50 protein-coding genes and 2 tRNA genes (1 of these 52 running past the window's edge) are annotated in these 56,368 nt (G+C 73.8%); 24 read left to right on the top strand and 28 right to left on the bottom strand.

All coding sequences use genetic code 11. The features are described from left to right. Positions 1–375, bottom strand: partial view of a LuxR C-terminal-related transcriptional regulator gene (locus ACFCY1_RS14340; RefSeq protein ID WP_375874738.1) — the beginning only. 912 nt of this gene lie to the left of the window's left edge; the window shows 375 of its 1,287 coding nt (coding positions 1–375); the start codon lies at positions 373–375; its stop codon lies beyond the left edge, outside the window. Between the two features lie 177 nt (positions 376–552). On the opposite strand from ACFCY1_RS14340, the gene ACFCY1_RS14335 reads away from it, so the two are divergent. Further along, entirely contained in the window at positions 553–738 is a 186-nt protein-coding gene (locus ACFCY1_RS14335) for a hypothetical protein (protein WP_117487948.1), read from the top strand. A 258-nt stretch (positions 739–996) separates the two neighbouring features. Here ACFCY1_RS14335 and ACFCY1_RS14330 read toward each other — a convergent pair whose 3' ends face one another. Then, positions 997–2,052, bottom strand: a complete 1,056-nt coding sequence (locus ACFCY1_RS14330) for a zinc-binding alcohol dehydrogenase family protein (protein WP_375874737.1) — start codon at positions 2,050–2,052, stop codon at positions 997–999. 109 nt (positions 2,053–2,161) lie between these two features. Between ACFCY1_RS14330 and ACFCY1_RS14325 the strand changes: the two genes are divergently transcribed. Beyond that, complete coding sequence (locus ACFCY1_RS14325) at positions 2,162–2,515, top strand: ArsR/SmtB family transcription factor (RefSeq protein ID WP_375874736.1); 354 nt, start codon at positions 2,162–2,164, stop codon at positions 2,513–2,515. 15 nt (positions 2,516–2,530) lie between these two features. Here ACFCY1_RS14325 and ACFCY1_RS14320 read toward each other — a convergent pair whose 3' ends face one another. From ACFCY1_RS14320 to ACFCY1_RS14300, 5 genes are all read right to left on the bottom strand, one after another. After that, positions 2,531–4,264: a hypothetical protein gene (locus ACFCY1_RS14320; RefSeq protein ID WP_375874735.1), complete on the bottom strand. Its 1,734-nt coding sequence runs from the start codon at positions 4,262–4,264 to the stop codon at positions 2,531–2,533. 208 nt (positions 4,265–4,472) lie between these two features. Next, on the bottom strand, positions 4,473–5,228 hold the full coding sequence (locus ACFCY1_RS14315) for a hypothetical protein (protein WP_049660178.1): 756 nt from the start codon (positions 5,226–5,228) through the stop codon (positions 4,473–4,475). After that, entirely contained in the window at positions 5,225–5,962 is a 738-nt protein-coding gene (locus tag ACFCY1_RS14310; RefSeq protein ID WP_375874734.1) for an RNA polymerase sigma factor, read from the bottom strand. The genes ACFCY1_RS14315 and ACFCY1_RS14310 overlap by 4 nt, the downstream gene beginning before the upstream one ends. Positions 5,963–6,029: 67 nt before the next feature. Next, positions 6,030–6,587: a hypothetical protein gene (locus ACFCY1_RS14305; RefSeq protein WP_375874733.1), complete on the bottom strand. Its 558-nt coding sequence runs from the start codon at positions 6,585–6,587 to the stop codon at positions 6,030–6,032. 149 nt (positions 6,588–6,736) lie between these two features. Next, positions 6,737–7,504 (bottom strand): CDP-alcohol phosphatidyltransferase family protein, encoded by a 768-nt coding sequence (locus ACFCY1_RS14300; protein WP_117487932.1) that lies wholly within the window; start codon positions 7,502–7,504, stop codon positions 6,737–6,739. A 311-nt stretch (positions 7,505–7,815) separates the two neighbouring features. On the opposite strand from ACFCY1_RS14300, the gene ACFCY1_RS14295 reads away from it, so the two are divergent. Together ACFCY1_RS14295 and ACFCY1_RS14290 are read left to right on the top strand one after the other, a co-directional pair. After that, on the top strand, positions 7,816–8,391 hold the full coding sequence (locus ACFCY1_RS14295; RefSeq protein ID WP_375874732.1) for an NUDIX hydrolase: 576 nt from the start codon (positions 7,816–7,818) through the stop codon (positions 8,389–8,391). Between the two features lie 23 nt (positions 8,392–8,414). Then, on the top strand, positions 8,415–9,098 hold the full coding sequence (locus tag ACFCY1_RS14290) for an HAD family hydrolase (protein WP_375874731.1): 684 nt from the start codon (positions 8,415–8,417) through the stop codon (positions 9,096–9,098). A gap of 16 nt (positions 9,099–9,114) precedes the next feature. Here the strand turns inward: ACFCY1_RS14290 and ACFCY1_RS14285 are convergent, their stop codons facing one another. Both ACFCY1_RS14285 and ACFCY1_RS14280 read right to left on the bottom strand, forming a co-directional pair. Beyond that, positions 9,115–9,843: a YidC/Oxa1 family membrane protein insertase gene (locus ACFCY1_RS14285; protein WP_375874730.1), complete on the bottom strand. Its 729-nt coding sequence runs from the start codon at positions 9,841–9,843 to the stop codon at positions 9,115–9,117. A 123-nt stretch (positions 9,844–9,966) separates the two neighbouring features. Beyond that, complete coding sequence (locus ACFCY1_RS14280) at positions 9,967–10,260, bottom strand: DUF6412 domain-containing protein (protein ID WP_234348221.1); 294 nt, start codon at positions 10,258–10,260, stop codon at positions 9,967–9,969. A gap of 229 nt (positions 10,261–10,489) precedes the next feature. On the opposite strand from ACFCY1_RS14280, the gene ACFCY1_RS14275 reads away from it, so the two are divergent. Continuing rightward, complete coding sequence (locus ACFCY1_RS14275; protein ID WP_049649701.1) at positions 10,490–10,774, top strand: type II toxin-antitoxin system Phd/YefM family antitoxin; 285 nt, start codon at positions 10,490–10,492, stop codon at positions 10,772–10,774. Beyond that, positions 10,767–11,189, top strand: coding sequence for a type II toxin-antitoxin system VapC family toxin (locus ACFCY1_RS14270; RefSeq protein WP_049649700.1), 423 nt, complete (start codon positions 10,767–10,769; stop codon positions 11,187–11,189). The genes ACFCY1_RS14275 and ACFCY1_RS14270 overlap by 8 nt, the downstream gene beginning before the upstream one ends. 54 nt (positions 11,190–11,243) lie before the next feature. Here the strand turns inward: ACFCY1_RS14270 and ACFCY1_RS14265 are convergent, their stop codons facing one another. Together ACFCY1_RS14265 and ACFCY1_RS14260 are read right to left on the bottom strand one after the other, a co-directional pair. Further along, on the bottom strand, positions 11,244–11,843 hold the full coding sequence (locus tag ACFCY1_RS14265) for a hypothetical protein (RefSeq protein ID WP_117487924.1): 600 nt from the start codon (positions 11,841–11,843) through the stop codon (positions 11,244–11,246). 54 nt (positions 11,844–11,897) lie between these two features. Next, on the bottom strand, positions 11,898–12,974 hold the full coding sequence (locus ACFCY1_RS14260; RefSeq protein WP_375874729.1) for a Gfo/Idh/MocA family oxidoreductase: 1,077 nt from the start codon (positions 12,972–12,974) through the stop codon (positions 11,898–11,900). Between the two features lie 172 nt (positions 12,975–13,146). Between ACFCY1_RS14260 and ACFCY1_RS14255 the strand changes: the two genes are divergently transcribed. The 4 genes from ACFCY1_RS14255 to ACFCY1_RS14240 all read left to right on the top strand — a co-directional run bounded on the left by ACFCY1_RS14255 (position 13,147) and on the right by ACFCY1_RS14240 (position 17,459). Continuing rightward, positions 13,147–14,262: an oxygenase MpaB family protein gene (locus tag ACFCY1_RS14255; protein WP_375874728.1), complete on the top strand. Its 1,116-nt coding sequence runs from the start codon at positions 13,147–13,149 to the stop codon at positions 14,260–14,262. 235 nt (positions 14,263–14,497) lie between these two features. Then, the gene (locus tag ACFCY1_RS14250) at positions 14,498–15,277 is read left to right on the top strand and encodes an HAD-IIA family hydrolase (RefSeq protein WP_049649696.1); all 780 of its coding nucleotides are present in this window, start codon (positions 14,498–14,500) and stop codon (positions 15,275–15,277) included. A gap of 192 nt (positions 15,278–15,469) precedes the next feature. After that, complete coding sequence (locus ACFCY1_RS14245) at positions 15,470–16,198, top strand: uracil-DNA glycosylase (protein WP_234348220.1); 729 nt, start codon at positions 15,470–15,472, stop codon at positions 16,196–16,198. A gap of 160 nt (positions 16,199–16,358) precedes the next feature. Then, the gene (locus ACFCY1_RS14240) at positions 16,359–17,459 is read left to right on the top strand and encodes a glycoside hydrolase family 6 protein (RefSeq protein ID WP_375874727.1); all 1,101 of its coding nucleotides are present in this window, start codon (positions 16,359–16,361) and stop codon (positions 17,457–17,459) included. Between the two features lie 58 nt (positions 17,460–17,517). On the opposite strand, the gene ACFCY1_RS14235 is transcribed toward ACFCY1_RS14240, so the two are convergent. From ACFCY1_RS14235 to ACFCY1_RS14220, 4 genes are all read right to left on the bottom strand, one after another. Continuing rightward, positions 17,518–19,449 (bottom strand): galactose oxidase-like domain-containing protein, encoded by a 1,932-nt coding sequence (locus ACFCY1_RS14235; RefSeq protein ID WP_375874726.1) that lies wholly within the window; start codon positions 19,447–19,449, stop codon positions 17,518–17,520. Positions 19,450–19,590: 141 nt separating this feature from the next. Then, positions 19,591–21,744, bottom strand: coding sequence for a glycosyltransferase family 2 protein (locus tag ACFCY1_RS14230; RefSeq protein ID WP_375874725.1), 2,154 nt, complete (start codon positions 21,742–21,744; stop codon positions 19,591–19,593). Between the two features lie 643 nt (positions 21,745–22,387). Then, positions 22,388–23,065, bottom strand: a complete 678-nt coding sequence (locus ACFCY1_RS14225; protein WP_375874724.1) for a 3-oxoacid CoA-transferase subunit B — start codon at positions 23,063–23,065, stop codon at positions 22,388–22,390. A gap of 4 nt (positions 23,066–23,069) precedes the next feature. Beyond that, a complete protein-coding gene (locus tag ACFCY1_RS14220; RefSeq protein WP_074005090.1) occupies positions 23,070–23,831 on the bottom strand; it encodes a CoA transferase subunit A in 762 nt (253 codons plus the stop codon). A 479-nt stretch (positions 23,832–24,310) separates the two neighbouring features. On the opposite strand from ACFCY1_RS14220, the gene ACFCY1_RS14215 reads away from it, so the two are divergent. The 6 genes from ACFCY1_RS14215 (at position 24,311) to ACFCY1_RS14190 (ending at position 30,425) form a co-directional block, all read left to right on the top strand. After that, entirely contained in the window at positions 24,311–25,582 is a 1,272-nt protein-coding gene (locus ACFCY1_RS14215) for a substrate-binding domain-containing protein (RefSeq protein WP_082345208.1), read from the top strand. 98 nt (positions 25,583–25,680) lie between these two features. Then, positions 25,681–26,421, top strand: a complete 741-nt coding sequence (locus ACFCY1_RS14210; RefSeq protein ID WP_074005091.1) for an ABC transporter ATP-binding protein — start codon at positions 25,681–25,683, stop codon at positions 26,419–26,421. Between the two features lie 119 nt (positions 26,422–26,540). Continuing rightward, a complete protein-coding gene (locus ACFCY1_RS14205) occupies positions 26,541–27,320 on the top strand; it encodes an ABC transporter ATP-binding protein (RefSeq protein ID WP_375874723.1) in 780 nt (259 codons plus the stop codon). After that, entirely contained in the window at positions 27,320–28,186 is an 867-nt protein-coding gene (locus tag ACFCY1_RS14200) for a branched-chain amino acid ABC transporter permease (RefSeq protein WP_074005092.1), read from the top strand. The genes ACFCY1_RS14205 and ACFCY1_RS14200 overlap by 1 nt, the downstream gene beginning before the upstream one ends. A 209-nt stretch (positions 28,187–28,395) precedes the next feature. Then, a complete protein-coding gene (locus tag ACFCY1_RS14195; RefSeq protein ID WP_375874789.1) occupies positions 28,396–29,523 on the top strand; it encodes a branched-chain amino acid ABC transporter permease in 1,128 nt (375 codons plus the stop codon). Further along, a complete protein-coding gene (locus tag ACFCY1_RS14190; protein ID WP_375874722.1) occupies positions 29,520–30,425 on the top strand; it encodes an alpha/beta fold hydrolase in 906 nt (301 codons plus the stop codon). Before ACFCY1_RS14195 ends, ACFCY1_RS14190 begins: the two co-directional genes overlap by 4 nt. A gap of 123 nt (positions 30,426–30,548) precedes the next feature. Here ACFCY1_RS14190 and ACFCY1_RS14185 read toward each other — a convergent pair whose 3' ends face one another. Then, positions 30,549–31,826, bottom strand: a complete 1,278-nt coding sequence (locus tag ACFCY1_RS14185; protein ID WP_375874721.1) for a hypothetical protein — start codon at positions 31,824–31,826, stop codon at positions 30,549–30,551. 416 nt (positions 31,827–32,242) lie between these two features. Continuing rightward, positions 32,243–32,830, bottom strand: coding sequence for a DedA family protein (locus ACFCY1_RS14180; protein WP_375874788.1), 588 nt, complete (start codon positions 32,828–32,830; stop codon positions 32,243–32,245). 643 nt (positions 32,831–33,473) lie between these two features. Here ACFCY1_RS14180 and ACFCY1_RS14175 point away from each other — a divergent pair. Further along, positions 33,474–34,565: an LLM class flavin-dependent oxidoreductase gene (locus ACFCY1_RS14175; protein ID WP_375874720.1), complete on the top strand. Its 1,092-nt coding sequence runs from the start codon at positions 33,474–33,476 to the stop codon at positions 34,563–34,565. A gap of 286 nt (positions 34,566–34,851) precedes the next feature. On the opposite strand, the gene ACFCY1_RS14170 is transcribed toward ACFCY1_RS14175, so the two are convergent. Continuing rightward, on the bottom strand, positions 34,852–37,032 hold the full coding sequence (locus ACFCY1_RS14170; protein WP_375874719.1) for a putative bifunctional diguanylate cyclase/phosphodiesterase: 2,181 nt from the start codon (positions 37,030–37,032) through the stop codon (positions 34,852–34,854). Between the two features lie 441 nt (positions 37,033–37,473). Further along, positions 37,474–37,899 (bottom strand): OsmC family protein, encoded by a 426-nt coding sequence (locus ACFCY1_RS14165; protein ID WP_049649677.1) that lies wholly within the window; start codon positions 37,897–37,899, stop codon positions 37,474–37,476. Positions 37,900–38,175: 276 nt separating this feature from the next. On the opposite strand from ACFCY1_RS14165, the gene ACFCY1_RS14160 reads away from it, so the two are divergent. Then, on the top strand, positions 38,176–38,511 hold the full coding sequence (locus ACFCY1_RS14160) for a chorismate mutase (protein ID WP_049649676.1): 336 nt from the start codon (positions 38,176–38,178) through the stop codon (positions 38,509–38,511). 271 nt (positions 38,512–38,782) lie between these two features. Further along, positions 38,783–39,571, top strand: a complete 789-nt coding sequence (lepB, locus tag ACFCY1_RS14155) for a signal peptidase I (protein ID WP_375874718.1) — start codon at positions 38,783–38,785, stop codon at positions 39,569–39,571. Here the strand turns inward: lepB and ACFCY1_RS14150 are convergent. The 3 genes from ACFCY1_RS14150 to ACFCY1_RS14140 all read right to left on the bottom strand — a co-directional run bounded on the left by ACFCY1_RS14150 (position 39,534) and on the right by ACFCY1_RS14140 (position 43,517). Then, the gene (locus tag ACFCY1_RS14150; protein ID WP_375874717.1) at positions 39,534–40,628 is read right to left on the bottom strand and encodes a DMT family transporter; all 1,095 of its coding nucleotides are present in this window, start codon (positions 40,626–40,628) and stop codon (positions 39,534–39,536) included. The two genes, lepB and ACFCY1_RS14150, sit on opposite strands and share 38 nt — an antisense overlap. Before the next feature lie 166 nt (positions 40,629–40,794). After that, positions 40,795–43,041, bottom strand: coding sequence for a transglycosylase domain-containing protein (locus ACFCY1_RS14145; RefSeq protein ID WP_375874716.1), 2,247 nt, complete (start codon positions 43,039–43,041; stop codon positions 40,795–40,797). Between the two features lie 402 nt (positions 43,042–43,443). After that, a tRNA-Lys gene (locus tag ACFCY1_RS14140) sits at positions 43,444–43,517 on the bottom strand. A gap of 188 nt (positions 43,518–43,705) precedes the next feature. On the opposite strand from ACFCY1_RS14140, the gene ACFCY1_RS14135 reads away from it, so the two are divergent. Next, positions 43,706–44,497 (top strand): DUF998 domain-containing protein, encoded by a 792-nt coding sequence (locus ACFCY1_RS14135; protein ID WP_375874715.1) that lies wholly within the window; start codon positions 43,706–43,708, stop codon positions 44,495–44,497. Next, positions 44,494–45,378: an alpha/beta fold hydrolase gene (locus ACFCY1_RS14130; protein ID WP_375874714.1), complete on the top strand. Its 885-nt coding sequence runs from the start codon at positions 44,494–44,496 to the stop codon at positions 45,376–45,378. Before ACFCY1_RS14135 ends, ACFCY1_RS14130 begins: the two co-directional genes overlap by 4 nt. Positions 45,379–45,428: 50 nt before the next feature. Here ACFCY1_RS14130 and ACFCY1_RS14125 read toward each other — a convergent pair whose 3' ends face one another. From ACFCY1_RS14125 to ACFCY1_RS14105, 5 genes are all read right to left on the bottom strand, one after another. Then, entirely contained in the window at positions 45,429–46,154 is a 726-nt protein-coding gene (locus tag ACFCY1_RS14125) for a GPP34 family phosphoprotein (RefSeq protein WP_375874713.1), read from the bottom strand. Between the two features lie 73 nt (positions 46,155–46,227). Next, positions 46,228–46,301: transfer RNA gene (locus tag ACFCY1_RS14120), tRNA-Lys, on the bottom strand. Positions 46,302–46,371: 70 nt separating this feature from the next. Beyond that, positions 46,372–48,447: a dipeptide ABC transporter ATP-binding protein gene (locus ACFCY1_RS14115; protein WP_375874712.1), complete on the bottom strand. Its 2,076-nt coding sequence runs from the start codon at positions 48,445–48,447 to the stop codon at positions 46,372–46,374. Next, a complete protein-coding gene (locus ACFCY1_RS14110) occupies positions 48,444–49,418 on the bottom strand; it encodes an ABC transporter permease (RefSeq protein ID WP_375874711.1) in 975 nt (324 codons plus the stop codon). The genes ACFCY1_RS14115 and ACFCY1_RS14110 overlap by 4 nt, the downstream gene beginning before the upstream one ends. A gap of 15 nt (positions 49,419–49,433) precedes the next feature. Then, positions 49,434–50,414, bottom strand: coding sequence for an ABC transporter permease (locus tag ACFCY1_RS14105; RefSeq protein ID WP_049652233.1), 981 nt, complete (start codon positions 50,412–50,414; stop codon positions 49,434–49,436). A 357-nt stretch (positions 50,415–50,771) separates the two neighbouring features. On the opposite strand from ACFCY1_RS14105, the gene ACFCY1_RS14100 reads away from it, so the two are divergent. After that, positions 50,772–52,475 carry an ABC transporter family substrate-binding protein gene (locus ACFCY1_RS14100; protein ID WP_049652232.1) on the top strand — a complete coding sequence of 568 codons (1,704 nt, stop codon included), beginning with the start codon at positions 50,772–50,774 and terminating at the stop codon, positions 52,473–52,475. A 495-nt stretch (positions 52,476–52,970) separates the two neighbouring features. Beyond that, a complete protein-coding gene (locus ACFCY1_RS14095; RefSeq protein WP_375874710.1) occupies positions 52,971–54,194 on the top strand; it encodes a low temperature requirement protein A in 1,224 nt (407 codons plus the stop codon). 90 nt (positions 54,195–54,284) lie between these two features. Here ACFCY1_RS14095 and ACFCY1_RS14090 read toward each other — a convergent pair whose 3' ends face one another. Further along, positions 54,285–55,262, bottom strand: coding sequence for a LysR family transcriptional regulator (locus ACFCY1_RS14090; protein WP_241853111.1), 978 nt, complete (start codon positions 55,260–55,262; stop codon positions 54,285–54,287). Positions 55,263–55,580: 318 nt separating this feature from the next. On the opposite strand from ACFCY1_RS14090, the gene snpA reads away from it, so the two are divergent. Next, complete coding sequence (gene snpA / locus ACFCY1_RS14085; protein ID WP_375874709.1) at positions 55,581–56,225, top strand: snapalysin; 645 nt, start codon at positions 55,581–55,583, stop codon at positions 56,223–56,225. Positions 56,226–56,368 lie beyond the last annotated feature (143 nt).

Here is a 56,368-nt window from a genome sequence, read left to right as displayed (position 1 = left end):
GATCCGCCGCTGCTCGCGCAGGGCCTCCTCCCGGGCGCGCAGGGCGGTGTCGCGGGCGGAGAGCAGCTGGGCGGTCGCGGCCTGGGGGCTGACGGGCTGCCAGGCGACCGGGGGCGCGTCCGTACGGGTCCCGTCCGTGCGGCGGTCGTCGGGGAACAGTTCCTGGAGGAGGCAGGCCCCGGTGAGCTGCCGGACGGCCGCCTCGCACTCCGGCAGGGTCAGGTCGGTCTCCGACGCCGCCTGCGCGAGGGTCGCCGGGGTGAGGCGCTCGTGCACCACCGTCCACCGGTAGAGCGTGACGGCCGCGCTGTCGAGCGCGGGCACGTCGGCGGTCGGGTCGGGGACGGTCGGGTCGGGGCCGGTCACGGGGTGCATCGCATGCCTCCTAAAGCTGCCAGGCAGGCTCATGATCCCCTGCGGGGGATGCCGTGGCCATCCGCCGCCTGGCAGGGTGACGAGCACGGACCGGGCGATGCGGCAGGAACTGCGGAAACGCCCGGAACGTGTGGAACCGTCCCCGAAGTGATGGGAGTTGTCGTCATGCGAGGAATCGTGACGCGGACACTGGCCGTGGTCGCGCTGGGTGCCGCCGCCTGGTTGGGCGGGGTGGCTCCGGCCGGCGCCTCCGTGTTCGACGGCGCGACGCTGACGGAACCCGGCGGCGTGCACGACGGCCACCACTGCGTCCAGACGACGGCCTGGGGCGACGCCTGGTGCCCGGGCAAGCCGCTGAGCTGACGCGTCGTCGCGGGCGACTCCCGTCCCCTCCTCATCGAAAGGGAAGTCCTGTCATGCACATGGCTCTGAAGCGTTCCGTCCGTACCGCGCCCACCGCCACCGGCCGGGCCGGCTCCGCGTCCTCCGCCTCCTCCGCCGCCTCCTCCGCCGGGTCCGCGAGCTGATCCGCCCGGTGAAGTGACGTAGCGCGCCCTGCACGGGAAGTCGGCGGAGTCGACTTCCCGTGCAGGGCGCGTTGCCGTACCCGCGGGTGCGGGATCAACCGCCGACGCGCACCACGTACTTGCCGGTCGCCCGGCCCTCCTGCATGGCGTCGTGGGCGGCCGGGACGGCGTCGAGGCCGGGCAGTTCGGTGACCGGCAGGTCCAGGCCGCCGTCGGCGAGGAGGTCGAGGACCCGGCGGACGGCGCGGGCCAGCCGCTCGGGGGCGGTGGCGGCCAGGCCGCGGTGGCTGAAGCCGGTGACGGTCAGGTTGCCCGCCATCAGGCGGCCGAGCGGGGGCAGGTCGGCGACGGCGCCGCCGCCCGCGTTGCCGAACAGCACGATCCGCGCGCCGGGCGCCGCCACGGCGAGGTCGAGGTCGAGGGCGGCGGTGCCCAGCGGGTCGAGCACCAGGTCGACGCCCCGGCCGCCGGTGGCGGCGCGGATCGCCTCGGCCGGTCCGCCGCCGCTGCCGCTTTCGCCGCTACCGCTACCGTCGGCGCCCGGTCCGTCGGCGCCCGGTCCGTCGGCCGTGCCGCGGGCGAAGACGTGGTCGTAGCCGGAGGCGAGCGCCGCCGCGGCCTTCTCCGGTCGGCCGACCGTGCCGATCAGCCGGCCGCCGCCGAGCAGCGGGACGAGCCGGGCGACGGCGTTGCCGATTCCGCCGCCCGCCGAGTGGACCAGGACGGTGTCCCCGGCGGTGAAGCGGCCCGCGTCGGTCAGCAGCAGCATCGAGGTGGCCAGGCCCAGCGGGACGGCGGCGGCCTCGCGCAGCGCCACCCCGTCCGGGAGCGGCACGGTGAGCGCGGCCTCCGCGACCACCACCTCGGCCAGCCCGGCGCCGACCGGCGCGGCGACCACCCGGTCGCCCACCGCCAGGCCGGTGACCCCGGCGCCGAGCTCGCGGACCGTACCGGACACCTCCTTGCCGGGCCGGTACGGCCACTCGGCGGCGTACGCGGCGTCGCCGCGGCGGGTCATCACATCCACGAAGTTCAGTCCGGCGTGGGCGACGTCGACCGCCACCTGGCCCGGTCCGGGGTGCGGTACCGGGACCTCCCGGACCTCCGAGTTCTCCGCTCCACCGGGTGCGGTCATCACCAGCGCACGCATGTCGGGCCCCCTCGACTACGATGTTCGACGAACGACGAAATTGGCGCGGGACAGTGGTACCACGCCATTTCCATGGATGTCGAACATCGCAGATCAGGGAGGTCGACCTATGCCCCGCAGCACCCGCCGACGACCGGCGCTCGCCCACCCCGCGGCCGAGGAGATCGACCTCTTCGACGTCCTGCACGCGCTCTCCGACCCCACCCGGATGACCATCGTCCGCGTTCTGCGCACCGAGCCCGAACGGGCCTGCGGCACCTTCCCGGTGGACGTCGCGCCCTCCACCCTGAGCCACCACTTCAAGGTGCTGCGCGAGTCCGGCCTGATCGTCCAGCGCGAGGAGGCCAACCGGCGCTTCTCCGCCCTGCGCACCGTCGACCTGGAGCAGCGCTTCCCCGGGCTGCTCGACACCGTCCTCGCCGCCCACGCCGCCGCCGTCGCCCACGCCGGTGCGGCGGGTTAGGCGACACCGGGGCGCTCAACGCCGGTGCCAGACCGCCCAGTTCTGCCGGGCGTCGAAGCGCTCGACGTACCAGTCGGCGGGGTGGCCCGGCCAGTACGCCTCCGGCGGCCTCCCCTCCCCGGGCAGCGGGAGGACCATCACGTTCGCCTCCGCCGGGACGGGCTGCCAGCGGGGGTCGCGGGACCAGACCCGCCCCCGGTAGACCTCGAAGGTCTGGGCGGCGCGCAGCGACCAGTCGACGTCCCAGGCGAACACCACGTTGTCGTCCGCCGTGATCCCGGCGGCGCGGGTGAAGCCGGTCGCCAGGCCCTCGCGGCCCTCCGCGTGCGGCCGGGCGACCTGCGCGGTGATCGTCGTGGTGGCGAAGGCGGCGAACAGCGCCAGCGAGACGCCGAGCGCCCCGAGCACCCGGCGGCCCCCGGCGTGGCGGACCAGGACCGCCGCACCGAGCAGGACCAGTACGGCGGCGCAGGTGCGGGGCAGGTCGATCCGGCCCCAGTCCGCGGCCAGGAACGAGACGTCGGGCAGGGTCCAGGGGATGAACATCGACGTGTGCAGCCGCTCGCCGGCCGCCAGCGCCACGACCCCGGCGAGCAGCAGGACGAGCCCGGCCGCGACCGCCGCCGTCCGGACCAGCGCGCGGCGACCGTACCGCGCGAGCACCGCGACGCCCGCGACGAAGGCCGACGGGACGAGGTAGGAGGTGTACCGGGCGTACACCCAGTCGTCGACCCGGCCGTCCAGCGGCAGGGCGGCGGCGGAGGCCACGGCCGTGCCGAACAGCAGGGCCACCAGCACGCCGCCGGTGGTCCGCAGGGCGGGCGGCCGGCGGCGGTCGAACACCGCGCACAGGCAGGCGACGACGGCGAGCCCGCCGACGCCCCAGGTGGAGACGGTGAAGTACCAGATCTGACCGGCCGCCCGGGCGAGGGTCTGCACGGCGGCGCCCGGATCGGTCAGGCCCTTCCAGAGCGAGCCGCCGACGTCGCTGTCCGGGACGGTGAACCGCGCGTGCAGCCAGGCCGACAGCAGCTCGGCGCCGACCACGCCGAGGCCGAGCGCCGCGAGCCCGGCCGCCGTGGCGCGCCACGGCGCCCGGCGCAGCAGCAGGACGCCGAGCAGGACGGCGGCGGTCAGCGCCACCACCACGCCGCCGCGGTCGTGCACCGCCATCGCGTAGCCGGCCGACGCCCCCGCCCCGACGGCGTGCCAGGTGCGGCGCCGCGGCGGGCCGTCGGCGAGCCAGCCGTGCAGGCAGAGCAGCCAGGCGAGCACCAGGACGGGCAGGACGGCGTCGGTCAGCGCGAACTGCGAGTAGAAGACCACCGGCGGCAGCAGCGCGGTCGCGGCGGCGAAGGCGTACGAGAGGCGGCGGTCCAGGCCGAGGCGGCGCAGCGCGACGTGGGCGAGCGGGAAGACCAGGGCGTTGACGGCGGCGTTGACGCCCATGACCAGGTGGTAGGCGGTCGTCGGGTCGTCGGCCAGGCGCAGCGCGGGGGAGATCAGCAGGGGGTAGCCGCCGGGGATGACCACGCCGACCGGGATCTCGGTCGGCGAGCCGCTGGCCAGCACCCGGGCCTCGGCGAGGTAGGAGTCCTCGTCGGGGTGGACGGACGGGAAGTCCATGGACCGGACGAGGACGAGGCGGAACAGCAGCTCGGCCAGGTAGCCGACGAGCAGCACGACGGCGGGCCGGGTGGCGGCGGTCCGGACGACGGCGGCGCGGACGGTGGCGGCTGTGGCACGCACGGCGGTTCGGGCGGTGCTTCGGGCGGTGCTTCGACCGGTGGCGAGCGGAGTCGGGTCGGGCCGGGTCGGGTTCGGCCGGGTCGTGGTGCGGGGTGGCATGGGCGCGCCCCCTTCTGTCGACTGTCGGACGACTGTATATGTCGTTGGACTGCATATGTAGTCCGACTGGTTCCACGGAAGGGGGCGGGTGCCTACGGGCCGGGCCGGGTCATTTCGCCGGCGGGGTCGGGTACAGGCTCGCCAGCGGGTTGACGTACTCCTTGGCCGGCATGCAGGAAGGGCCCGGGGACTTCATCAGTCCGGCCTGCATCTCGCGGGAGCTGTTGGCCGGCGAAGTCCTGGCCAGCGGCAGGTAGATGAAGATCTCCGTGCCCGCCGGGAGCCGACGGGGGTGGACGGTCAGCACGAGCGGCTCCCCGGGCCCGTGCTCGATGTCCCACCCGGCGGTGAGGTCCACGTGGGAGGGCTGCTTCGGCTCGCGGGCCTTGCAGCCCGGCTCGCCGGGGTAGACCCGGGCGCGGATCCCGAACCGGTCGATGTCGCGCTGCAACTGGTCCACGTCCACCGGCTTGTAGTCCTCGAGGATGGTCAGCCGGACCACCTCCTCCTCGCTCTCCAGGGTGTACGCGACACCGCTGCTGCTGCCCAGCGACCGTCCGCTGTCGTCGCCGCCGGGGGCGGAGCCGTCGGTGCCGGTGGTGAGCAGGACCCCGGTCAGCGCGGCGGCCAGCCCCAGCGGGAGGGCGGCGCCCAGGAGCAGGCCGCGTCGACGGGTGGTACGCCGGGGGGCGGTGCGCCGAGGGGTGTCGGGGGTGCCGTCCGGGTCGGTGATGCTGTCCAACAGGTGCTCCTTGAGCAGGAGGTGGCGGCTCCGGGGGAGGACCGGAGCGGCCGGGGCCGGCAGCAGCCGGGCCAGCTCCTCCCGATCGGCCTGTTCGGACCGGTGCCGGGGGGTGGCGCTCATCGGATCGTCTCCTTGGTCGGCCGGACCGCGGGGGTGCGGTCACCTGGTACCTGTCCGGTGCTGCCCGGGCGTTGCGCGGTCTCCGCCGCCCGGTGGCCCGCCCGCTGCCCCGGCCGCGGCGCGCCCGGCTGCTCCGCCGGCGGCGCGCCCCGCTGCTCCGCCCGCGCCGAACGCGCCGCTGCCAGCTCCCGCTCGGTCAGCTCCCGCAGTCGGGCGCGGGCACGCGAGAGCCGGGAGCGGACCGTACCCACCGGGCGGCCGAGCGCCTCGGCGACGGCCGCGTGGTCCAGCCCCTCCCACACGTACAGTGCGAAGACCTCCCGCTCGGCCGGCCGCAGCCGCTCCAACGCGGCCTTCGCGGCGGCCAGTTCCTCGGCGTCGGCGATCCGGCCCGCCAGCTCGCCGGAGAAGTCCGGCACCACCTCGCGCGGCGGCAGCTTGGCCATCGCCTTCTGGTGCCGGCGCGCCGCCCGGCGGGTGTTGCGGATGACGTTCCCGGCGATGCCCAGCAGCCACGGCGCCAGGCTCTCCGCGCCGTCCTCCCGCTCGGGGGTGATCCGGGCGCGCAGCCGCCAGGCCTCCAGGAAGGTCAGCGAGACCACGTCCTCGGCGACGGTCCGGTCCCCGGTCATCCGTACGGCGTGCCGGTACACCGCCCGGGCGTGATCCTCGAAGACCTGCCCGAACGCCTCGGCGTCCCCGGCGCGGATCCGCGCCCGTATCGATTGCTCCACACCCGGTCCTGTCCGGCGGGCCCCGGGCGCTGCCGTGATCCGCGTCACACGCCTGCCCGGCTGTGGTTCAGGCCGTCCGCGGGAGCGTCGTCGCCGCTGACGGCGCCCGGTGGCGGCGGTGGTACGACACGGTGACGGCCGCCAGCAGCGGCGCCCAGGCGACGGTCGGCAGGTAGAGGAAGCCGACCAGGGTGTGGCCGAGCGGGGTCATGCCCGTACCCGGCAGGGCCCACCAGCCGACGAACGGCGTCCACAGCAGGGCCAGGCCGACGGCGCCGAGCGAGGCCGCGAGCACCACCGCACGCGGGCGGACCGGGCGGCCGCCGAGGAACGGCACCCAGCGCGGCGGCACCGTGCCCCACGGGCGGACCAGCCCGATCGTGAGCAGCGCCAGCGCCTCGGTGAACAGGCTCAGGAAGACCGGCCACACCGCGCCCCACCCGGTGAGGCCCATCGCCCGGTAGCCCGCCTCCGTGTACCCGCCGTGCCAGCCCGCCACCAGCCCGAGCCGCCACAGCCCGGCCGGCAGTGCGGTGACGGCGGCGAGGTGGGCGGCGCGCACGGCCCAACGGGGCGCGGCGGGAACGGCGGTGGAGGCGGCGGCAGCGGGCCGGGGCGTCGTCATGCCCCCACCCTTCCGCGCGGCCCCGGCCCGCCGCGTCCCCCCGGCGGCGGGCCCGGCGCCGGGGGCTCCCCCGGGCGGGGGAGGGGCGCCTCGGCCCCCGGGAGCAGGGCGCCTCGCCCCGTCACCCGGCGGCCGGGGCGCCGCCCGGATCAGCGCAGCCGCGAGGAGGACAGGATCGACGCCAGGTGCGCGACCACCATGCCCCAGGTGATCACCGTGATGCCCGCGAGCGTCCACCGGGTGGCGTCCAGGTTCCCGAGCCCGGCGTCCACCGCGGCCGCCGCCAGCAGCACCAGCGAGGCCTCGATGCCGTTCGTCACCCGGTGGATCTTGAACAGCGAGGCGACCTTGCGGGCCGTCGCGATGCCCTGGGAACGCGGCTGCGTCGACTCCTCGGTCGCCGGCAGCTGCCCGCTGCGGGCGCGGGCCACGTCCACCAGGTCCGTCGAGGCCTTGAGCAGCACCACGCCCAGCGCGGCCGCCAGACCCGCCGACACCCACAGCTCCGACCCGCCGCGCGCCGCCCGGACACCCGCACCGATCATCAGCGCGGCGTCCGCCAGATAGGCGCCGAGCCGGTCCACGTACACCCCGGCCATGCTGAACTGGCGCTTCCAGCGCGCCACTTCGCCGTCCACGCAGTCGAACAGCAGGAACAGTTGGAACAGCACGACGGCCAGCACCGCACCGGCCGGGCCCGGGATCAGCAGGGCCGCGCCGCCGCCGACTCCGCACACCACCATCACCCAGGTGAGGGTGTTCGGCGACACCGAGGTGCGCACCAGCTGCCGGGTGGTCCGCAGCGAGATCCGCCGCATGTACATCCGGCCCGCCCAGTGCTCGCCGTTGCGGCTCTGAAGCTTGGCCTGCGGCTGGCACACCTCGCGCAGCTCGGCGAGCGCCGGAGCAGCCACCATGACGACATCCCTCCACCTGTCCCGAAAACGATCACCACAGGCTACGGCCTCCGGGGGAACGCCCGGACCAGGTGGCATGCCGCCGGAGGTACGGGAGGTGTCCGTCGTCGGAACGTCCGGTGCTCACGTCGCGCGCGAGCGTCGCGGGCGTCCGCCGGAGCGCCCGCGGTGAAAACCGGTGGGCCGCCCGAGCGCCCCCGGGCTAGGCTGCGCGGGTTCGCCGGAACCCGAAGCCCCGGGCCCGACTGCCCGCCCCCGCACGCCGGTTGACGCGGTCCGCGGTCCCGGCGCGGAACGAGGAGCGCAGACCCATGGTGACCACGGGCGGCCCGTCCCAGAGCCCCGACCCGGCCCGACTGCTGGCCGACCACCGTCCGCGCGGCCCGGTGGAGACCGCCGACCACGAGCGCGCCCGCCGCCTCCTCGGCGTCGCCGAAGCCTGGAACAGGGGCACCTTCCCGCTGCACTTCACCGCCTCCGCGCTGATCGTCCACCCGCCCACCCGCCGCGTCCTGCTGCGCTGGCACGTCCGCCAGCAGGCCTGGCTGCACGTCGGCGGCCACGGCGACCCGGGCGAGACCCGGCCGCTGGACATCGCCCTGCGCGAGGGTCTGGAGGAGACCGGCCTGACCGACCTCGCCCCCTGGCCCGGCCCCGCCCTCGTCCACCTCGCCGTGGTGCCCGTCCCCGCCTCGCCCGCCGAACCCGCCCACGAGCACGCCGACCTGCGTTTCCTGCTGGCCACCGCCACCCCGGAGCAGGCCCGGCCGGAGAACCCGGCGTCCCCGCTGGAGTGGCTCACCGTCGAGGAGGCCAAGCGGCGGACCACCGAGGACAACCTCCGTGAGACCCTCGACCGCGCGGCCCGCCTGCTGCCGTCCGCCTGAACCCCCCCTTGGAGAGCGACCGGATGCACACCGACCAGACCCTGATCTTCGACGCCGACGACACGCTCTGGGAGAACAACGTCCTCTTCGAGCGGGTCATCGACGGCTTCCTGGACTGGGTCGCCGCCCCGCAGGAGCAGCAGCGCACCCGGGCCCTGCTGAACGAGATCGAGGCCGTCAACTCCGCCACCCTCGGCTACGGCGCCACCGTCTTCCGGCAGAGCCTCGCCGACTGCCTCCAGCGGCTCAACGACCGCACCCCCACGGCCGCCGAACAGGCCCGGATCGACGACCTGCTCACCCCGCTGACCAGCCGCGACGTCGAACTGATCGCCGGCGTCGCCGACACCCTGGCCGCCCTCGCCGACCGCCACCAGCTGCTCCTGCTCACCAAGGGCGACCAGGGCGAACAACAGCGCAAGGTGACGGCGTCCACCATCGACCACCACTTCCGCGGCGTCCACATCGTCGCCGAGAAGTCGGTCGACACCTACCGGCGGCTCACCGCCGACCTCGGCCTCGACCCGGGCCGGACCTGGATGATCGGCAACTCGCCCAAGTCCGACATCGCCCCCGCCCGCCGGGCCGGCCTGCGCACCGTCTTCATCCCGCACGAGCACACCTGGGTGCTGGAGCACGCTGAACTCGGCCCGGACGAGGCGACGCTGCGGCTCGGGGCCTTCCCCGAGCTGCTGCGCCACTTCTGACGGCCCCTCCGGGCCCTCAGCCCATCATCGCGGCCGCCGGCACCGGCGTCCCGTCCCGGTACAGCCAGGCCCGCTCGGCGGCCGACCAGACGCCGGCCGTCAGCAGGTAGAGCACGGCGGCCACCGGGACCAGCGCCGCGAACAGCACCGACCCGAACGACAGGTACGGCAGCAGTCCCGCCCCCGGCTGCGGGGCGGGCTGCGCCGTCGCCGCTGTAGCCGCCGTCGCCGCTGCCGCTGCCGCGGCCGTGCGCCGGGCCCGGCGGAAGTTGACGACCCCGACCGCCGCCAGCCCGGCGAACAGCACCCCGAACACCGCCCACTGCCCGGCGCCCTGCGCGCCCGTGACGTGCAGACCCAGCGGCACCCCGAACAGGGTGTGGTCCAGCAGGTCGTTCGGGGTGGTGAACAGGCGGTACATCACCGAGAAGAACGGGATCTGCACCAGCACCGGCAGGCACCCCGCGAACGGCGACACCTGCTCCTTCCGGTACATCTCGGCCAGCGCCTCCCGCAGCCGCTCCGGGCGGTCCCTGTGCTTCCTCTGCAACGCCGCGACCTTCGGCGCCAGCCGCGCCCTGGCCCTCTCCCCGCGCGCCGCCGCCCGCGCCAGCGGGTGCAGCGCCAAGCGGACGGCGACGGTGAACAGGACGATGGCCAAGGCGGTCGGCACCAGGTGGGCGACGGCGGCGACGACGGCGTGCGCCACGGCGACGGCAGGGTCGAGAACAGCGAGTACGGACATGGTGGAGCGAGCCCTCCGGGGTCTCAGGACATGAGTGATCGGCGGAGGACGGCCACGGGGAACGCCTGGAAGAACGTCCGGCAGGAACGATCGGAAGAACGCCTGGAAGGACGTCGGACGGAACTACGCGGCCGCCGGGGCCGCTCCCGGCGCCCTGGGGCGTCGCCTGCCCCGGGCGTCCGGATCACGCTGCGGAAGGAACGCCGTACCGAACGCCCGGCGCCGCAGCACCCCGCTGCGCACCGCCGCCGGCGCCCGCGCCCCCAGGAGCCGCGCCCCGGCCAGCGCCCCGGCGACCGCCCCGGCCACCAGTGCCACGGCCGCGACGGCGGCCACCGACGCCAGCGTCCCGCTGTCGGCCACCAGCTCCCCGGTCAGCACCCGGAGCAGGCCCAGCAGCATCGCCACAACGGCCACGACGCGCTCCCCCTCCCGGTGTCCCATCGGCTTCCTGACGTACCAGCAGGACGATCCTACGAGCCCCCGGGTTCCCGCCTGTGTCGGGGACGTCCCCCACGGTGTCCCCCTGGCGCCCCCGCCTGGTTCCGCCCGATTCCGTTCGTGCCCGAAGGCCCCCTCCTCGGAGCGGCGAAAAGCGGCCGTCCGGGGTGTAGCCGCCGGGGCTACACGGGGCTACCGTGGAGAGGTGAAGACGATTACCCAGCGGGAGTTCCGGAACAACTCCGCCGCCGTGATGGACGCGGTGGAGGCGGGGGAGACGTTCCACATCACCAGGAACGGGGTCGAGGTCGCGGAGCTGCGGCCGGTGCCCGGGCGTCGGCGGCTCACGGCGGAGGAGCTGGTGGCCCGGCACGTGAAGCTGCCGCGCGTGGACTACCAGCAGATGCGCAAGGAGGCCGAGGAGGACTTCGGCCCCGAGGAGCTGGTGGGCGACGACGGCGACGACCCGTTCGAGCGGCGGCGTGGCTGAGCGCCGCAGAGCACCCCGGCGGCGGCCGGCCGGGGTGCTGGACACCTGCGTCTACATCGACCTGGCGCTGCTCAGCCCCTCCGACCTGCCGGCCGTGCCCGAGCTGACCGCGATCACCTTCGCCGAACTGCAGCAGGGCGTGTCGATGGCCCGCGACCCGGCCAGCCGGGCCGCCCGGCTGGAGGTGCTGGGCGCGGCGATGGCGGACTTCGACCCGCTGCCCTTCGACGCGGCCGCCGCCGCCCGCTACGGGACGCTGGTCACCCTCACCATCGCCGCCGGACGGCAGCCGCGCCCGCGCCGGATCGACCTGATGATCGCCGCGGTCGCCTCGGCCCACGGGCTGCCGCTGTACACCCGCAACGTGGCGGACTTCCGGGGGCTGGGCTCCGCGGTGGAGGTCATCGGGGTGTGAGGTCCGGGCGGGGGCGATGGTCGGGGGGTCCCGAGGGCCGGGCGGGAGCGGCGGTCAGGAGGCCCCGAGGGCGGCGGCCCCGTCCCGCTCGACCCGGTCGGCCAGGGCGGCCGCGGCCTTCAGGGCCTCCGCCCGGTTCCGGGTGCGCAGCAGGACGGTGTTGCCCCCGCGCTTGCCCCGGTCGCCGCCCGCCTTGGCGGCGACGGCCCAGCGCGGTCGGCGGAGCAGGGCGAGGACCAGCCAGCGGAGTCCGAAGTTCAGCCCCAGGACGGCGGCGATGGGGACGAGCAGGAGGACCCCCTCGCCGCCGGCTTCGCCGCCGACGTGCCGCATGGGGTCGTAGGCGTGCAGGGGCCTGTGCGTGGCCCCGAGGCGGCCGAGCCACACCACCGCGATCCGTACGGGGCGGCGGTCGGGCCCGGTCACGTCGACGTAGCCGATCGACCCGTCCCGCTCGCCGCGGGCCCAGGCCGTCCGCTCCCTCGTGGTCGACAGGCTCTCCTGGAGCTCGCGGTCCTCGGCCTCCCGGGCCTTCCGGCGCTGCTCGAACTCCTCCGACCAGGCCTTCTCGCGCTTCTTCTGCTCGGTGGACCACGCCTGTTCGCGCTCACGCCGCTCGTCGGCGGTGACCCGCCGTTCCCCCCGGTTGCTCATGGCGGCCATCGTAGGAGGCTAGGTCAAGGGAGGGTAAAGCGGGCCGCACGGCCGTCAGCCCGGGCGGACCGCCGTCCCGGTGGCGGCGGAGGTGCGGGCGGCCTCCAGGACGGCCAGGGCGGCCACCGCGTCGCGCGGGTCGACCGGGGGCGGGGTGCCCGGGGTGGCCAGGGCGGCGGCGATGCCCGCGTAGAAGGCGGGGTAGTCGCCCGGGTCGGTCGGCAGCCGGATCGCCGACTCGTCGGTGCCGAGGGTGCCGTAGTGCGCGGGCTGGTCGGCGCCCCAGGGGCGGGTGTCGTCCGGGCGCAGGCCCGCCCGCAGGTCGGCCTCCTGCGGGTCCATGCCGGACTTGACGTAGCCGGCGGTGTCGCCGAGCACCCGCAGCCGGGGGCCGATCAGCGGGGTGATGGCGCTGGTCCACAGGTGCGAGCGGGTGCCGCTGGTGTGGGTGAGGGCGAGGAAGGCGTCGTCGTCCACCACCGCGCCGTCGCGCCGCACGTCGATCTCCGCGTACACCGTCTCGACCGGCCCGAACAGGGTGAGCGCCTGGTCGACGAGGTGGCTGCCCAGGTCGTACAGGGTGCCGCCGACCTCGGCCGGGTCGGCCAGCTCCCGCCAGCCCGGCTTGGGCTTGGGGCGGAAGCGCTCGAAGCGGGACTCGAAGCGGTGCACCCGGCCGAGCGCGCCGCCGCGCACCAGCCGGCTCGCGGTGAGGAAGTCGCCGTCCCAGCGCCGGTTGTGGAAGACCGAGAGCAGCACGCCCTGCTCCTCGGCGAGCCGGCACAGCTCCAGTGCCTGGGCGGCGGTGCCGGCCAGCGGCTTGTCCACCACGGTGGCCAGGCCGGCCCGCAGGGCGGCGCGGGCGAGCGGGGCGTGGGTGCGGTTGGGCGAGGCGATGACGACCAGGTCCAGCGCGTCCGGGTCGGCGAGCAGCTGCTCGGGCGTGTCCACGGCGCGGGCACCGGGGTGCTCGCGCGCCAGCTGGGCGCGCCGGTCGGGGTTGGCGGTGACCACGGCGTCCAGCCGCAGCCCCGGCGTGGTGGCGATCAGCGGCGCGTGGAACGCGGAGCCGGCCAGGCCGTAGCCGATCAGGCCGACGCGGAACGGACCGGGAGTCGTCTGCGGGTTCATGCGCCCACTCAATCACGAGGCGCCCGGTTGCTCCCGGTTTCGGTCGACGGGACGGCGGGCCCGCCGCCGCGCCCTCGTACGGGTGAGGCTGCCGCCGCGGCCCGGAGCGCGGTGATACGTGTACGCGGCGATACGTGCACGTATCACCCCACGGACTGCGACGGAGGATCACATGGCCGCCAACGGCTGGACCGACGACCTGCTCGACCGGATGCGCACCGTCGGCGACCCGCTCGGGGACGCCGCCATCGCCGAGACGTACGAGCTCGGACAGCAGGACCAGGTGCGGCAGACCCTGCTCGGCTTCGGCCGCAACAGCGACGCCGTCCCGGCCGGACTGCCGCCCAGGCTCCAGGCGTACTTCGAGGAGTCCGCCGTCCTGCCGTCCTGGGCGGACCGGGCGCGGATGGCGCGCGGCCACGAGCTGCTCGGCCGCTACCAGCCGCTGATCGCCTCGATCCTGCTCTGCGGCTCGCTCCCGCTCTGCTACACCTGCGGCAACGGCGCCGAGGTGCTCGTCCGCTCCCAGCGCCTGACCTCCGGGGTGTACCGGCGCCTGATGGAGACCTCGCAGTTCGTCGTCGACGTCCTCGACAACGACGGCCTGGGGCCGGGCGGCCGCGGGCTCCGGTCGGCCCAGAAGGTCCGCCTGCTGCACGCCACCATGCGCTACCACGTCTCCCAGCTGGGCGACTGGGACGCCGCCGCCCTGGGGGTGCCGGTCAACCAGGAGGACCTGGCCGGCACGCTGATGAGCTTCTCGGTGCTGATCCCGCTCGGCCTCGCCGAACTGGGCGTCGACCTGCTGCCCGAGGACCGGGAAGCCTACTTCCACATCTGGCGGGTGGTCGGCCACGTCCTGGGCGTCGACGAGCAGCTCAACCCGGCCAAGTTCGGCGACGGCGCGGCCCTGAAGGACGCCATCGTCCGCCACCAGCAGCGGCCCTCGGAAGCCGGACGGGTGCTGACGAAGGGCGTCCTGGACTTCATCCGGGAGGTGCTGCCGGTCCCCTCGGGAGCGGGCCCCACCCTGATCCGGCGCCTGATCGGCGACAAGTCCGCCGACGTCATCGCGGTGCCCCCGGCGGACAGCCTCACCAAGCTCGGGCTGAGCGCCGCCGCCCTGCCGAACTTCGGGTACGGCAGGACGGGCGACACCCTGCCGCCGCTCGCCGAACTGGCGAGCCAACTGGGGCTGCTGGTCTTCAAGGAGGGGCTGCTGCTCACCAACAAGGGCCGCCGCCGGGAGTGGCAGGTCCCGACCGGCCTGACCGACTCGTCATCCTGACCGGGGCGCCACCGTGCGGCCACCGGCCCCGGCCCGTGCGGTCACCGGCCCCGGCCCGTGCGGTCACCGGCCCCGGGGCGTGCGGCCACCGGCCGGACGGGGGCCGCGCGGTGGCGGTGCGGGCGACTACGCTGGTCGGAGTTGGGGCAGCCTGTGGCGCCCGACCGGCCGAGGGTGTCCGGTCTGGGCATGTGCGAGAACGTTCAGACCTGTGCAAGACCGAGGAGACACCTACGTGGCAGAGCGCAAGCCCATCGAGTCCTGGCTGACCGACATGGACGGGGTCCTCATCCACGAGGGCACGCCGATCCCCGGGGCGGAGGAGTTCCTGCGCAAGCTGCGGGAGTCCGGCAAGCCCTTCCTGGTCCTCACCAACAACTCCATCTACACCCCGCGCGACCTCAGCGCCCGGCTGGCCGGCATGGGCCTGGAGGTGCCGGAGGAGTGCATCTGGACCTCCGCCCTGGCGACGGCCAAGTTCCTCGCGGGCCAGCGCCCCGGGGGCACCGCGTACGTCATCGGCGAGGCCGGCCTCACCACCGCGCTGTACCAGGCCGGTTACGTGCTGACCGACAACAACCCCGACTACGTGGTGCTCGGCGAGACCCGCACCTACTCCTTCGAGGCGCTCACCAAGGCGATCCGCCTGATCAACCAGGGCGCCCGGTTCATCTGCACCAACCCGGACGAGACCGGCCCCTCCACCGAGGGCGTGCTGCCGGCCACCGGCTCGGTCGCGGCCCTGATCACCAAGGCGACCGGGGTCGAGCCGTACTTCGTCGGCAAGCCCAACCCGCTGATGATGCGCGAGGCGCTGAACACCGCCGGCGCCCACTCCGAGACGGCGGTGATGATCGGCGACCGGATGGACACCGACATCGTCGCGGGCATGGAGGCCGGCATGGAGACCATCCTGGTGCTCACCGGCCTGACCTCCGCCTCCGACGTGGAGCGCTTCCCGTACCGGCCGACCCGCGTGGTCCAGTCGATCGCGGACCTGGTCGAGCTGGTCTGACGTCCGCGTTCTCCCCCCGCGTTCTCGTCGTGGGCCCCGTTCCGGCAGGTCGCCGGGGCGGGGCCGCTCCGTGTCCGGGGTGCGGGGCCGCCTGGTGCCCGCGGGGAGGCGGCCGTTGTCGGTGGGGCTGTGTAGCGTTCGGGGTGAAAGAGGGAGTGCGGCGCAACAGCCGCGGTGTGGGAGGTAGATGTCGTGACGGACACGGTCGAGGCGGGCGTGGTCGAGGCCGGCGAGGGCGGCGGGCTGGAACTGCCCGAGTCCTGGCGCGGGGTGCTGGGCGCCGAGACGGAGAAGCCGTACTTCGCCGAGCTGGCGGCCTTCGTGGCGGCCCAGCGCGCGGAGCACGAGGTGTTCCCGCCGAGCGGCCAGGAGTTCGCCGCACTGGAGGCCACCCCGTACGACAAGGTCCGGGTGCTCGTGCTCGGCCAGGACCCGTACCACGACAACGGCCAGGCCCACGGCATGAGCTTCTCGGTGCTGCCGGGCACCAAGACGCCGCCGTCGCTGCGCAACATCTTCAAGGAGCTGGACGCCGACCTGGGCGTCCCCGCCCCGGACAACGGCTACCTGATGCACTGGGCCGAGCAGGGCGTGCTGCTGCTCAACGCGGTGCTCACGGTCCGCGCGCACGAGGCCAACTCGCACAAGGCGAAGGGCTGGGAGAAGTTCACCGACGCGGTGATCAAGGCGGTGAGCGACCGCGACGAGCCGGTGGTCTTCGTGCTGTGGGGCAACTACGCGAAGAAGAAGCTGCCGCTGATCGACACCGCCAAGCACGTGGTGGTGCAGGGCGCGCACCCGTCGCCGCTGTCGGCGAAGCTGTTCTTCGGCAGCCGTCCGTTCTCGCAGATCAACGCCGCGCTGGACTCCTTCGGCGCCGAGGCGATCGACTGGCAGGTGCCGAACCTGAAGGAGGCCTGAGCCTCCGCCCGGAGCGCCCGCGGGCGTTCCGGGGTGCCGGTCGGCGGGCGCCGGCAGCCGGTGGTGGCCGTGGTTCGGACGGGTTCGATGTCCCGTCCGCCCACGGCCACTTGGCGTTCACCACCGGTGGCCGTCGGCCGGTGCCGGGTGTGCTTAGCTGGTGCCGACCGGTCGCCGGACCGGGGCCGGGGAGGGGCGGTACGTGCACGGGCTGGGGCGGACAGGGACGTTGCGGGGCGCCGTCGGGGCGCTGCTGGCCGGGGTGGTGCTGGCGGCCGGGTCCGGCTGCACCGGTTCGGACGGCGGGAAGCCGGGAGCCGGGTCCGTGTCCTCCGCCGCCGGGGCGGGCGCGGGGGCGGGTGCCGGTGCGGGCTTCGCCCAACTGCCCGGGCAGGCCTTCTACGTCTCCGACCGCACCAACGCCGCCCAGCAGGTGACCGCGCTGCGCGGCCAGGGCCGGACGGCGGAGGCCGACGCGCTGCTGCGGATCGCCGGCCAGCCCTCCTCGCAGTGGCTCGGCGAGCAGGGCGCCCAGACGATCGCCGAGCAGGTGAGCCGGCGGGCCGCCGAGGCCGGCCGGACGGCGGTCTTCGTCGCGTACGACATCCCGCACCGCGACTGCGGCCAGTACTCGGCCGGCGGCGCCCCCGACGCGGCCTCCTACCGGGCCTGGATCACCGGCGTCGCCCAGGCCCTCGGCGACCGCAGGGCCTGGGTGGTGCTGGAACCGGACGCCGTCGCGCACACCCTGGACACCTGCGGGATCAAGGGCGACCTGGCCGCCGAGCGGTACGGCCTGCTGGCCTTCGCCGTCCAGGAGTTGAAGAAGAACCCCAACGCGCGGGTCTACCTGGACGCGGGCAACCCCGGCTGGGCACAGGACCCGGAGGAGATGGCCACCGCCCTGCGCAAGTCGGGCATCGCGGCGGCCGACGGCTTCGCCGTGAACGTCGCCAACTTCTACGACACCGAACGGAACGCGGCCTACGGCGCCAGGCTCTCCGCGGCCCTCGGCGGGAAGAACTACGTCATCGACACCAGCCGCAGCGGCAACGGGGCGCTGGGCGGCGCCGCCTGGTGCAACCCGCCCGGGCGCGCGCTCGGCGAGCGGCCGACCACCGAGACCGGCCGGCCCGGGGTGGACGCCTACCTGTGGATCAAGAACCCGGGGGAGTCGGACGGCGACTGCGGCCGGGGCGAGCCCCGGGCGGGCGAGTTCTGGCTGCCGTACGCGCTCGGGCTGGCGCAGGCGGCGCGCTGAGGCCGCCTGCGCCAGACCTCGGGCCCTGTGCGTCGTGCGGTTCACACGGTGCGCGGGCTCAGGCGGTGATCTGGATCCAGCGGGCGACCGACGGGGTGCCGGCGGCGTCCGTCAGGAACAGCATGTACCAGCCCGGCGGCAGCAGGTTGGGGTTCGCGGGCAGGGTGAGCGAGACGCCGTCCGCCGTCCGTCCGGCGACGTCCAGGGCCACCGAGCGCTGCTCGACGTCCGTCACGTGGGTGACCGAACTCGGCCGGATCAGCTTGGCGGTGGCCACCGCCTCCGGGCGCGCCGTCCCGACGGCGAGGGCGCCGCCGAGCCGGGCCGCCTGCGGAACGGCGCCGACCTCCGGACGGTCGCCGTGGTACAGGTACGGCGGGGTGTAGATCTCGATGCGCTGCTCGAAGCCGCCCGGCTGGGTCTCGGCCTTGTCCGCGAAGAGCGGGTTGGAGCCCAGCACGGCCACCCGTCCGTCCGGCAGCAGCAGCGCCTCGGAGTGGTAGTTGCGGCCGACGGTCGGCTCGGCGGCGGTCGTGAAGCCGTTGGTGTCCGGGTGGTACACCTGCGCCTTGAGCAGGTCGCTGTCGCCGCGGCCGCGGTAGCCGCTGGAGCCGCCGGTGGTGAAGACGGTGTCGTCCGGCAGGATCACGCTGTTGAGGTAGCGGGTGCCGCCGGCCGGCAGGTCCGGGCCCGGGGTGAAGGCGGGAGCGGCGGAGGAGAGGTCCGCGATGTCGGTGCGGGCCGTGGACAGCGGCGACTCGCCGACACCGCCGCCGCCGAGCACCATCACCTTCTGCGCCTGCGCGGGCGGCAGCAGCACCGAGGAGGAGGTCTCGGTGAGGCCGGGGTCGCGCAGGCCGGGGACGGGCTGGAAGGCCCCGCTCGACAGGTCCCACACGCCGGGCTCGCGGCCCTTGTCGCCGGGGCCGTAGCCGCCGTTGGAGCCGGAGTAGAAGAGCTTGCCGGAGGCGGTCAGGAAGACCGCCGGGTAGGTCGGGAAGTAGTGGTCGGGGCCCTTGGACCAGGACTTGGTCCTCGGGTCGTAGATCTCGTTGTCGTTGCCGCTGAGGATCTCCCCGGTGTCGTCCAGCCCGGAGACGGTGACCACCCGGCCGTCGCCCAGCCCGGTCAGCGTCGGGTACCAGCGGGCGTGGGCCATGTCGGTGACCGGCTCGTACAGCTCGGTGTCCGGGTTGAACTCGAAGGCGGAGCGGATGCCCTGGTACTCCTGCTTGTCCAGGGTCAGCTTCTCGCTCTGCCCGTACAGGTTGTGGGCGTCGGTGCCGCTCAGGCCCTTGATCCGGTACTGGGCGGGGGAGTCGGAGACGAAGTCCTGGCCCGGGCCGACCGCCTCCACGTACACGTGCTGCTCGCCGGCGGTGACCACGGTCTGCTTGCCGGAGCCGGCCTTGGTCGCGGCCGGGACCGTCACGGCGGCGGTACTGGCGTACTCGTGGCCGTTCGGGGAGACGAAGACGGTGCCCTTGGGGAAGGTCCGGTCGCGCTCCGGGCTCTCGTTGCGCACCCGCATGATGCCGGCGGCCTTCTTCACGGCGCCGGCCAGCTTCTCGTAGCGCTGGGTGCCGCCGGCCACCAGGACGCGGCCGTCCGGCAGCGAGGTGTGGCCGCCGCAGAACATGTCGGCCGGGGTGGGGACCAGCTTGTAGGTGTTCCGGGCCGGGTCCCAGAGCAGGCTCTTGAAGGTGCCCGCGTTGAACTGCTTCTCGTCGTTGCCGGAACCGGCCACGATCAGGACCTTGCCCGTGCGCAGCACGGTCGCGTGCACGGCGTTGACCCGGAACTCGGTGGGCAGCGACAGGGTCTGCCAGTGGCCGTACTGCGCCTTGTACTCGGGGCGGTTGATCACGTAGTGGTGGTACTGCTGGGAGGCGAAGCCGAGGACGGCCGGCGCGTTCATCCCGGCCACGGTCAGCGCGACGGTGCTGCCGAGGGCGAGGCGCTTGGTGCGGCCGGCCTTGTGGATCTTCACGGTGGGTGCTCCCCTCGGGAGGCGGTCGGGGGCTCTGGTCGGTGGGCGGCTCTGTTCGGTGGGTGGTGCTGTTCGGTGGGTGGTGCCGGTCGGTTGGTGGTGCTGGTCAGGCGGCGGTGCCGGTCAGTGGGAGGGTGCCGGTCAGTGGGAGGGTCTGCCGCTGTCGGCGTGGTCGGGTGAGGTTCGTCCGGGTCGGGGGGCGGGAGGTGCGGGCTGCGCCGGTCCGGCGGTCCGGGCGGCTCGGGGGTCGCGGGCGTGGCGCGGGCGGCGCTTCTCCAGGACGACCTGCGGGGCCGCCGTCGGGTCGCCGGTGACGGTGAGGGTGGCGGTGGGGCGGGTCCGGCGGCGACGTACGGCGTCGCCGGCGCTGATCAGGACCGGCAGGAGGGTGAGCAGCAGGGCGATCCAGGCCCAGGTGCGCATCGCGACGTGGTCGTAGCCGGTGACGTAGGAGGCGGCGATCGCGCCCCCGAACACCAGCGTCCAGAACAGGTGGAAGCGGAAGGTGCCGAGCCGGTCGGTGCTGGCCGAACTGCCCTTGGGCGTGACCACGAAGCGGCTGCGGCGGCGGACCAGCGCCTGGAGCAGCGAGGCCGCGTAGACCGGACCGCAGAGCGCCGACATCACCATGCCCGCGACCCCGGAGGAGCCGGCCGGCTCGTGCGGGCTCACGTTGTGCTTGCGGTTCCAGGTGTAGAGCAGGAGCTGGAGCGCGGCGGCGTCGCTGTAGAGCATCATCCAGATCTCCGAGGAGACGTGCACGCCGGAGGCGCCGAAGCCCAGGTAGAGCACGCTGGACAGGCCGCCGAGCAGCCACGTGAGCGCCGCCATCGGGTAGAAGCCCACCATCAGCGAGTAGTTGAGCAGCCGGCCGGGCGACAGCCGCCACAGCACCCGCCAGTACTGGGTGAACAGGGTCTCGTAGGTGCCGCGGCTCCAGCGCAGTTGCTGGGAGAAGAAGTCGGTCCAGGAGGACGGGCCTTCGCCGACCGCGAGCACGTCCGGGGTGTACACGGACTTCCAGCGTTCTCCGGTCTCCGGGTTCCGGCTCCGGTGGAACTCCAGACCGGTCGCCATGTCCTCGGTGATGGAGTCGTACAACCCGCCGATCGACTGGAGAGCGCTGATTCTGACGGCGTTGTTGGTGCCCACGAACATGGGCGCGCCGTAACGGTTTCCGGCGCGTTGGATGAGGGCGTGGAAGAGGTACTGCTGGCTCTCGGAGAATTTGGTGACGGCCGATCCCGAGCTGCGGTAGTTCCCGTACACCTGGGGGCCGACCACGAATGCCACGTCGGGGTCGCGGAAGTAGCCGAGCATCCGCTCGCAGAAGTCCGGCAGTGGAACGTGGTCGGTGTCCACGGACACCCAGAACTCGTAGTCGTCGCCGTGGGCTTGGAGCCAGGCGTTGTAGTTGCCGTGCTTGGTCCCGGCGCGGAACCGGCCCTTCGGCCGGTTCCAGTGCGGCCGGCCGGCGCGGGTGAAGTGGCGCACGCCCAGCTCGGCGCAGAGCTCCCGCATTGCAGGATCGTTTCCCTCGTCCAACAACCAGACGTCGTACGGTCCGTTGTGCCGGACGGCCCGCGCCGCCGTCAGCGTGGCCCGGACCATCTCCGGCGGCTCCTTGCCCGGCACGCAGGTGGTGAGGAAGGCGACCCGGGTGCCGGGCTCCGGCGTCACCGGGACCGGGTCGCGGGCGACCAGCGTGGCGTGGGTGTTGGAGACGACGTTGACCAGCCGGAACACCTCGACGACGGCGATGATGCCGATCATCACCTTGTCGCCGAGCAGCACCAGGGAGTTCGTCTCGTCCAGCCGCTCGGGCCAGTGCTCCGGCAGCAGCAGCCAGACCAGCAGCACCGCCTCCACCATGGGGGCGGCCATCAGCAGCAGCGCGGCGCGGATCCGGTGCGGCTCGCGGCGCAGCAGGCTGCGGTACCGGACGCGGTAGGGGGCCGCGGGGGGCGGCTCGTACGGGGCGGCTGTCGGGGCGGGGTTCTGCGGGGTGGCCGTCGGGGCGGGGCCGTACGGGGTGGGGCTGTATGCGGTGGGGTCGTGCGGTCCGTCGGGGGAGGGCGGGTGCGGTGCGACCGGTTCGGGCCAGTAGACGCCGCCGCCGAGGTCGTCGTCCTCGTCCGGGTCGTACGCCGGGCCCGCGAGACGGCTGAAGTGGCCGTAGTCGTAAGGGGCTTCGGGTATGGGAAGGGCGCGCAGGGCGGCCTCGTCCAACTCCCCGGCACCTCGCCCGTGGGCCGTTCCGACGCCCTTGCGTCGTGAGAACGGCGGCGTGGTCATAGCTGCTCCCCCCGGAGTTCGCGCCTTGCGCGGCTCGCTCGGTTCACTCGGCTCGCTCGGCTCTTGCGTGGGTCTGCCTCGACTCGGAGCCGTCCGGGTGGAACAGGGTGGAACCGGCCGGAATCAGCTGGAAACAGCTGGGAACAGCCGGAACCGGCTGGAACGAGACCCGGCGAACTGCGGTTCTCGGGCAGTTCCCGGGCCGTCCGGCAGATTCGGCGTGTGCGACCGGTTCGGTTGTGCGTCGGTACGGCGGCCTCGAATCCGGGATCCCGATGCACTTTCCAGCTTCCCCTCCGGGTACGTCGGGATCCTTGGCCGCCTCAACTCTCCCTGAGCGCAACGGTGATCGCAACCAGTCCGGGAGATCGCCGTCGCCCAGGCATGAAGATGCCACGGTTTCCGGCCGATCCGGCGGGCGTTGGTGCTAATGCGGTGAATTCGCTCCGGCCCGGGCGATCCGCGGAACTCAGTGGTGGTGGAGGGCTGTTGCGGAGTTGCCCGTGGAGCCGTTCGCGGGGTCGCTGTCGTGTGCCGGTGGGGGCAGCGGAACGGCCGGACCGCCCCTCGGGGCGATCCGGCCGTCCGTACGGGGCCGGGCTGGTCAGGCAGGCTGGTCAGGCGGGCTGGTCAGGCGGGCTGGTCAGAGCGGGGGCAGCAGGGGCGCGCCGGTCGCGGCCTGGACCTCGGCGAAGTCCACGCCCGGCGCCGTCTCCACCACCCGCAGCCCCTCCGGGGTCACGTCGACCACCGCGAGGTCGGTGACGATTCGGTCCACAACTCCCCGGCCAGTTGCGGGAAGTGACAGCTCATCGACGATCTTCGGCGAGCCGTCCCGGGCGGTGTGCTCCATCACCACGATCAGCCGACGGGCCCCGTGCACCAGGTCCATCGCGCCGCCCATGCCTTTGACCATCTTGCCGGGAATCATCCAGTTGGCGAGGTCCCCGGCGGCCGAGACCTGCATCGCGCCGAGCACCGAGACGTCGATCCGCCCGGCCCGGATCATGCCGAAGGAGAAGGCGGAGTCGAAGTACGAGGCGCCGGCGGCGACCGTCACCGTCTCCTTCCCGGCGTTGATCAGGTCGGCGTGCTCGGCGCCCTCCTCCGGGTACGGGCCGACGCCGAGGATGCCGTTCTCCGAGTGGAGCACCACCTCGACGCCCGGCGGGAGGTGGTTGGGGATCAGGGTCGGCAGGCCGATGCCCAGGTTCACGTACTGGCCGTCGCGCAACTCGCGGGCGGCGCGGGCGGCCAGGGCGTTGCGGGGATCGAGAGCGGTGGCGGCGGTGGTGGCGCGGACTGCGGTCTCGGTGGGCATCGGGTCAGGCCTCCTGGAGTGCGGGGCGGACGGTCCGGCGCTCGATGCGGCGGTCCTCGGGGTCGGCGGCCACCACCCGGTCGACGTACACCCCGGGCAGGTGCACCGCGTCCGGAGGGAGCTCGCCCGGTTCGACGATCCGGTCCGCCTCGACCAGGGTGATCCGGCCCGCCGCCGCGCAGAGCGGGTTGAAGTTCCGGGCGGCGGCGTGGAACACGCAGTTGCCGTGCCGGTCCGCCACCTCGGCCCGGACCAGCGCGAAGTCCGCCGTGATCGCCTCCTCCAGCAGGTAGCGACGGCCGCCGAACTCCCGGACCTCCTTCGGCGGGGAGGCCAGGGCCACCGAGCCGTCGGCCGCGTAGCGCCAGGGCAGCCCGCCCTCCTCGACCTGGGTGCCGACCCCGGCCGGGGTGAAGAACGCCGGGATGCCGGCGCCGCCCGCCCGGAGCCGCTCGGCCAGCGTGCCCTGCGGGGTCAGCTCGACCTCCAGCTCGCCGGAGAGGTACTGCCGGGCGAACTCCTTGTTCTCCCCGACGTACGAGGAGGTCATCCGGGCGATCCGGCCCGCCCGCAGCAGCAGGCCCAGCCCCCAGTCGTCCACCCCGCAGTTGTTCGAGACCACCCGCAGTCCGGTGGCGCCGGAGTCCACCAGGGCGCCGATCAGCGTGCTGGGGATGCCGCAGAGGCCGAAGCCGCCGACGGCCAGCACCGCGCCGTCGGGAACGTCCCCGACGGCGTCGGCGGGGGAGTCCAGGACCTTGTCCAAGGGGTCACCTCGTGAGGGAGTGGGCGGAGGGGGTGGAAGAGGAAGGGGCGGAGCGCGGCCGGGGTGGTGCGGCGGCCGGGGAAGGTGGGACGGGCAGGTGGGACGGGCTTGTGGGAGGGGCGGCCGGCGGGCTCGGCCGCCGCGCGGAGCCCGTGGCCGTACCAGGCCGGGCTGGGGTCCTGCCTGGGCCGGACCGGGGTCGGGCACGCCGCTGGGGTTGGCTGCCGTCGGACGGGCTCCGCGCCCCTCCACCGTCACCGGGCAGGGGTGGGCACAGCCATGGCGGCCACCCCCATGGGTGGGCGCGGAGCCGTGTCGGCGGGCCACACCCGGGCGCCCGGGGGACGGCGGCGGGCCGACGGTATGTCGACCGGAGCCACATCCCGACCGGCTGATACGTCGACCGGGCACATGTCGCCGTTCCCACCGCACACCTACGGTTCCCGCATCCACCCGCCGCACTTCAGGAGTCGGTCACCATGCGCAGCTCGACAAACCCCTCCAGGACCGCCTCCGGCGTTCGCCTGGGCGACTCCCTGACCGGCGGCCCGGCCCGGAAGCTCGCCGCCCTCGCGGCCTGCGTCCTGCTGGCCTCGGGCTGCGCCAAGGCCGGGACGGCCGGGACGAGCGCGGCGGACGGTGGATCGAAGGGCCCGATCAAGGTCGGCCTGGTGTACTCCAAGACCGGGCCGCTGGCCGCCTACGGCAAGCAGTACCTGGAGGGCTTCAAGGCCGGCCTGAGCTATGCGACCAAGGGCACCGGCGCGGTCGACGGGCACAAGATCGAGTTCGAGGAGCAGGACGACGCCGGCGACCCGGCCAAGGCGGTGTCCGCGGCCAAGGACCTGATCGGCAAGGGCTACAAGGTGCTGGCCGGTTCCACCGCCTCCGGTGTGGCCCTCCAGGTCGGTCCGATCGCCGCCCAGAACAAGGTGCTCTTCATCAGCGGCCCGGCCGCCGCCGACAAGGCCACCGGTCTGAACAAGTACACCTTCCGTTCCGGCCGCCAGTCCTACCAGGACATCAAGACCGCGGCCTCGTTCATCGGTGACGCCAAGGGCAAGAAGGTCACCGTGCTCGCCCAGGACAACGCCTTCGGCCAGGCCAACGTGGCCGCCGTGAAGGCGCTGCTCGGCGCCGAGGGCGCGACGGTCGACCAGGTGCTCGCCCCGCCGAGCGCCACCGACCTCACCCCCTTCGCCACCCAGGCCAAGACCGCCAAGCCCGACCTGCTGTTCGTCGCCTGGGCCGGCGACACCGCCTCGGCCCTGTGGACCGCGCTCAACCAGCAGGACGTGTTCGCCGACACCAAGGTCGTGACCGGCCTCGACCTGGCCGCCTCCTACCCGCTGTTCGGCCCGGCCGCCGAGAAGATCTCCTTCCTGAACCACTACTTCGACGGCGCCGCCGGCACCCCGGTGGAGAAGGCCATGACCGATGCCGTCACCGCCGCCGGAGGGAAGACGGACATCTTCACCCCGGACGGCTTCACCGCCGCCCAGATGATCGTGCACGCCGTCGAGTCCAACCACGGTTCCGCTGACGACACCTCGGCCCTGGTCAAGGCCCTGGAGGGCTGGAGCTTCGACGGGGTGAAGGGGAAGACCACGGTCCGCGCCGAGGACCACGCCCTGCTCCAGCCGATGTTCCAGGTGCGGCTGACCGGCAGCGGTGCCGCCGCCAAGCCCTCGGTGGAGAAGACCCTGACCGCGGACGAGGCGGCACCCCCGGTCACCCCGATGGCGGGCTGATCCCGATGCCCGCCCGCACCACGTCGACTCCTTCCGCTTCCTCGGCTGCCTCCGCCGCGTCCACCTCGTCCGCGCGGTCCTCCGCGTCCTCCTCTCCGGTGCTGCGTCTGGACGGGCTCGGCTGGGCCGTCCGCGGCGTGCCGATCGTCGAGGACGTCTCCTTCTCGGTCGGCGAAGGCGAGTTCATCGCCTTCATCGGGCCCAACGGCGCCGGCAAGACCTCCCTCTTCAACCTGATCTCGGGCATCTACCCGGCGACCCACGGCAGCCTCCACCTCGACGGCGCCGACATCACCGCCGAGACGGTGCACGCCAGGGCCCGCCGCGGGCTCGGCCGCACCTTCCAGACATCCTCCCTCTGGCCGGGGATGACCGTCGCCGACCACGTCCGCCTGGCCGCTCAGGCGGCGGCCGGGCCGGGTGCCTCGTACCGGCTCTGGCGCCGCGCCGACCGCTACGAGCAGCAGCTGGCCGACACCCTGGAACGCACCGATCTCACCCACCGCGCGGACACCCTGGCCAGTGCGCTCTCGCACGGGGAGAAGCGCAAGCTGGAGCTGGCCGTCCTGCTGGTCTCGGAGCCCCGGCTGATCCTGCTGGACGAGCCGATGGCCGGAGTCAGCGCGGAGGAGGTGCCCGCCCTCACCGAGCTGATCCGTTCCGTGCACCGTGACCTGGGCCGGACCGTCCTGATGGTCGAGCACCACATGGACGTCCTGCTCGGCCTTGCCGACCGGCTCGCGGTGATGCACCACGGCACGCTGCTCGCCCTGGACACCCCCGAGGCCGTGATGGCCGACCCGACCGTGCAACAGGCCTACCTGGGTGAGGCGTTGTGACCTCCTCTCCGTTCTCCGCTCAGCGCCCCGCTCCTTCGGCGCACTCCGCCTCCTCTCCGTCGTCCGCGTCCTTGCCGTCGTCCGCTGCCGAACCCCTCCTCTCCGTTCGCGATCTGCGGGTGGTCATCGACGGGCTGCACATCCTGCACGGCGTCGACTTCGACGTGGCCCCCGTCGGGGTGACCGCGCTCCTCGGCCGCAACGGTGCCGGGAAGACCACCACCGTCAAGGCCGTCATGGGCCTGGTGCCGCGCACCGGAAGCATCCGGCTCTCCGGCTCCGAACTCTCCTCCCTTCCCACGCATCTGGTCGTTCGTCATGGCATCGGCTACGCGCCCGAGGACCGGGGGATCTTCGCCGGCCTCACGGTCGCCGAGAACCTCCGCCTCGCCGAGCGCGCTGCCGGGAGCGGGAGCGGGAGTGGCGGCGAGGCCGGTGAGCCCAACTACGCACTCGTCCACGAGCTCTTCCCCGAACTCAAGCAGCGGGCCGGTCAATTGGCCGGGACGCTCTCCGGCGGCCAGCAGCAGATGGTGGCGATCGGCCGGACGCTGCTCAACCGCAACCGGTTGATCATCGCCGACGAGCCCACCAAGGGCCTGGCCCCGAAGATCGTCGCCGAGGTGGCCGAGGTGCTGGCGCGTGCGGCCGAGGCCGTGCCCGTCCTCCTGGTCGAGCAGAACCTCGCCCTCGTCCGCCGGCTGGCCGGCACCTGCGCCGTCCTGGCCGACGGCCGTACCGCCCACCGCGGAGACACCGCCGAGCTGTTGGCCGACGAGGAGGCCGCCCGCCGCCTGCTCGGCGTCGGCTCCCGTCACCCGCTCGCCGGCGGGCCCCGGCCCGCCGCCGCCCCGGCCTCCCCGGCCACCCCTGTCGTCACCGCCGAGGTGAAGCCCTGATGGACACTGTCGTCCTCCTTTTCTGTACCGGACTCGGTCTCGGTGCGCTGTACTTCCTGGTCGCCTCCGGTCTGTCGCTGATCTTCGGTCTGATGGACGTGCTCAACTTCGCGCACGGCGCCCTGCTCTCGATCGGCGCCTACGCCACCTGGTGGGCCGGTGCCGAGGCCGGTCTCTCCTTCTGGCTCGCGGTGCCGTTCGGCACCCTGGTCGGAACGGCCGCCGCCGTCCTGCTGGAGCTCTTCCTGATCCGGCCGCTCTACAGCCGGCCGCGCGACCAGATCCTTGCCACCGTCGGGGTCGGGCTCGCCGTACCCGCCCTGCTGATGGGGATCTGGGGCGCGGACTCCCGCCCCTTCCCGCAGCCGGAGCTGCTGTCCGGCACCTGGCACGTGCTCGGGGCGACCGTCCCGGTCAACCGCTTCGTGCTGGTGGCCGCCGCCGCCCTGCTGCTGCTCGCTCTTCGGTTGTTCCTCGCCCGCACCCGCTACGGGCTGATCGTCCGGGCCGGCGTCGAGGACCGGGCGATGGTCACGGCGCTCGGCATCGACGTCCGGAAGGCGTTCACCCTCGTCTTCGCCCTCGGCGGGGCGGCCGCCGCCCTCGGTGGCGCCCTCGGCGGCCTCTACTTCGGTTCGGTCAATCCCGGCCAGGGGACCGGCCTGCTCATCTTCGCCTTCGTCGTCGTGGTGATGGGCGGCATGGGCTCCGTGACCGGAGCCGCCGTCGCCTCGGTGGGCGTCGGCCTCGTCCAGCAGTTCGCCAACTACTACACCGGCGCCGGGCTCGGCGACCTCTCGGTCGTCGTCCTGCTCGCCGTGCTGCTTCTCGTCCGACCCCGTGGACTCACCGGGAGGCTCGCGTGAGCGCCGAAACACCGATCACGAGCACCGGTGGCCCCGCGGCCGGCCGCAGCGCCGCCGCTCCGGCAGGGGGGACTGACACCAGCCCTGCCGTGACCACCATGTCAGCAGAGGGGACTGACACCAGCTCCACCGACACCGCCACTGTGGCAAGGGGGACTGACACCGGCCTTGCCGAGACCCATTGTGAACACAGGGCCGAGTCCGGCGCCATCCCTCGAACGGGTGATCCAGTCACTAATCGCTGGACTGGCGTGCACAGAGCGCTACGCTGGTGGCCGATCGCTCTGCTGATCACGCTCCTTGTCGCCCCATACAGTGCGCTTCCCGTCCCGGGACTGCTCGACGGCCCGCTCGGCAGCCCCGGAAGCCTCCAACTGCTCGCCCTGTGCCTCCTCTACGGCGGGCTCGCCACCGGTTACGACCTCCTGCTCGGTCGGACCGGACTGCTCTCCTTCGGCCACGCGCTCTACTTCGCGACCGGCCTCTACGCCACCGACCTCGGCATGCTGGAGCTGCGACTGCCGTTCGCCGCCGCCGCGGTGTTCGGCGTCTCCTGCTCCGTCCTGCTGGCCCTGCTGCTCGGCTCGGTCAGCCTGCGGGTCACCGGCATCGGCTTCTCCATGGTCACCCTCGCCTTCGCCCAGGCCGGCTCGATCCTCGTCCAGCGCAACCCCGGTGGCGCCACCGGTGGCGAGGAGGGTCGGTCCGCCCCGGCCGACCTGCTGCCCTCCGGCCTGCTCGGGATCGAGAACACTGCCAACCTCTACTGGATCGCCGTCGGCTACCTGGTGCTGACGGTCGCCGCGGTCCACTGGGCCGTCAAGTCCCCGATCGGCCGGGTCTGGGAGGGCATCAAGGAGAACGAGCGCCGGGTCGAGGTGCTCGGACTGCGGCCGTACGGCTACAAGTTGGTCGCCTTCGTGCTGGCCGGCGGACTCGCCGGGCTGGGCGGGGTGGTCTACCTGCTGCTGACCGGTGGCGCCACTCCGCAGGCCGCCACCTCGGACGCCACGCTCGCGCTCCTGGTCATGGTCGTCCTCGGCGGCTCCGGCACCCGCTGGGGGCCGCTGCTCGGCGGTGTCCTCTACACCTGGGCGAGCCACCGGCTCGGCGACCTCGCCAACTCGTCGGCCGTCGCCGACCTTCCGGCGGTGCTGCGCGTGCCGCTCTCCCAACCCCTGTTCCTGCTGGGCGCCCTGTTCGTCGCCGTGGTCTACCTGCTGCCCGGCGGCCTGGCTAGACTGCCTGCCCGCATCCGATCCGCCCGCACCGGCCGTTCCGCCCCGGCGCCGGCCGGCCGCGGAACCGCCCACCCCACCGGAGGTACCCCCGCGTGAGCCAGTCGCCGCTGAAGCCCGAGGAGTTGACCGTCCCCGTGCCCGGTGGGGACCTGGCCGTCCTGCGCTGGCCCGCCGAGGACCCGCAGGCCCCGACGGTCGTGGCGGTGCACGGCATCACCGCCAACGGCCTCGCCTGGTACGAGGTCGCCCGCCGGCTCGCCGGCCGGGTCACCCTGCTCGCGCCCGACCTGCGGGGCCGCGGCGCCAGCCGCTCGGTCACCGGACCGTACGGCCTGGCCCGGCACGCCGACGACGTGGCCGCGCTGATCGGCGCGCTCGGCTCGGGGCCCGTCACGGTGGTCGGCCACTCGATGGGGGCCTGGGTCACCGCCCTGGCCGCCGTCCGGCACCCCGACCTGGTCCGCCGCGTCCTGCTGGTCGACGGGGCGGTGACCTTCCCGCTGCCGCAGGGCGTCCGCGAGGAGGACGCCCTGGCCGCGGTGCTCGGCCCCGCGCTGGCCCGGCTGTCCACGACCTTCCCGGACCGGGAGGCCTACCGGGAGTTCTGGCGCGGGCACCCCGCCTTCGCCGGCGAGTGGACCGAGGGGATCGACGCCTACACCCAGCGCGACCTGGTCGGCGCGGAGCCCGAACTGCGCTCCTCCTGCGTGCTGGAGGCCGTGCAGGCCGACGGCGCCCAGGTCCTGCTGGACGAGGACGCGGCTACCGCCGTGCACCGGCTGCCCTGCCCGGCCGACCTGATCTGGGCCGAGCGCGGCCTGTTCGACGAGCCGCAGGGCCTCTACGACCACGAGCGGATCGGGCTGGCCGGGCTGGACCCGGAGCGGGTGCCCGCCTCGCCGGTGCCGGACACCAACCACTACTCGATCCTCTGGGGCGAGGCCGGGGCGGACCGCATCGTCCGCATCCTGCTCGCGGACGCCCTCACCGCCGGGTAGCCGGTCCGCCCCGGAACACCGACCGGGAACCGAGCAGGACGCAGACCGGAACGCCGACGGCCGGCGGGGGCCCGCACCCCCGCCGGCCGCCGCCGGTGCCCCGTCCCGCCGTTCCCCGGCGCGTCAGCCCGCCGTGCCGAGGAAGCTCTCCCAGCCGCCCGCCGGCGCCTGGCCGACGTTGAGCGAGCGCAGTTTGCGCAGGGTGGACTGGTCCTGCACCTCCAGCCACTCGACGAGCTGCTTGAAGGAGACCAGCCGGACGTCGGGCTTGTCCGCGATGGTCTTGAGGGTCTCCTCGACGGCGTCCATGTAGATGCCGCCGTTCCACTGCTCGAAGTGGTTGCCGACGAAGAACGGCGCGCGGTTGCCGTTGTACGCGCGCTCGAAGCCCGCCAGGTAGGAGTTGGTGGCCTGGGTGCGCCAGTCGCCGTACTTGGCCGGGTCGCCCTTGGTGCTGCCGGCGGACTGGTTGGCCAGGATGTTGTAGTCCATCGACAGGACCTGGAAGGTGTGCCCGGGGAACGGGATGGACTGCAGCGGGAAGTCCCAGACCTTGCCGTCCTGCACCTTCTGCGGCCATATCTGCAGGCCGCCCGAGGAACTGGCGTCGTACTTCCAGCCCAGCTTGGCGATGGTCGGCAGCAGCGCCTTCTGGCCCTCCAGGCACGGGGTGCGGCCGCCGATCAGCTCCTTCTTGTAGTCGAAGGGGAGCGGGTCGACATCGGTGAAACCGGTGTTGGTCCGCCACTGGGTGACGAAGCCGATCGCCTGGTCGATCTCGCTCTGCCAGTCCTCCGGGGTCCACACGTTGACGCCGTTCTTGTCCGGACGGCTGGAGCAGAAGTGCCCGTTGAAGTGGGTGCCGATCTCGTGCCCGGCCAGCCAGGCCTGGCTGACGAGCTTGAGCGTGCTCTTCACCGCGCCGTCCGACAGGTACGGGATGTCGGAGGCGCCGACCGAGTGCTTCGGCGGGTGGTAGAGGTCCGCCTTGCCCTTGGGCAGGGCGTAGATGCCCGAGAGGAAGAAGGTCATCGTGGCCTTGTGCTGCTCCGCCAGCTTCAGGAAGCGGGGGAACTGGCCGTCCTCGGTGCCACCGGCGCCGTCCCAGGAGAAGACCACGAACTGGGGCGGCCGCTCGCCCGGCTTGAGCTTCTCGGGCTTGGGCTGGTTCGGCTGCGGGCCGGTGTCCGCGTTGGAACCGTCGCCGATCGGGGTGCCCTTGGGCACCACCGCCTGGGTGGGGTCGCCGCTGCCGCCCTGGGTGGTGCTCGCGCCGCCGGGGCCGGGGGAGGGGGAGCCCTGGCCCGAGCTGGACCCGCCGCTGGAGCAGGCCGCGACCGCGCCGAGGGCCGCGGTCGCGGCGGTTGCGCTGAGCACCGTCCTGCGCGAGATGCTGGTCATGGTCTCCCCTGGGTGCCGATACCGGTGGTGAGGGCGGCCCACGGCCGCACCGGTCAAATCGGGCAATTGATGAATATTCCGCCGTTAGCATGTCATGTCGCCGCAGCGGCCACCAAGGTCGCCGAGCGCTGACGACTCTCAACACGCCGGGCGCGTACGGCTGGGCTGCGGGGATGCCTCGACTGTTGCCGTCCTGTGACGCTTCCCGCCCCGTGCGGTCCGGTCAGTACGCTACCGCCGGTCGGTCCGCTCCCCGCCGGAGTTCGTCAGCGTTCGGCCCGGTTGGTCGCCCTTTTGGGAAAACTTTTGCCCCTTGCTGGGCCGGGCAGCCCGAAGCCCGCTATGGGGCCGCTCCGGGCGGGCCGGGCGGGAGGGGAAAGGAGGGAGAGAAGGGGGAGAGGCGGCCGGGAGGGCCGTCAGAGCGCGGCGAGTCGCCGGGTGCGGCGCACCATGCGCGCGATCGCGGTGCTGATGGCGGTGGCCGCCGCGCAGGAGACCACGAGGCTCAGCCAGGCGGTGTTGAACCAGTGGCTGTTCAGCCAGCCCAGCGTCACGATGTAGGCGGCCCAGACCAGTGCCGCCAGTGCCGACCAGTGCAGGAACCGGTGCGGATGGGCGGGGGAGTGGCCGATGGCCAGGTCGAGGACGGTCCGGCCGGCCGGGACGAACCGGGCGACCACCACCATCGCGGCGGCCGCTCTGTGGGGGCGTTCGATCAGGGCCTCCTGGACCCGGGTCACGCTGGCCGCCAGTTTCGGGCGCCGGGCGAGCCGACGGTGCAGCACCGGGGCGCCGCGCCGGGCCAGGTTCAGCAGCAGGAGGTCGCCCAGGAAGGAGGCCACCGCCACGCCCAGTCCGAGCATCAGGGGCGCGCCGTTGATCTGCGAGGTCTTGAGCACGGCCAGGATGACCAGCGTCCCGCTGGGGATGAACGGCAGGAGGGCGTCCCCGAGCACGGCGACGAGCGCCAGCGCGCAGATCCACGAGGATCCGATCGCGGCCACGAAGTTCAAGACCCTTTACTCCCTCCGTGCCTCCCGGGGGAGCAGGTGGCTGCAGGGGTCAACGCTAGCGCCTCGACTTTTCATGCCATGAAGCACCCCGGTATGGCATGGATCACGAGTGCTGATTCCGGCCGTGCCCCGAGGCGGCGGGCCGTGTGTCCGGGCCGTATGTCCGGGTCGGCCGGGGTGAGGGGCACCCGGGCGGCGGAGGGCCGCCGAAACCGAACGAGCCCCCGGGGCGGGGTGCCGCGCCGAGGGCTCGCAGTGATCGTCCGGTGCTGGTCCAGCCCGACGATCTTGCTGGTGGAGTGCGGATCCCGCTCCGGCGGTCCGCCTCTGGGCCCAAGCCTGCCGGACGCCGGCCCCCGGTCGCGAGGGCCCGGGCTGGCGACTTCCGGCGCTGGCGGGAAGTCGCCAGCCGTGTTCGCCCACTGGCTCTCCGTCAGCCGAACGGTCGGTCGGACGCCCGTGCGAAATGGCCGAAACCCACTCGGACCGTGGCCGGACGACACCCCCGAGGCGGGAACAGCGAGCCCCCGGCCGTGGTTGACCCCGGTCGGCGACAGCGACCGGCGGACCACCCGGGCCCGCGCGGCCGGCCACGACGGCCGGCTCAAGGACGGCAGCCAGGAGGGCGGACGGGATGACCACCGAGGACCAGCAGGAGCACGGAGCCGAACCGGCGGCCGACACGGCGATCCGGGGCACCGCCCGGGGAACGGCACCCGCCCCGCTCTCCATCCTCGACCTGGCCACGGTCGGCGTCGGCCACACGCCCGCCGAGGCCCTCGCCGCCACCACCGAACTGGCCCGCCGGGCCGAACAGTGGGGCTACCACCGCTTCTGGGTGGCCGAGCACCACGGCATGCCCGGAGTGGCCAGCTCCACCCCCGCCGTCCTGCTCGCCCACCTCGGGGCCAACACCACCACGCTGCGGCTCGGCTCCGGCGGCGTCATGCTCCCCAACCACGCCCCGCTGGCCATCGCCGAGCAGTTCGGCCTGCTGGAAGCCCTGCACCCCGGGCGGATCGACCTCGGACTCGGCCGCGCCCCCGGCACCGACCAGGCCACCGCCCGGGCGCTGCGCCGCGGCCTCGCCGAAGGCGCGGACGACTTCCCGCAGCAGCTCGCCGAGCTGACCCACTTCCTCGACGGAGACTTCCCGGACGGCCACCCGTACGCCCGGCTGACGGCCGTCCCCAAGGGTGAGGGCCGCCCGCCGGTCTGGCTGCTCGGCTCCTCCGGCTTCAGCGCCCAGCTGGCGGGCCGCCTCGGCCTCCCGTTCGCCTTCGCCCACCACTTCAGCAGCGCCAACACCGTCCCGGCGCTGGACCTCTACCGCTCGTCCTTCCGCCCCTCCGCCGTGCTCGCCGAGCCGTACTCACTGATCGGCGTGAGCGCGGTCGCCGCCGACGACGAGCCCTCGGCCCGGCGCCTCGCCCGCTCCGCGGCCCTCGGCATGCTCCGCCTGCGGCGCGGCAACCCCGGCCCGATCCCCACCCCGCAGGAGGCCGAGGAGTACCCGTACAGCCCGGTCGAAGCCGACTTCATCGACAGCTGGCTCGACAACGTCGTGCTCGGCGACCCGGGCCGGGTCGCCGACGGGCTGGAGGCCCTGCGCAAGCGGACCGGCGTGGACGAGTTGATGGTCACCTCCCACATCCACGGCCACGAGGCCCGGCTCCGCTCGTACGGCCTGATCGCCGAGGCGTACGGCCTGACGGCGACGGTGTGACGGCTGCGGCCTGACGGCTGTGGCGAGACCGACGGCCTGCGGTCCTGCTACAGCCGTGACCGCCGCCGGGAGGCCCGACGCCGCGCCCCGGGCCGGCCGGGGCGCGGGCCGAGCGCCACGCGGTGGTGGGCCACACCACCGCGGGCCGGGCGGACCGACCCGTCGGCCCGCCCGGCCCTCGGCTGTTGCTCACTGCGGCCGGTTCGGCTTCGCCGGGGGCGGGCGAAGTGCTGGCTCCGGGCGGGCGCCGGCCGAGGCCTCGTCCCGTTCCGGCCCGCCCCTGCGGCTAGCGGCCCTGTAGGGCGGGGCGGCCGTCGCGGAGTATGGCCGCGACGAGTTCGGCCTCGCCGGGGCGGGCGAAGTACCAGCCCTGGGCGGTGTCGCAGCCGGTCAGCCGCAGGCGTTCGGCCTGGGCGGCGCTCTCGATGCCCTCGGCGGTGACGGTCAGGCCGAGGGTGTGGGCGAGCTGCACCATCGCGCCGACGATCTGCTCGTCCGCGTCGCTGCGGCGGGAGCCGAGTTCCGGGCGGCCGGGCCGGTCCGTCGGGGAGGGCTCGCGGAAGCCCTCGATGAAGGTGCCGTCGAGCTTGAGCACGTGCACCGGCAGCCGGGAGAGGTAGGCCAGGTTGGAGTAGCCGGTGCCGAAGTCGTCGATCGCGATCCGCACGCCCATGTCGGCGAGCGCCTGGAGGGCCTGGAGGGGCCGGCCGCCGGGGCCGAGCAGGGCGCTCTCGGTGATCTCCAGTTGGAGCAGCCGGGCCGGCAGGCCGGTGCGTTCGAGGGCCCGGGCGACGTCGGCGACGATGTCGGAGTCCCAGATCTGGCGGGCGGCGAGGTTGACGCTCACGAAGGTCTCGGTCTCGGGGAACTCGGCGAGCCACTGCCGGGCCTGGCGGCAGGACTCCTCCAGTACCCAGGTCCCGAGCGGCACGATCGCGCCGGTCTCCTCGGCGAGCGGGATGAAGCGGTCCGGGGAGAGCGTCCCGTAGCGGGGGTGGCGCCAGCGGACCAGCGCCTCCGCGCCGTGCACGGTGCCGTCGGCCAGGCCGACCAGCGGCTGGTACTCGATCGCGAACTCGCCGCGTTCCAGGGCCGGGCGGAGCGCGGTGGCGAGCAGCTGCCGGGTGAGCTGATGGGCGCCGCGGTCCGGGTCGTAGAGGGTCCAGCGGGCGCGGCCGTCGGCCTTGGACCAGTAGAGCGTGGCGTCGGCGTCCTTGACCAGGTCGGTCGAGGTGGTCTCGTGCACGGACCGCTCGACCACGCCGACGCTGGCGGTGACCACCAGCCGGTGCCCGGCCACGTCGAAGGGACGTTCCAGCACCTCCAGGATCCGGGCGGCCAGCTCGGTCAGCTGCTCGCTGCCCAGGCTGTCGGTGACCAGCACGGCGAACTCGTCGCCGCCCATCCGGGCCACCAGGTGGGTGTCGCGGCCGTCGAACCCGCGCCGCAGCCGGGTGGCGACGGCGATCAGCAGCTGGTCGCCGATGTGGTGGCCGAGCGCCTCGTTGATCGCCGCGAAGCCGTCGAGGTCCAGGTAGCAGACCCCGACCCGGCGTTCGTCCGGGGCGCCGACCGGGCCCGGCTGGTCGGCCGGCGCGAGGCAGGCGGCGTCGAGCCGCTCGAAGAAGTAGGTCCGGTTGGGCAGCCGGGTCAGCGGGTCGTGCAGGGCCTGGTACTCCAGCCGGTCGCCGAGCCGGCGCTGCTCGGTGATGTCCTCGACCAGCGCGAGGGTGTAGAGGGGGTCCCCGGCGCCGTCCCGGATCAGCGAGACGGTGACCTTGCTCCAGACCGTGTGGCCCTCGCGGTGCTTGAGCTGCTTCTCCACGCGGAACCGTTCCCGCTCGCCGCGGACGAGTTCGGAGAAGAGCCGGTCCGGCATGCCCTCCGGGTCGATGATCTCGTGCAGGTGGGTGCGGACCAGGTCGCCGACGCCCTGTCCGATCAGGGCGGCGAAGGCGGGGTTGACCTCGATGATCCGGTCCTCGGCATCGATCAGGGCCATGCCGATGACGGCGTCGCAGAAGGCGGCCCGGAACCGGGACTCGCTGGCCCGCAGCGCCGCCAGCAGCCGGTCGGTGTCGATGCTCTCCCGGCCGCTGCCGCGGGTGAGCCCCCGCTCCCGGCGGGCGTCGCCGCTGAGCGGGGCCGCGCAGGTGGGGCAGAGCAGCGGCTCCGGCTCGGTCAGCGTCCCGAGGGCGGTGAAGGAGGTGACGGGCCCCGCGGCCGGCCCGGTGACGGATCCGGAGACGGGCCCGCCGCCCGTTCCGTCGGTCGGTCCGACGACAGGTCCGACGACATGTCCGACGACAGGTCGGACGGCTGATCCGGCGGTGGGTCCCAGGGTCGGTTCAAGGGCCGGATCGAGGACCGGTTCCAGGACCGGAGAGGCGAGGTGGCGGTGGCACGGTGACTCCTCGTGCCGCCCGCCCGGGTGGTGTGCGTCGGCCCCCTCGTTCTGGCCCGGCACGGCATGCTCCCGTCCGCTGCTGACGCTTGACGATGTCCGGCCGGCCAGTCGGGACCCGGCGGTCGGCTCCGCACTCTGTCGTGGTCCTCGGAGTCGGTCCGCTGCGGGGCCGCCCGTCGTGGGGCGCCGGTGCGCGGGGACCCGCCTGAAGGACAGGGCGCTGCGGCCGATCATAGGCCGCGACGGCAACACGCGGTGACCGCCGCCAGGGTGATTCGCCCGCTTTGTGATCATGAATGGCGGTACGTGCAGACGCCCCCGGTGCACATCACATGATGTGCGCCAGGGGCGCGTGCGCTGAAGCCGCGCCCCTGGGCGCCGACCGTGCGCCGGACGCGGACCGGTCGCGCGCCGACCGCGGGCCGGACACCGGCCGGGAGCCGGACGCCGGCCGGTCCCCGAGGGGCGCGGTGAAGAAGAAGAGGAGAAGAGGGGTGCGGTTCAGGCCAGCTTGGCGGTGAGGGTGATGGTGGTGCCGGTCAGGGCCTGGCTGACCGGGCAGTTGGCCTTGGCGTCCTCGGCGGCCTTGACGAAGCCCGCCTCGTCCAGGCCCGGCACCGTGCCGGTGACGGTCAGGTGGATGCCGGTGATGCCCTCGCCCGGCTGGAAGGTGACGTCGGCCTGGGTCTCCAGCGTGGTGGGCGGGGTGCCGGCGCCGGTGAGGCCGTGGGAGAGGGCCATCGAGAAGCACGCCGAGTGGGCGCCGGCGATGAGCTCCTCCGGGCTGGTCTTGCCGTTGGCCTGCTCGGCGCGGGACGGCCAGGACACCGGGTACGTGCCGATGCCGGACGATTCGAAGGTCACCTGGCCCTGGCCGGCGACGAGGTTGCCCTCCCAGGCCGTACGGGCGGTGCGGGTGGTTGCCACGATCGGTTCCTCCAGTGCTGAGGGAGAGTGTTCGAGCGGTCACTTCCGGTCATGCGTGCCCCAGCCTACGGGCAGGGGCCTCCCCGCTCCGGCGTGTCACGCCGCAGCGGGGAGGCGGTGCGCGGTGCCGGCGGGCGGCTCCGGGGCCCTGTCCGGATCGTGGACGGTTCTGTTCGACGGTGCGGGGCCGGAGCGGGGGCCCTGTTAGATTTGCCCGGGCCCGAGCCCGGCCGGCGTACGGTCGGGCGCCCACTCCAGACACCGGGAGCCGCCCCGATGACGGACCACTCCACGACCCCCGACGCCGCTCTGCCCCAGGGGATCGACGACGCCGTACGGGCCGAGCTGACCAGCCTGCGCGAGAGCATCGACAACATCGACGCCGCGGTGGTCCACATGCTGGCCGAGCGCTTCAAGGCGACCCAGCGGGTCGGCCGGCTCAAGGCCGAGCACAAGCTGCCGCCGGCCGACCCGGCGCGCGAGCGGGACCAGATCAAGCGGCTGCGGGAGCTGGCGGCGGGGGCGAAGCTGGACCCGGTCTTCGCGGAGAAGTTCCTGAACTTCATCATCGCCGAGGTCATCCGCCACCACGAGGCCATCGCCCGCGCCTGACCGGGCCGGAGCCCGCACGCCCGGAGGCCCCGCGCCCAGAGCCCGCACCCCACCCGGAGACGGAGACGGAGCGGACCGCCGGCAGCGGGCCCCGGTCGTTCCCGGCCCCTCCCGGCCGTTCCCAGGTGACCCCCGGTGATCCCCGGTGCGCCCCCCGGGGCTCCCCTGGGACACCCGGCGATGTCGGCGGCGGCTAAATGACCGATTTCGTCAGGCTCCACGGTTGGCGTAGCGTGCAGGTTTCCCCAGCCGGAGAGGTGGAGCAGCGACGATGGCGGTGAACCTGCCCGAAACGCCCAGCGGGGCCGGAGCCCCCAGCGGCTCCGCGTCGAACGTCCACGAGGTGTCCGGCGGCCGCGCCGAGGCCCGCCGTCGGGCGCGCGGTTCGCGCGGCCGTACGGACCGCCGCGCGGGCCGGCGTCCCCGGCCGTGGTGGATCGAGCTGCCGGTGATGGCGGCGGTCGGCCTGGTGGTCGCGCTGCTGATCAAGACCTGCCTGTTCCAGGTGTTCACCATCCCGTCCGGCTCGATGGAGAACACCCTGCGGATCGGCGACCGGGTCGGCGTGAACAAGCTGGCGCCGCTGACCGGCTGGGAGCCGGAGCCGGGGCAGCCGGTGGTGTTCAAGGACCCGGGGGGCTGGCTGCCGCCGCAGCCGACCGACCCGAACCCGGTCACCAACGCGGTGAGCTCGGTGCTCTCCTTCGTCGGCCTGGTGCCGCCGAAGGACGACAACTACCTGGTCAAGCGGGTCATCGCGACCGGGGGCCAGACCGTGCAGTGCGAGGGCGCCACGCTGACCGTCGACGGTCGGAAGGTCGACGAGCCGTACCTGCACCCCGGGGACGACTCCTGCGCCGGGCTGGACTTCGGGCCGGTGAAGGTGCCCTCGGGCTACGTCTGGGTCGAGGGCGACCACCGCAGCGACTCCGCGGACTCCCGGTACCACCAGCACGGCCCGGGCGGCGGCGCCGTGCCGGTGGACAACGTGGTCGGCCCGGTGTCGGCCGTCGTGTGGCCGCTCAGTCACCTCGACTGGTTCGGCTGGACCGGCCGCTGATCCCGCGCTCGGCGGCCACCCGGTCGGGGGCCCCAGGCCCGGCGGCTCCAGGGCCGTCGGCCCCCGCGTCTGAACCCGAGCCCGAACCCGTTCCCGAGCCCGTCCCTGAACCCGTCCCCGATCCCGTCTCCGCGGGCTTGCTCGCCTGCGCCGCGAAGGCGCCGGTCAGCACCAGCAGGCCGCCCGCGATCTGCGGCACCCCGAGGTGTTCGCCGAGCAGCACCCAGGCCGTCACGGTGGCGACCACGGCCTCCAGGTTGGCGACCACCCCGGCGATCGGCGGCGAGAGGTAGCCGACCGAGATCACCCCGGTCAGGTAGGCGAGCACGGTCGCGATCAGGACCATCCACGCGGCCGGGACGAACGCGGGCAGGGTGTGCCCGTTCATCACCACCGACCCGCCGAGCCGGCTCCAGTCGGCCTGCCACGGCCGGGTGAGGACGGTGAGCAGCACCGCGCCGACGAGCAGCCCGAACGCGCTGACGGCGAGCGGGTCGACCGGGCGGTCGCCGTGCCGGCCGGCGTCGGCGAGCACGAAGTAGCCGACCTGGCAGAAGGCCGCGCCGAGGGCGAACAGCACGCCCAGCGCGTCGAAGCTCAGACCGTTCCAGACCTCGACCACGCAGGCCAGCCCGGCCACCGCGACGCCGGCGCCGATGGCCGCGCCGCGGGTGATCGGCTTGCGCTGGACGAACTTGACGTAGCCGATCAGCAGCGGCGGGCCGAGGTACTCGATGAGCAGGGCGACGCCGACCGGGATGCGGGAGATCGCCGCGAAGTAGCAGGCCTGGACGCCCGCCACGGCGAGCAGGCCGAAGCCGAGCAGCAGGCCGGGGCGGCGCAGGACGGCGTCCCGGTGCCGGTAGGCGATCGGGAGGAGTGCCACCGCCGCCCCGGTGACGCGGAGCCACACCACGTGCAGGGGGGAGAGTCCGGCCTCTATCAGCGGCTTGGCCGCGGTGCCGGAGCCGCCGAAGGCGAAGGCGGAGACGAGCGCGAGGCCGAGGCCGAGGGTTCTGCCCGAAGGGAGGGTGGGCGAGGCCGTTGATCTGTGCACGGCCGCATTGTGACAGTCATACCAATGATCGGGTAAGGCACCATTCCGTCATTCGGTCCTGCCCTTCACCGTACGCGGCGGCGAAATCACTCGGCCCCGGCCGCCCGGTCTCAGCTGAGAGCGGGCGGCCGGGGCCGAGTGGACGGGCCGGGGTGATCGGACCCCGTCAGCCCCCGGACCGGGACGAGGCGCCCGCCCCCGTGAGCGCGTCCGTCCCGCCCGTCCCGCCCGTGGGCTGGCCGGTCGGCTGGCTGGTCGGGGGCGCGGTCGGCTGGGTGGTCTGCGTCGGCTTCGAGGTGGGCCGGGGCGGCCGGGTGGGCTGGGTGGTGGGCTGGCTGGTCGGCGGGGCCGTCGGCGCGGTGGTCGCGCCGCCGTCGGTGCCGCCCGACGGGGTCGAGCCCGAGCCGTCGCCCGGCGCCGTGGTGGGGCCGGTGCTCGGAGCGCCGCTGGGGGCGCCCGTCGACGGGGCGCTGCTCGGCGTGCTCGGGGCGGTCGGCAGGTCGGTGGCGCCCGAGGAGTCGCCGCCCGCCGGGGTGGCGAAGTCGCTGACCGGCTGGCCCTTGAGCGCGGACTTCATGTAGCTGGTCCAGATCTGGGCCGGGAACTGGCCGCCGGCCGCGCCGTCGATGCCGCCGACGCCGCTCAGGCTGACCTGGGAGCCGTTGCCCGGGTCCTGGCCGAACAGGGCGACCGAGGTGACCAGCTCGGGGGTGTAGCCCACGAACCAGACCGACTTCTGGTCGTCGGTGGTGCCGGTCTTGCCCGCCACCGGGCGGCCGAGGCCCTTGGCCCGCCAGCCGGTGCCGCCCGGGTCGCTCACCACGCCCTGGAGCATCGAGGTGACCTGGTTGGCGGTCTCCTCGCTGATCGCCTGGGTGGTCTTGTGCGCGGGCAGCGCGACGTTCTCGCCCTCGCGGTCCACCGACTGCACCAGCCACGGGGTGATCTGCTTGCCGCCGTTGTCCAGCGTGGCGTACACGCCCGCCATGTCGAGCACGCTCGGGGTGGCCGCGCCCAGCGGGATGGACGGCACCGGGTCGAGGCCCGGGGTGTTGCCGGGCAGGCCCATCGCGACGGCGGTGTCCTTGACCTTCTGGAGCCCGGTGTCCTGCGCGAGCTGCGCGAACGCCGAGTTGACCGACCAGTCGGTGGCCTGCTGGAGGGTGATCTGGCCGTAGCTCTTGTCGCCCTCGTTCGGCGGCGCGTACGGGGTGCCCTTGCCGCCGCGGACCTTCCGGCCGCTGGTGCCGTCGTAGACCGTGCGCGGGGTGACGGTGCGACCCTCCTGGGTCTTGGCGTTGTTCTCGAAGGCGGCGGCCAGCGCGATCGCCTTGAAGGTCGAGCCGGCCTGGTAGTCGCGCCGGGTGGCGTTGTCGACGTAGTGCTTCACGTAGTCGACGCCGCCGTACAGGGCGACGACCGCGCCGGTCTTCGGGTCCACCGAGGCGGCGCCGGCCTGGGCGGCCGCGTCCTTCTTCCGCTTGTCCGGGTTCAGGCTGTCGTGCAGCTGGGCCTGGACGGAGTCCTGGAGGGCCTGCTGGCGGGCCGGGTCGATGCTCAGCTTGATCGTGTAGCCGCCCTTGGCCAGCTCGGTCTCGTTGATCACGCCGCTGGAGGTGAGGTACTGGGTGGCCGCGTCGACCAGGTAGCCGGCCTGGCCGGACAGGCCCGGGTTGGGCTGGGGGTCCCGGACCTCCGGGAAGGCGGTCCTGGCCCGCTCGTCCGCGGAGAGCCAGCCCTCCTTGACCATGCCGTCGAGCACGTAGTTCCAGCGGTTGACGGCGTTCTGCTTGCCCGCCGCGGTCGCGGTGGCGACGTCGTAGGCGCTCGGGGCGTTCAGCAGGGTGGCCAGGTAGGCGCCCTGGGCGGGATCGAGGGCGGACGCGTCGATGCCGAAGTACGCCTGGGAGGCGGCCTGGATGCCGTAGGCGCCGCGGCCGTAGTACGAGGTGTTCAGGTAGCCGGAGAGGATGTCGTTCTTGCTCTCGGTGGCGTCCACCTTGATGGCGATGAACAGTTCCTTCACCTTGCGGGTGACCGACTGCTTCTGGTTCAGGTACGTGTTCTTCACGTACTGCTGGGTGATGGTGGAGCCGCCCTGGGTGCCCTGGCCCTTGGCGGTGTTGACCGCGGCCCGGGCCAGGCCCTGGACGTTGATCGCGCCCTCGTTGTAGAAGTTCCGGTCCTCGGCGGCCAGCGCGGCGTGCTGGGCGGCGGGGGAGACCTTGTCCAGGGAGACGTTCTGCCGGTTGGTCTGGCCGGTGCGGGTGAGCACCGAACCGTCCGCGTAGAGCCAGGTGTTGCTCTGGGCGGTGGCGGCGGCGTGCGCGTCCGGCACCTTCACCAGGGCGATCCCGAGGGCGAACAGACCGATGCCGAGCAGCAGCGCGGAGCCGAAGCCCAGCAGGGTCATCCGCCAGGTGGGTATCAGCCGGCGCCAGCCGGTGCGCTTCGGACGTCGCGGCTTCCTGCCGCCGGACCCGCCGGACCCGCCGGACCCGCCGGCCGGGCCGGCGGAGCGCTTGAGCCGTTTGACCGGCCGGAGACTGATCGACGGCGTGCGACGGCCGCCCTGGGCGTTTCTGGACAAAGCGCGGCCTTTCCTGCGGGCGCATCGAGGCAGCCCGGCACGGACGGGGACATCGGCGGTTGGGGACCTTTGTCCCGATTCCGGTTTTACTGCCCTGGACGAGCAGAACGGGCCGGATAGCTCCGGCGGATCGCCAATCGAGACCGACATCACACGCAAAACGGACGTCGGAGGCCAAAAAATCGGGGAGCCCCTCGCTGCTGCGAGAGGCTCCCCAAATGTCTGTGCGCCGCCAGGGACTCGAACCCCGGACCCGCTGATTAAGAGTCAGCTGCTCTAACCAACTGAGCTAGCGGCGCCTGCTGACCTGGAAAACAATACACGGTTCCGAGGGGTGCCTCGAACCATCACCGAGCCATCACCGAACCGTCGCCGAGCCGCCCCCGGGTCGACCCCGGGGCACCCGCGAACGACCCGGGCGGCGGCCGATCGATCCGCCCCTTTCCTTCCGGTTGGTCCGGAGTTCGCCGCTGGTTAGGGTGGAACGGTGCCCCGCCCCCAGCCAGGCCACCGCGCCGCGCGGACGACGGTCGCCACCCTGCTGCTGCTCAGCGCCGTGGCGTACACCGCCTGGGTGCTGGAGGTCGTGCTGAGCACCGGACTCGACCCGGTGCAGGCGTACATCAGCGAACTCGCCGCCGAGGACCAGCCGCTGGGCGGCCTGTTCCGGGCCACCGACCTGGCCGCCGGACTCTGCCTGCTCGCCGCCGCCGGCACCGCCCTCGCCACCGGGCGGGTCGGGGCCTCGCGGCGGCGGCGCTGGGCGCTGGCCGGCTGGTCCGCGCTCGCCCTGTTCGGCGCCGCGACCGCCGCCGACTCCCGGCTGCCGCTCAGCTGCGCCCCCACCAGCGACGAGATGTGCGCCGCCCGGGAGACCGCCGGGCTCGTCCCCGCCACCCACACCGCGCACGCGGTCACCAGCAGCCTCGCCATGGCCGGGGCGCTCACCGCGCTGGTCTCGCTCACCGTGGCCGCCCGGCGCTACCACTGGTGGCCGCCGGTGCGCCGGTTCGGGCCCTGGCTGCTGGGCGCCGAGCTGCTCGCCACCGGCTGGAGCCTCGCCTCGATCGCCGCCTTCCAGGCCGGGCGCGGCACCTGGGCGCTCGGGGCCGGGCAGCGGCTCCAGGTGCTGCTGGTCGCGCTCTGGCTCGGCCTGCTGGCCCTGGGCGTCGCCCGCTCGGACGGTACGGACGAGGACGCCGAGGTGGACGAGGGGGACGAGCGGACTGAGGGGCGGCGCCGACCGACCGAACCGTCCCCGGGACGGAGGCCGACATGAGCACCGCCGGACCGGAGGCCGTCGACCGGGCGCGCTTCCTGCGCGTCGACGGCGTCCCGCTGCACGTCCGCACCGAGGGCAGTGGCCCGGTCTGCCTGCTCTCCGGCGGCCTCGGCAGCAGCTGGTTCGACTGGGACCTGGTCGTCCCCTTCCTCACCCCGTACCGCACCGTGGTCCGCTTCGACCGGCCCGGTTACGGGCTGAGCGCCGGGGAGCCCGCCACCGGGCGCCCCGCGCCGACGGCGGCCGGCGAGGCCGGGCGGATCCGGGCGGTGCTGGACGGCCTCGGGCTGCGGGAACGCTGCACCGTGGTCGGGCACTCGCTCGCGGGCTTCCACGTCGAGGCCTTCGCCCGGCTGCACCCCGAGCGGACCGCCGGGCTGGTGCTGGTGGACGGCAGCGTGGAGGCGGCGGCCCGGCCCTACCCGGCACCCGCCGCGCGCGACCTGGCGGCCCGGGCGGTGGCCGGCGCCGCCACCGCCCTCGCCGTGCCCTACCTGCTGGGCCCGACCGCCCGCCGGGCCATGGCCCGGCTGTCCACCGTCCGCCGCGAGGACCTCGCCCCGGCGCCGCTGGTCCGGCACTGCTACCGCACCGGGCGGGCGCTGCGCGCGCTGCTGCGGGAGAACGGCCGCTACCTCGACACGGCCGCCGAACTGGACGAGCTGCGGCGCACCCGGCCGCTGGCCGAGGACCTGCCGGTGACCGTGCTGGCCGCCGACGACGGCTGCCGGACCCGCCGCACCGAGGACTGGCTGGCCCGGCAGCGGGAGCTGGCGGCACTGCTCGGGGCGGACTTCCGCACCACCGCCCCGGCCGGGCACCTGGTGATGTTCGACCGCCCGGACGCGGTGGCCTCGGCGGTGCTCGACACCCGCTGAGCGGTCGGCCCGGGTGCCGGGGGCCGCGTGGGCGGGTGCCGGAGCACGGATCAGCCCCCGGACTGGGACCTCCGCCGGGTGATCTCCCGCTTCACGGCCCGGGGGACCGGCAGGTCGCGGGCCAGCTGCCGGACGGCGTGCCGGGTCTCGGCGCCGTCCGGACCCTGGTAGAGCCGGCGCTCCAGCCCGGCCGCCCCGATCAGGCCGGCCAGCTGCCGGTCGCGCTCGTCGGCCGGATCGGTCGGATCAGCCGCACCGGTCGGACCAGAGAGACCAGTCGGACCAGAGAGACCGGAGAACCCGGAGAGCCCGGCGCGCGCCAGCGTGGCCGCCGTCCGGGCGGCGATCAGCGCTCCGGCGTCCGGCCGCACGGCCGTCCAGCGGCGGTAGGGCAGCCCGAGGAAGCGGTGGCTCCGGACGGTCAGCACGCCCTGCCCGACCATCCGGTCCAGGTGGTGGTGGGTCGCCCGGCCGTGCGGGTGGGTCAGCGCGCGCAGCGCGTGTTCGAGGGTCCGGGGCCGGCCCTCGCCCGCCTGCCCGAGGTCGGCCAGGACGGCGGCGGCGAGTTCGTCCTGGCCGCCCGGCGGCCGGTGGCCGGTGATCCGGCGCCCGTCGACGGTGATCGTGCCGGCCAGCTGGAGCTCGGCGAGGACGGCGCCCGCGACCGCCGTCGAGAGGGTGAGGGCGGGGATCCGAAGGCGTCCGTCCGCCGGGTCGGCGCAGAGCAGCAGCAGTTCCTCGGCCAGGGGCCGGGTGCCGGTGTCGGGGGAGTTCATGGGGAGAAGGCCTACCCGGCCGGGAAACGCCTCAGGCCGCCCACCGGAGTGGACGGCCTGAGACCTTGCCATGTGCGCCGCCAGGGACTCGAACCCCGGACCCGCTGATTAAGAGTCAGCTGCTCTAACCAACTGAGCTAGCGGCGCTTGCTGACGTCGAAGACTTTACACGCCGCCGACCGGATCCACCGAATCGTGTTCGAGTGATCACCGATTGTCACTGCCCCCGGGTCGCCGGCTCCGGGTGGTGGCAGGCCGCCTGGTGGTCCGCCCCGGGGGCGCCGAGCAGGGCCGGCCGCTCCTGTTCGCAGCGGGCCCGGTCCGCCGGGGCGGTGAGCGCGGCGTAGCGCGGGCAGCGGGTGCGGAAGACGCAGCCGGTGCGGCGCTCGGTGGGCGGGGGCGGGTCGCCGGCCAGCAGGACGCGGTCGCGGGCGCGCTCGGCGGCGGGGTCGGGCAGCGGGACGGCGGAGAGCAGGGCGCGGGTGTACGGGTGGCGGGGGCGGTCGAAGACGGCGGAGACCTCGCCCTGCTCGACCGTCCGGCCGAGGTACATCACGCTGACCCGGTCGGCGAGGTGCCGGATCACCGAGAGGTCGTGCGAGACGAACAGGTAGGAGAGGCCCAGTTCGGCCTTGAGGGCCTGGAGCAGGTTGAGCACCCCGGCCTGGATGGAGACGTCCAGGGCGGAGACCGGCTCGTCCAGCACCAGCAGCCCGGGCCGGACGGCGAGGGCCCGGGCGATCGAGACGCGCTGGCGCTGGCCGCCGGAGAACTGGTGCGGGTAGCGGACGGCGTGCTCCGGGTCGAGGCCGACCTGGCGCAGCAGCTCGGGCACCCGGCGGGCGATCTCCTCGCGCGGGGCGCGCTGGGCGAGCAGTGGTTCGGCGACGATGTCGCCGATCGGCATCCGGGGGTCGAGGCTGGCCATCGGGTCCTGGAAGACGATCTGCACCCGGGCGCGGAGCCGGTGGGCCTCGGCCCGGGTGAGCGTCGCGGTGTCGTGGCCGAGCAGTTCGATCCGGCCGGTCTCCGGGGCGCCGAGCCGCAGCAGTTCGAACAGGGTGGTGGACTTGCCGGAGCCGGACTCCCCGACCAGGCCGAGGGTCTCGCCCTCCCGCAGGTCCAGGTCGACGCCGTCCACCGCGTACACCTCGCCGACCTTGCGCTTGAACACCGTGCCCTTGAGGAGGGGGAACGTTTTTTCCAGGCCGCTCACCGACAGCACCGGCGTCCGGGTGGAGCGGTCGACGGGGCCGGCGGCGGCCGGCGGCAGCTCCGGAACGGGGTAGACCTCGGCGGGCGCGGGCCGTCGCTCGGCGAGCTCCGCCGACCGTACGCAGGCCGACAGGTGCTCCTCCGTACCCTCCAGGGCGGGCTCGGCCGTCGTGCAGCGCTCCTCCGCGAGCGGGCAGCGCGCCGCGAAGGGGCAGCCCGGGGGCAGTTCGGCCATCGGCGCCGGGGTGCCGGGGATCGGTACGAGCGGACCGCCGCGCCCGTCCAGCCGGGGCAGCGCGCCGATCAGGCCGAGCGAGTACGGGTGGTGCGGGGCCGCGAAGAGCTCGTCCACCCCGGCCGTCTCGACCACCCGTCCGGCGTACATCACCGCGACCCGGTCGGCCGCCCCGGCGATCACCCCGAGGTCGTGGCTGACCAGGACGAGTGCCGCGCCGGTCTCCCGCTGGGCGGTGCGCAGCACGTCCAGCACCTGGGCCTGGATGGTGACGTCGAGGGCGGTGGTGGGCTCGTCGGCGAGCAGGATGTCGGGATCGTTGGCGACCGCCATGGCGATCATCGCGCGCTGCCGCATGCCGCCGGAGAACTCGTGCGGGAAGCTGTCCAGGGCCCGGTCGGGCGCCGGGATGCCGACCAGGTCGAGGAGTTCGGCGGCCCGGCGGCGCGCGGCGGCCCGGTCCACCCGCTGGTGGACGCGGACCGCCTCGGCGATCTGGTCGCCGATCCGGTAGACCGGGGTGAAGGCGGACAGCGGGTCCTGGAAGACCATGGCGATCCGGCGGCCGCGGATCGCGGCGAGCTCCCGGCCCGGCAGCCCGACCAGTTCCCGCCCGTCCAGCCGCACCGAGCCGCTGACCCGCGCCGTGCCGGGCAGCAGCCCGAGCACGGACAGCGCGGTCACGGACTTCCCGGAGCCGGACTCGCCGACGATGCCGAGGGTCTCGCCGCGCCGCAGGGTGAGGTCCACCCCGCGGACGGCGGGGACCGGGCCGTCGGGCCCGGCGAAGTCGACCCGCAGGTCCCGGACGGCGAGCAGCGGGGTTTCGACGGTGGTGGTCACGGGAGCTTCCTACGGCTGGCAGGGCGGTGGGAACGGCGGGTGGACCGGGAGCGGCGGGCGGACCGGGAACGGCGGGGCGCCGTCCCGGAGGTGGGGTCGAGGGCGTCGCGCAGCCCGTCCCCGATCAGGTTGACGGCGAGGACGAACAGCACCAGCAGCCCGGCGGCGAAGTAGAACAGCCAGGGGAACACCGGGGCCTCGCCGGTCCCGGCGGCGAGCAGGGTGCCGAGCGAGACGTCCGGCGGCTTGACCCCGAAGCCGAAGTAGGAGAGCGCGGTCTCGCTCATCACGGCGCCGCCGACCGCGATGGTGGCGTCGATGATGAGGAAGGAGGCGACGTTCGGCAGGATGTGCCGGCTGATGATCCGCAGCGGCCGCACGCCCATGAACCGTGCGGCGCGGACGAATTCGCGCTCGCGCAGGGAGATGGTCATCGAGCGGACCACCCGGGCGGTGATCATCCAGTTGAACAGCGCGAGCAGCAGGACGAAGGCGATCCAGCCGGCGCTCTTCAGCCGGGACGAGACGATGGTGATGATCAGGAAGGCCGGGAAGACCAGCATCAGGTCCACCAGGAACATCAGCGCCCGGTCGGTCCAGCCGCCGAAGTAGCCGGCGCAGGCGCCGACGACGGAGGCCAGCACGGTGGAGAACAGCGCCACCAGCAGACCGATGACCAGCGACTTCTGCAGGCCGCGGACGGTCTGCGCGAAGACGTCCTGGCCGACCCCGTTGGTGCCGAACCAGTGTTCGGCGGACGGGGGTTGGTGCAGCGCGGAGAAGTCCGGGGCGGCGTAGTCCCAGGGTGTGAGGTACGCGCCGCCGAAGGCGAGCAGGAACAGCAGCAGGACGATGACGGCCCCGGCGACGGCGCCGCGGGCGGCGAGCAGCCGGCTGAGGACGAGCCGTCCGCGGCCGGTGCCCCGGGGGGCGGTGGCCGGGGCGGAGGGCTCGGCGACGGTGGTGGTCATTCGGCTCTCCTCCGGTCAGGACCGCACGCGCGGGTCGAGGGCGGCGTGCAGGGTGTCCGCGAGGAAGCCGGAGACGAGCACGACGACGGCGGTGAACAGGTTGATCGCCACCACCGAGTTGACGTCCTGTTCGTTGATCGACTGGATCAGCCACTCGCCCATGCCGTGCCAGCCGAAGATCGTCTCGGTGAAGATCGCGCCGGTGAAGATGCCCAGGAAGCTGTAGGCGAACATCGTCGACATCGGGATCACCGCGGTCCGCAGCCCGTGCTTGAGCAGCGCCCGGCCGCGGGTCAGGCCCTTGGCCTCGGCGGTGCGCAGGTAGTCGGAGCCGAGCACGTCGAGCATGGTGCCGCGCTGGTAGCGGCTGTAGGTGGCGAGGCCGCCGAGGGCCAGCGAGATGGTGGGCAGCAGCAGGTGCAGCGCCCAGTCGGCGAGGTGGGTGCCGAGGCCGCCGGTGAGCCCGGGGGTCTCGTAGCCGGTGAACGGGATGACGTCGTGGCCGGCCGCGTCCTTGGCGGCGATGGCGCCGTTCTTGAGGAACAGCGCGACCAGGAAGACCGGGGTGGAGAGCAGCACGAAGGACAGCACGGTGAGCAGCCGGTCGGAGATCCGGTACTGGCGCACCGCGCTCCAGGCTCCGGCCGCGACGCCGAGGACCATGCCCAGCAGGCTGCCGAGCAGCAGTAGCCGCAGCGAGACCCAGACCCGGCGGCCGAAGTCGTCGGTGACCGGGGTGTCGTGGATGGTCCGGCCGAGGTCGCCGTGGAGCAGCCCGCCGGCCCAGTGGCCGAAGCGTTCGACGACCGGGGTGTGGTCGTTCAGGTTGAGCGCCGTGAGCTGGCGTTCGACCGATTCGACGGCCGGGCGGGGGACCTTGGCGTCGAAGTAGGTGCGCGGCTGCAGGGCGGTCGCGGAGATCGCGTACGCCAGGAAGACGGCGGCGATCAGCAGCACCGCGTAGTAGCTCAGCCGCTTCGTCAGGAAGCGGAGCATCAACGGCCGCCCGTCACGGTGCGGGTGGGGCCGACGCGTCTGGTGGGCATCGGGTGGGGGCCTCCGGTCCGGGCCCGTTCGGGGCGTCGGTTGGCAGGGTTCGGCGGATCGTCAGATGGCTTGACTGGTCGGTGAGTTGGGAAAGCCCAGGTCAGAGTGAAGCACCCGGGCACTGAGGCGGTGTTGCGCCCGTGTTGCCGCGTGTGACTTTTCGATCAGGTGTGCCCTCCTCCCCCTGGTGGCGGATCTGATCCGCTGTTACCTTCTGCTCGCCCGGTGCCGAATTGGCTGCCCACGCTCAAGCCCCGTCACACCTCTCGCGCCCCAACTCCCGTCATCGATCCCAGGGGGACCCTCATGGACGCTTCCACCACGGCCCGCCGCCTCGGCCGGGCCGCCGCGCTCGCCGTCGCCGTCGCGCTCGCGGTCACCGCGTGCACCTCGGGCGGGGGCGGCTCCGCCGACAACGCGGCGAAGAGCGAGCCGCCGGGCCCGGGCGCCAACGACCTCAACCCCAAGCCGCTGGACCAGGTCAAGGACGGCGGGGAGGTGCGCTTCCCGCTCTACCAGTGGATCACCCAGTGGAACCCGCTACAGGTGGACGGCTACTACGGTTCCGCGGTCTCGATCATGCGCAACCTGGAGCCCTCGCTCTTCACCACGGACGCCGCCGGCAGCTTCCTGCCCGACCCGGACTACCTGGTGGACGCCAAGGTCACCTCGACCTCGCCGCAGGTGGTCACCTACCGGCTCAACCCCAAGGCCAAGTGGTCGGACGGCAAGCCGCTCGGCTACCTGGACTTCAAGGCCGACTGGCAGGCCGCCGGTGGCAAGGACCCGGCGTACAACGTCTCCGACCCGTCCGGCTACGAGCAGATCTCCGCGGTCGAGCAGGGCGCCGATCCGACCGAGGTGAAGGTCACCTTCGCCGAGCCGTACGCCGACTGGCAGAACCTGTTCCGCCCGCTGATCCCGGCGGCCGGGATCTCCACCCCGGACGACTTCAACAAGGGCTGGGTGGAGAAGATCCCGATCACCGCGGGCGCGCTGAAGGTCGGCACGGCGGACAAGACCGCGCAGACCCTGACCCTCGTCCCCGACCCGGCCTGGTGGGGCACCAGGGCCAAGGTCGACAAGGTCACCTTCCGGGTGATGTCCCAGTCGGCGACGACCCAGGCGTACCTCAACAACGAGATCGACTACGCCGCGGCCGGCACCGCCACCGCGTACGGGCAGCTCAAGGACGCCAAGGACACCGTGATCCGCAGCGCCAGTCCGTGGGACGAGGTGCACATCTCCTTCGGCGGCTCGGGTGCGCTGAGCGACCGGAAGGTCCGGCAGGCGCTCGGCAAGGCGCTGGACCGCTCCGCACTGATCAAGATCGCCAACAACGGCGTGCCGGTGGAGTTCAAGCCGCTCGGCAACCACATCTTCATGCCCAACCAGACCGGGTACCAGGACACCTCCGGCGACTGGGCCAGGTTCGACCTGGCCGCCGCCAAGAAACTCCTGGACGAGGCGGGCTGGAAGGAGGCCGGCGGCGGTCAGCCGCGCACCAAGGACGGCCGGCCGCTGGAACTGCACTGGGTGCTCAACGACTCCACCCCGCAGGCCCAGATCGACCTGGCCACCGCGGCGGTGGCGATGTGGCAGGCGGCCGGGGCCAAGGTCAGCCTGGACAAGGTGCCCGCCAACGACTTCTTCACCAAGTACGTGAACCCGGGCAAGTTCGAGATCGCGAGCTGGCGCAACACCGACTCCTTCCCGCTCTCCAAGAGCCTGACCAACTTCCGGCTGCCGGTGGGCGACAACAGCTTCAGCAACCCCTCGCGCCTGGGCAGCCAGGAGATCGACGAGCTGCTGAAGAAGGCCGCCGGGACGGTCGACCCGGCGGAGGCCGCGAAGCTCTACAACCAGGCGGACGCGAAGATCTGGGAGCTCGGCCACACCGTCGAGCTCTACCAGCGGCCGGAGGTGGTGGCGACCCGCAAGGGCCTGGCCAACTACGGGGCCTTCGGTCTGGCGGGGGAGGACTACAGCAAGCTCGGCTGGGAGAAGTAGCCGCCGCCGGGGCGGGGCGGGCCGCACGGCAGGCGCTGGCGAGCAGCGCGGTGATCACGAGGCCGGTGGCGCGGACGCGGGGGGATCGGCTCCGCCGCCCCCGCAATCCCGCCACCCGCCTTGACCTTCCGCGTTGCCCGCACGCCACCCGTGTCGTGGGGCCCGGCAGGGCCCGCGCTCTTCCAACCGGGGAAGAATCTAGCGGCGCTCCGGTCGCTCGCGACGCAGCGCGCGGGGCGCGCCCGGAAACCCGCCGCGCTGTCACCCGGTTCGCGCACCGGAGCGTCAACTACGGCTGACGGCAAGGAAAAAAGGGGACATACGGGGCCATCGTACCCGGGGGGCGCGCGGCCTTTCCGGGCCGCGCCGGTGCGTGCACGGCCGTCGCGCCCGCGTGCAGAGCCGTCGCGCCGGTGCGTGCGCCGGGCCGGGGCCGCTGCCAGGATGCGCGGGACGGTCCCCCCGCCCTCCTCCCGACTCCCCGGAGCAGCTCCGATGGCCAGTGACCCCGCCGCGACGGCACGCCCCAGCCACCCCGTCGATCCGCCGCCGGTGCGCCGGATGGTCCCGCGCGACCGGAACGAGCCGCACCGGGTCGCCACCCCGCTGGAGCTCTTCTTCGACCTCTGCTTCGTGGTCGCGGTCGGCCAGGCCGGGCGCGAACTGGCCGGCTCGCTGGCGGCCGGGCACTATGGCGACGGCCTGCGCGGCTACGTGCTGGCCTTCTTCGCGATCTGGTGGGCCTGGATGAACTTCACCTGGTTCGCCTCCGCGTACGACGTCGACGACGTGCCGTACCGGATCACCACGCTGGTGCAGATCGCCGGGGTGCTGATCCTCGCCGCCGGCGTGCCGCGGATCTTCGCCACCCAGGACCTGACGCTGGGGATCGTCGGCTACCTGGTGATGCGCCTGGCGATGGTCACCCAGTGGCTGCGCGCGGCCGCCGGCGAGCGGGGCCCGGCACGCCGGGTCGCGCTGGGCTACGCGGCGGGGATCACGCTCTGCCAGGCCGGCTGGGTGGTGGTGCTGTTCCTGCCGCAGGACGTCCGGCTGTACGTCATCCCGGTCGGGGTGCTGTGCGAGCTGGCCGTGCCGGTGGTCGCCGAACTGCGGGCGCGGACCTCCTGGCACCCGCACCACATCGCCGAACGGTACGGGCTGTTCACCCTGATCGTGCTCGGCGAGACGGTGGCGGCGGCGACCGTCGCGGTGCAGTCGGCGGTGGACGAGCACGAGGAACTGGGCCGGCTGGTGCCGGTGGCCGCCGGCGGGCTGCTGATCTGCTTCGCGGCCTGGTGGATCTACTTCGCCCGGTCCGTCCACGAGCACCTGCGCTCCAACCGGCAGGCGCTGGTCTGGGGGTACGGGCACTACCTGGTGTTCGCCTCGGCGGCGGCGATCGGCACCGGGCTGGAGGTGGCGGTGGAGTCGGCGGTGCACCAGGCGCACATCTCCGAGACCGCCGCCACCGCGACGGTCACCGTGCCCACCGCGCTCTACCTGGTCACGGTCTGGTTCCTGCACTCCCGGCACACCAAGCGGGGCGCGGCGGCCCAGGCGGTGGCGCCGGCGGGGGCCGCGCTGGTGCTGGCCTGCACCGCGCTCGGCGGCTCCGGGGTGCTCGCGGCGGGCCTGGTCTGCGCGCTGATGGTGGCGGTGGGCGTGCTGGTCCACGGCCGGGAGAGCAGGCGGGCAGGCGCCCGCCGGGCCTACTGATCCGCGGGGCGTACCGGTCCACGGGGCACGCCCAGTTCGAACCGCCCAGTTCGAACCGCCCAGTCCGAACCGCCCTGTCCGAACAGCCCGTCAGCCGACCCGGCCCAGCAGCACCGGCTCGTGCCGCGCCAGCCAGTCCAGGTAGGCCGGGTTGACCTTGGCCAGATCCAGGTAGGCGGCCCGCAGTTCGCCGTACAGCGCGTCCAGCGCGGGCGGGCTGAGCACGCGCGGACGCCAGGTGAACAGCAGCCGGACGGCCAGCGGGTCCCCGTGCACCGGGCGGACCACCGTGCCGGGCCCGGGCAGCGAGGTGGGCTGGCAGGGGCGGACGGCCTCGCCGGAGGCGACCAGCTCGGCGGCGGTGGCGTTGTCCCGCACCTGCACCACCCGGGGGTTGAGCCCGGCCTCGGTGAACACCCGGCGCATCGCCGCGTACTCGTGGTCGGCGGTCGGGTCGACCATCCAGGTGTCCTCGGCGAGGTCGGCCAGGTGGACGACGTCGCGGGCGGCGGCCGGGTGCCCGGCGGCGAGCGCGACGAACTGCGGCTCCCGGGCCATCAGCACCCGGTGCTCGGCGTCCGGCGGGACCCGCAGCGGGAAGCCCTCGCACTCGTGTACGAAGGCCACGTCCAGCTGGTCGGCGGCGACCATCCGCAGCAGCGCGCTGGCCGAGATGTCGACGTGGATGGTGGTGTCGGTGTCCGGCAGCCGCTCGTGCACCCGGCGCAGCCAGGCCGCGACCGCCCGGCTGCCGACGCTGCCGATCCGCAGCCGCCGCTGCCGGCCGGGGCCGGCCGAGTCCCGCGCCTCCTGGCGGGCGGCGGCCACCAGGGCGGCCATCTCGGTGATCACCGGCCGGGCCCGGGAGAGCACCGAGTGGCCGAGCGCGGTGGGCCGGCTGCCGGTCTGCTCGCGGGTGAACAGGGTGCCGCCGATGGCCCGTTCGATGCGGTGCAGCTGGGTGGTGAGGGAGGGCTGGGTCATGCCGAGCTGGAGCGCGGCCTTGCGGAGGCTGCCGCTGTCGGCGATCGCGCACAGCACCCGGAGGTGTCTCACGTCGAGCTCCACGTCGGGAGCATAGACGCCGTCGCACCCCTTCGCCAAGGACATGACAGGCATTCAAGGCATGCCGAAGGGCCGGCCGACGGACCGACCGGCTGAACGGCCGACGGATCGGCCGGTGCGCCGCACGACGGCACCGGGCCGCTATGCGGTGGTGCTATCGCCGGTTGGCATCATCCGCGACGGCCCCGCCCGGGTCGAAGCTCGGGGGCAGCAACCCGCCCCTCGGCCACCGCCCGGGGCGGCCCCCACCGTGCGCCCCGGCCGGGCCCGGCCCCCATCGGGCCCCGGCGAGCCGGCGCACCGCGAAACCGGAGTCCCCACATGAAGCGATCCGTGCTGTCCGCAGCCCTGGGCCTGACCCTCGCGGCCGGCCTCGCCGTGCTGCCCACCACCGCCGCCGCGGCCGCGACGCCGACCGCCCCGGCCGTGCAGGGCTACACCGCCACGACGTACGCCGGTTCGGCCGCGGAGGCGGCGAACAACCAGGCCTTCTTCCAGGCCGTGATGGCCTCGGCCAAGGCCAAGCAGGCCGCCAACCCCGGCCTGGCGACCGTCACCGTCACCTACGACACCGCGAACGCGCCCTCCTTCACCAGCCAGATATCCCAGGCCGCGCAGATCTGGAACAGCTCGGAGACCAACGTCCAGCTCCAGGCGGCGAGCGGCAGCGGCGACTTCTCGTACTACGAGGGCAACGACAGCCGCGGCTCCTACGCCAGCACCGACGGCCACGGCCACGGCTACGTCTTCCTCGACTACCAGCAGAACCAGCAGTACAGCTCGCTCCGCGTGGTGGCGCACGAGACCGGCCACGTGCTCGGCCTGCCCGACGACTACTCCGGCCCGTGCAGCGAGCTGATGTCCGGCGGCGGCCCCGGCCCGTCCTGCACCAACCCGTACCCCGACGGCAACGAGCGCAGCCAGGTCGACTACCTCTGGGCGAACGGTCTCGCGGCGCGGAACTGACGCGAGCGGCAAGCGGGTTCGGGGTGGCGGGGCGCGCGGGCGGGCAGCGGGCGGCCCCCCCCCCCCGGGCGAACCCCGCCCGGGGGCGCACCGCCCCCCGGCCCGCCAAGACCGGGCGCCAAAGGGGGAACCGCGCGGCAAAA

The organism is Kitasatospora sp. NPDC056273 (assembly GCF_042268845.1).
Taxonomy (GTDB): Bacteria; Actinomycetota; Actinomycetes; order Streptomycetales; family Streptomycetaceae; genus Kitasatospora.
The sequence above is the reverse complement of the archived record's forward strand: the minus strand, read 5'-3'. Positions and strand labels throughout refer to the sequence as shown.

Bases quoted from the DNA above. Each gene is read 5' to 3' on its own strand.
- ACFCY1_RS14295 (WP_375874732.1), top strand. From the start codon at position 7,816: ATGGTGACCACGGGCGGCCCGTCCCAGAGCCCCGACCCGGCCCGACTG.
- ACFCY1_RS14260 (WP_375874729.1), bottom strand. From the start codon at position 12,974: ATGAACCCGCAGACGACTCCCGGTCCGTTCCGCGTCGGCCTGATCGGC.
- ACFCY1_RS14160 (WP_049649676.1), top strand. From the start codon at position 38,176: ATGACGGACCACTCCACGACCCCCGACGCCGCTCTGCCCCAGGGGATC.
- snpA (WP_375874709.1), top strand. From the start codon at position 55,581: ATGAAGCGATCCGTGCTGTCCGCAGCCCTGGGCCTGACCCTCGCGGCC.
- ACFCY1_RS14285 (WP_375874730.1), bottom strand. From the start codon at position 9,843: ATGTCCGTACTCGCTGTTCTCGACCCTGCCGTCGCCGTGGCGCACGCC.
- ACFCY1_RS14225 (WP_375874724.1), bottom strand. From the start codon at position 23,065: ATGCCCACCGAGACCGCAGTCCGCGCCACCACCGCCGCCACCGCTCTC.
- ACFCY1_RS14255 (WP_375874728.1), top strand. From the start codon at position 13,147: ATGGCCGCCAACGGCTGGACCGACGACCTGCTCGACCGGATGCGCACC.
- ACFCY1_RS14230 (WP_375874725.1), bottom strand. From the start codon at position 21,744: ATGACCACGCCGCCGTTCTCACGACGCAAGGGCGTCGGAACGGCCCAC.
- ACFCY1_RS14095 (WP_375874710.1), top strand. From the start codon at position 52,971: ATGGCCAGTGACCCCGCCGCGACGGCACGCCCCAGCCACCCCGTCGAT.
- ACFCY1_RS14215 (WP_082345208.1), top strand. From the start codon at position 24,311: ATGCGCAGCTCGACAAACCCCTCCAGGACCGCCTCCGGCGTTCGCCTG.
- ACFCY1_RS14175 (WP_375874720.1), top strand. From the start codon at position 33,474: ATGACCACCGAGGACCAGCAGGAGCACGGAGCCGAACCGGCGGCCGAC.
- ACFCY1_RS14265 (WP_117487924.1), bottom strand. From the start codon at position 11,843: ATGAGCAACCGGGGGGAACGGCGGGTCACCGCCGACGAGCGGCGTGAG.
- ACFCY1_RS14125 (WP_375874713.1), bottom strand. From the start codon at position 46,154: ATGAACTCCCCCGACACCGGCACCCGGCCCCTGGCCGAGGAACTGCTG.
- ACFCY1_RS14100 (WP_049652232.1), top strand. From the start codon at position 50,772: ATGGACGCTTCCACCACGGCCCGCCGCCTCGGCCGGGCCGCCGCGCTC.
- ACFCY1_RS14305 (WP_375874733.1), bottom strand. From the start codon at position 6,587: ATGACGACGCCCCGGCCCGCTGCCGCCGCCTCCACCGCCGTTCCCGCC.
- ACFCY1_RS14325 (WP_375874736.1), top strand. From the start codon at position 2,162: ATGCCCCGCAGCACCCGCCGACGACCGGCGCTCGCCCACCCCGCGGCC.
- ACFCY1_RS14200 (WP_074005092.1), top strand. From the start codon at position 27,320: ATGGACACTGTCGTCCTCCTTTTCTGTACCGGACTCGGTCTCGGTGCG.
- ACFCY1_RS14315 (WP_049660178.1), bottom strand. From the start codon at position 5,228: ATGAGCGCCACCCCCCGGCACCGGTCCGAACAGGCCGATCGGGAGGAG.
- ACFCY1_RS14185 (WP_375874721.1), bottom strand. From the start codon at position 31,826: ATGACCAGCATCTCGCGCAGGACGGTGCTCAGCGCAACCGCCGCGACC.
- ACFCY1_RS14300 (WP_117487932.1), bottom strand. From the start codon at position 7,504: ATGGTGGCTGCTCCGGCGCTCGCCGAGCTGCGCGAGGTGTGCCAGCCG.
- ACFCY1_RS14290 (WP_375874731.1), top strand. From the start codon at position 8,415: ATGCACACCGACCAGACCCTGATCTTCGACGCCGACGACACGCTCTGG.
- ACFCY1_RS14130 (WP_375874714.1), top strand. From the start codon at position 44,494: ATGAGCACCGCCGGACCGGAGGCCGTCGACCGGGCGCGCTTCCTGCGC.
- ACFCY1_RS14110 (WP_375874711.1), bottom strand. From the start codon at position 49,418: ATGACCACCACCGTCGCCGAGCCCTCCGCCCCGGCCACCGCCCCCCGG.
- ACFCY1_RS14330 (WP_375874737.1), bottom strand. From the start codon at position 2,052: ATGCGTGCGCTGGTGATGACCGCACCCGGTGGAGCGGAGAACTCGGAG.
- ACFCY1_RS14145 (WP_375874716.1), bottom strand. From the start codon at position 43,041: ATGACCCTGCTGGGCTTCGGCTCCGCGCTGCTGCTCGGCATCGGTCTG.
- lepB (WP_375874718.1), top strand. From the start codon at position 38,783: ATGGCGGTGAACCTGCCCGAAACGCCCAGCGGGGCCGGAGCCCCCAGC.
- ACFCY1_RS14105 (WP_049652233.1), bottom strand. From the start codon at position 50,414: ATGCTCCGCTTCCTGACGAAGCGGCTGAGCTACTACGCGGTGCTGCTG.